The 57,671-nt window shown below is 65.7% G+C and carries 44 protein-coding genes and 1 pseudogene (2 of these 45 running past the window's edge); 30 read left to right on the plus strand and 15 right to left on the minus strand.

Annotation, left to right across the window (positions count from 1 at the left end; translation table 11 throughout):
• From nirB to IB236_RS07630, 7 genes are all read left to right on the plus strand, one after another.
• Nucleotides 1-59 carry the 3' portion of a nitrite reductase large subunit NirB gene (gene nirB, locus IB236_RS07600; protein WP_099730836.1) on the plus strand. 2,389 nt of this gene lie to the left of the window's left edge, so only the last 59 of its 2,448 coding nucleotides appear in the window; its start codon lies off the left edge, out of view; its stop codon occupies nucleotides 57-59.
• Nucleotides 60-79: 20 nt separating this feature from the next.
• Nucleotides 80-892, plus strand: coding sequence for a type IV pili methyl-accepting chemotaxis transducer N-terminal domain-containing protein (locus tag IB236_RS07605; protein ID WP_056743962.1), 813 nt, complete (start codon nucleotides 80-82; stop codon nucleotides 890-892).
• Nucleotides 893-960: 68 nt separating this feature from the next.
• Nucleotides 961-1,362 carry a nitrite reductase small subunit NirD gene (nirD, locus tag IB236_RS07610; protein ID WP_192419857.1) on the plus strand — a complete coding sequence of 134 codons (402 nt, stop codon included), beginning with the start codon at nucleotides 961-963 and terminating at the stop codon, nucleotides 1,360-1,362.
• A gap of 127 nt (nucleotides 1,363-1,489) precedes the next feature.
• Nucleotides 1,490-4,336 carry a nitrate reductase gene (locus IB236_RS07615; protein WP_192419859.1) on the plus strand — a complete coding sequence of 949 codons (2,847 nt, stop codon included), beginning with the start codon at nucleotides 1,490-1,492 and terminating at the stop codon, nucleotides 4,334-4,336.
• Between the two features lie 168 nt (nucleotides 4,337-4,504).
• Nucleotides 4,505-5,428, plus strand: a complete 924-nt coding sequence (gene ybiB, locus IB236_RS07620; RefSeq protein ID WP_056743957.1) for a DNA-binding protein YbiB — start codon at nucleotides 4,505-4,507, stop codon at nucleotides 5,426-5,428.
• Entirely contained in the window at nucleotides 5,425-6,258 is an 834-nt protein-coding gene (gene cobA / locus IB236_RS07625; protein ID WP_099730841.1) for a uroporphyrinogen-III C-methyltransferase, read from the plus strand. The genes ybiB and cobA overlap by 4 nt, the downstream gene beginning before the upstream one ends.
• 242 nt (nucleotides 6,259-6,500) lie before the next feature.
• Nucleotides 6,501-7,205, plus strand: a complete 705-nt coding sequence (locus tag IB236_RS07630) for a type IV pili methyl-accepting chemotaxis transducer N-terminal domain-containing protein (RefSeq protein WP_056743954.1) — start codon at nucleotides 6,501-6,503, stop codon at nucleotides 7,203-7,205.
• Between the two features lie 88 nt (nucleotides 7,206-7,293).
• On the opposite strand, the gene IB236_RS07635 is transcribed toward IB236_RS07630, so the two are convergent.
• The gene (locus IB236_RS07635) at nucleotides 7,294-7,782 is read right to left on the minus strand and encodes an acyl-CoA thioesterase (protein ID WP_056058237.1); all 489 of its coding nucleotides are present in this window, start codon (nucleotides 7,780-7,782) and stop codon (nucleotides 7,294-7,296) included.
• A gap of 118 nt (nucleotides 7,783-7,900) precedes the next feature.
• On the opposite strand from IB236_RS07635, the gene IB236_RS07640 reads away from it, so the two are divergent.
• Entirely contained in the window at nucleotides 7,901-9,034 is a 1,134-nt protein-coding gene (locus tag IB236_RS07640; RefSeq protein WP_056743951.1) for a sterol desaturase family protein, read from the plus strand.
• 27 nt (nucleotides 9,035-9,061) lie between these two features.
• Here IB236_RS07640 and IB236_RS07645 read toward each other — a convergent pair whose 3' ends face one another.
• On the minus strand, nucleotides 9,062-9,544 hold the full coding sequence (locus IB236_RS07645) for a DUF4124 domain-containing protein (RefSeq protein ID WP_056058397.1): 483 nt from the start codon (nucleotides 9,542-9,544) through the stop codon (nucleotides 9,062-9,064).
• Between the two features lie 232 nt (nucleotides 9,545-9,776).
• On the opposite strand from IB236_RS07645, the gene IB236_RS07650 reads away from it, so the two are divergent.
• A complete protein-coding gene (locus IB236_RS07650) occupies nucleotides 9,777-10,961 on the plus strand; it encodes an ABC transporter substrate-binding protein (RefSeq protein WP_192419861.1) in 1,185 nt (394 codons plus the stop codon).
• 413 nt (nucleotides 10,962-11,374) lie between these two features.
• Entirely contained in the window at nucleotides 11,375-13,597 is a 2,223-nt protein-coding gene (locus IB236_RS07655) for a TonB-dependent siderophore receptor (protein WP_192419863.1), read from the plus strand.
• A 149-nt stretch (nucleotides 13,598-13,746) separates the two neighbouring features.
• Here IB236_RS07655 and IB236_RS07660 read toward each other — a convergent pair whose 3' ends face one another.
• The gene (locus IB236_RS07660) at nucleotides 13,747-15,843 is read right to left on the minus strand and encodes a hypothetical protein (protein ID WP_192419865.1); all 2,097 of its coding nucleotides are present in this window, start codon (nucleotides 15,841-15,843) and stop codon (nucleotides 13,747-13,749) included.
• Nucleotides 15,844-16,026: 183 nt separating this feature from the next.
• Between IB236_RS07660 and IB236_RS07665 the strand changes: the two genes are divergently transcribed.
• Entirely contained in the window at nucleotides 16,027-17,277 is a 1,251-nt protein-coding gene (locus IB236_RS07665; RefSeq protein ID WP_192419867.1) for an NAD(P)/FAD-dependent oxidoreductase, read from the plus strand.
• A gap of 120 nt (nucleotides 17,278-17,397) precedes the next feature.
• Here IB236_RS07665 and IB236_RS07670 read toward each other — a convergent pair whose 3' ends face one another.
• Nucleotides 17,398-20,649, minus strand: coding sequence for an EAL domain-containing protein (locus IB236_RS07670; protein ID WP_192419869.1), 3,252 nt, complete (start codon nucleotides 20,647-20,649; stop codon nucleotides 17,398-17,400).
• Between the two features lie 309 nt (nucleotides 20,650-20,958).
• Here IB236_RS07670 and rpsU point away from each other — a divergent pair, with 309 nt between their 5' ends.
• Both rpsU and IB236_RS07680 read left to right on the plus strand, forming a co-directional pair.
• Nucleotides 20,959-21,171 (plus strand): 30S ribosomal protein S21, encoded by a 213-nt coding sequence (rpsU, locus tag IB236_RS07675; protein ID WP_007833691.1) that lies wholly within the window; start codon nucleotides 20,959-20,961, stop codon nucleotides 21,169-21,171.
• 213 nt (nucleotides 21,172-21,384) lie between these two features.
• Complete coding sequence (locus IB236_RS07680) at nucleotides 21,385-21,831, plus strand: GatB/YqeY domain-containing protein (RefSeq protein ID WP_192419870.1); 447 nt, start codon at nucleotides 21,385-21,387, stop codon at nucleotides 21,829-21,831.
• Nucleotides 21,832-21,920: 89 nt separating this feature from the next.
• Here IB236_RS07680 and IB236_RS07685 read toward each other — a convergent pair whose 3' ends face one another.
• On the minus strand, nucleotides 21,921-22,865 hold the full coding sequence (locus IB236_RS07685; RefSeq protein ID WP_192419872.1) for a LysR substrate-binding domain-containing protein: 945 nt from the start codon (nucleotides 22,863-22,865) through the stop codon (nucleotides 21,921-21,923).
• Nucleotides 22,866-22,989: 124 nt separating this feature from the next.
• Between IB236_RS07685 and IB236_RS07690 the strand changes: the two genes are divergently transcribed.
• The 3 genes from IB236_RS07690 to IB236_RS07700 all read left to right on the plus strand — a co-directional run bounded on the left by IB236_RS07690 (nucleotide 22,990) and on the right by IB236_RS07700 (nucleotide 26,018).
• Nucleotides 22,990-24,093, plus strand: a complete 1,104-nt coding sequence (locus IB236_RS07690) for a tartrate dehydrogenase (protein ID WP_192419874.1) — start codon at nucleotides 22,990-22,992, stop codon at nucleotides 24,091-24,093.
• Nucleotides 24,094-24,230: 137 nt separating this feature from the next.
• Nucleotides 24,231-24,647, plus strand: coding sequence for a hypothetical protein (locus IB236_RS07695; RefSeq protein WP_192419876.1), 417 nt, complete (start codon nucleotides 24,231-24,233; stop codon nucleotides 24,645-24,647).
• A gap of 474 nt (nucleotides 24,648-25,121) precedes the next feature.
• Nucleotides 25,122-26,018: a LysR family transcriptional regulator gene (locus IB236_RS07700; RefSeq protein ID WP_192419878.1), complete on the plus strand. Its 897-nt coding sequence runs from the start codon at nucleotides 25,122-25,124 to the stop codon at nucleotides 26,016-26,018.
• Nucleotides 26,019-26,040: 22 nt separating this feature from the next.
• On the opposite strand, the gene IB236_RS07705 is transcribed toward IB236_RS07700, so the two are convergent.
• From IB236_RS07705 to IB236_RS07715, 3 genes are read right to left on the minus strand one after another with little or no spacing between them, the layout of a single operon-like run.
• Nucleotides 26,041-26,298, minus strand: a complete 258-nt coding sequence (locus tag IB236_RS07705) for a hypothetical protein (RefSeq protein WP_192419880.1) — start codon at nucleotides 26,296-26,298, stop codon at nucleotides 26,041-26,043.
• The gene (locus IB236_RS07710) at nucleotides 26,295-26,720 is read right to left on the minus strand and encodes a VOC family protein (protein WP_192419882.1); all 426 of its coding nucleotides are present in this window, start codon (nucleotides 26,718-26,720) and stop codon (nucleotides 26,295-26,297) included. The genes IB236_RS07705 and IB236_RS07710 overlap by 4 nt, the downstream gene beginning before the upstream one ends.
• Nucleotides 26,720-27,250: a helix-turn-helix domain-containing protein gene (locus IB236_RS07715; RefSeq protein ID WP_192419884.1), complete on the minus strand. Its 531-nt coding sequence runs from the start codon at nucleotides 27,248-27,250 to the stop codon at nucleotides 26,720-26,722. Before IB236_RS07715 ends, IB236_RS07710 begins: the two co-directional genes overlap by 1 nt.
• Nucleotides 27,251-27,487: 237 nt before the next feature.
• Between IB236_RS07715 and IB236_RS07720 the strand changes: the two genes are divergently transcribed.
• Nucleotides 27,488-28,249: an NAD(P)-dependent oxidoreductase gene (locus IB236_RS07720; RefSeq protein ID WP_192419886.1), complete on the plus strand. Its 762-nt coding sequence runs from the start codon at nucleotides 27,488-27,490 to the stop codon at nucleotides 28,247-28,249.
• Nucleotides 28,250-28,364: 115 nt separating this feature from the next.
• Here the strand turns inward: IB236_RS07720 and pmbA are convergent, their stop codons facing one another.
• Nucleotides 28,365-29,807 carry a metalloprotease PmbA gene (gene pmbA, locus IB236_RS07725; RefSeq protein WP_192419888.1) on the minus strand — a complete coding sequence of 481 codons (1,443 nt, stop codon included), beginning with the start codon at nucleotides 29,805-29,807 and terminating at the stop codon, nucleotides 28,365-28,367.
• Nucleotides 29,808-29,871: 64 nt separating this feature from the next.
• On the opposite strand from pmbA, the gene yjgA reads away from it, so the two are divergent.
• The 3 genes from yjgA (at nucleotide 29,872) to IB236_RS07740 (ending at nucleotide 32,254) form a co-directional block, all read left to right on the plus strand.
• Nucleotides 29,872-30,543 (plus strand): ribosome biogenesis factor YjgA, encoded by a 672-nt coding sequence (yjgA, locus tag IB236_RS07730; protein ID WP_056058197.1) that lies wholly within the window; start codon nucleotides 29,872-29,874, stop codon nucleotides 30,541-30,543.
• Nucleotides 30,536-31,135, plus strand: a complete 600-nt coding sequence (mog, locus tag IB236_RS07735) for a molybdopterin adenylyltransferase (RefSeq protein ID WP_192419890.1) — start codon at nucleotides 30,536-30,538, stop codon at nucleotides 31,133-31,135. Before yjgA ends, mog begins: the two co-directional genes overlap by 8 nt.
• A 63-nt stretch (nucleotides 31,136-31,198) precedes the next feature.
• A complete protein-coding gene (locus IB236_RS07740) occupies nucleotides 31,199-32,254 on the plus strand; it encodes a hypothetical protein (protein ID WP_192419892.1) in 1,056 nt (351 codons plus the stop codon).
• 32 nt (nucleotides 32,255-32,286) lie between these two features.
• Here IB236_RS07740 and cysE read toward each other — a convergent pair whose 3' ends face one another.
• Nucleotides 32,287-33,069: a serine O-acetyltransferase gene (gene cysE / locus IB236_RS07745; protein WP_099730857.1), complete on the minus strand. Its 783-nt coding sequence runs from the start codon at nucleotides 33,067-33,069 to the stop codon at nucleotides 32,287-32,289.
• A 304-nt stretch (nucleotides 33,070-33,373) separates the two neighbouring features.
• Entirely contained in the window at nucleotides 33,374-34,186 is an 813-nt protein-coding gene (locus IB236_RS07750) for an RNA methyltransferase (protein ID WP_192419894.1), read from the minus strand.
• A gap of 175 nt (nucleotides 34,187-34,361) precedes the next feature.
• On the opposite strand from IB236_RS07750, the gene IB236_RS07755 reads away from it, so the two are divergent.
• Nucleotides 34,362-35,318, plus strand: coding sequence for an inositol monophosphatase family protein (locus tag IB236_RS07755; protein WP_056058182.1), 957 nt, complete (start codon nucleotides 34,362-34,364; stop codon nucleotides 35,316-35,318).
• A gap of 205 nt (nucleotides 35,319-35,523) precedes the next feature.
• Here the strand turns inward: IB236_RS07755 and IB236_RS07760 are convergent, their stop codons facing one another.
• From IB236_RS07760 to IB236_RS07770, 3 genes are read right to left on the minus strand one after another with little or no spacing between them, the layout of a single operon-like run.
• Nucleotides 35,524-36,654: a two-component system response regulator gene (locus tag IB236_RS07760; RefSeq protein ID WP_056743920.1), complete on the minus strand. Its 1,131-nt coding sequence runs from the start codon at nucleotides 36,652-36,654 to the stop codon at nucleotides 35,524-35,526.
• Nucleotides 36,655-36,678: 24 nt separating this feature from the next.
• Nucleotides 36,679-41,547: a PAS domain S-box protein gene (locus IB236_RS07765; RefSeq protein WP_192419896.1), complete on the minus strand. Its 4,869-nt coding sequence runs from the start codon at nucleotides 41,545-41,547 to the stop codon at nucleotides 36,679-36,681.
• Between the two features lie 45 nt (nucleotides 41,548-41,592).
• Entirely contained in the window at nucleotides 41,593-44,076 is a 2,484-nt protein-coding gene (locus tag IB236_RS07770) for a bifunctional diguanylate cyclase/phosphodiesterase (RefSeq protein ID WP_225581060.1), read from the minus strand.
• Between the two features lie 262 nt (nucleotides 44,077-44,338).
• Here IB236_RS07770 and mutS point away from each other — a divergent pair, with 262 nt between their 5' ends.
• A complete protein-coding gene (gene mutS, locus IB236_RS07775; protein ID WP_192419898.1) occupies nucleotides 44,339-46,957 on the plus strand; it encodes a DNA mismatch repair protein MutS in 2,619 nt (872 codons plus the stop codon).
• 52 nt (nucleotides 46,958-47,009) lie between these two features.
• On the opposite strand, the gene IB236_RS07780 is transcribed toward mutS, so the two are convergent.
• Nucleotides 47,010-47,474: a hypothetical protein gene (locus IB236_RS07780; RefSeq protein WP_192419900.1), complete on the minus strand. Its 465-nt coding sequence runs from the start codon at nucleotides 47,472-47,474 to the stop codon at nucleotides 47,010-47,012.
• 198 nt (nucleotides 47,475-47,672) lie between these two features.
• Here IB236_RS07780 and IB236_RS07785 point away from each other — a divergent pair, with 198 nt between their 5' ends.
• The 8 genes and pseudogenes from IB236_RS07785 to IB236_RS24295 form a co-directional block, all read left to right on the plus strand.
• The gene (locus IB236_RS07785) at nucleotides 47,673-48,500 is read left to right on the plus strand and encodes a proteasome-type protease (protein ID WP_056067065.1); all 828 of its coding nucleotides are present in this window, start codon (nucleotides 47,673-47,675) and stop codon (nucleotides 48,498-48,500) included.
• 81 nt (nucleotides 48,501-48,581) lie between these two features.
• Nucleotides 48,582-49,403: an alpha/beta fold hydrolase gene (locus IB236_RS07790; protein ID WP_192419902.1), complete on the plus strand. Its 822-nt coding sequence runs from the start codon at nucleotides 48,582-48,584 to the stop codon at nucleotides 49,401-49,403.
• A gap of 174 nt (nucleotides 49,404-49,577) precedes the next feature.
• Complete coding sequence (locus IB236_RS07795) at nucleotides 49,578-50,399, plus strand: carotenoid biosynthesis protein (protein ID WP_192419904.1); 822 nt, start codon at nucleotides 49,578-49,580, stop codon at nucleotides 50,397-50,399.
• Entirely contained in the window at nucleotides 50,396-51,919 is a 1,524-nt protein-coding gene (locus IB236_RS07800; protein WP_192419906.1) for an oxygenase MpaB family protein, read from the plus strand. Before IB236_RS07795 ends, IB236_RS07800 begins: the two co-directional genes overlap by 4 nt.
• Before the next feature lie 173 nt (nucleotides 51,920-52,092).
• Complete coding sequence (locus IB236_RS07805; protein WP_370539896.1) at nucleotides 52,093-53,718, plus strand: diguanylate cyclase domain-containing protein; 1,626 nt, start codon at nucleotides 52,093-52,095, stop codon at nucleotides 53,716-53,718.
• A gap of 5 nt (nucleotides 53,719-53,723) precedes the next feature.
• Nucleotides 53,724-55,514, plus strand: coding sequence for a diguanylate cyclase (locus tag IB236_RS07810; protein ID WP_192419910.1), 1,791 nt, complete (start codon nucleotides 53,724-53,726; stop codon nucleotides 55,512-55,514).
• Nucleotides 55,511-57,307 (plus strand): diguanylate cyclase, encoded by a 1,797-nt coding sequence (locus IB236_RS07815; RefSeq protein WP_056748121.1) that lies wholly within the window; start codon nucleotides 55,511-55,513, stop codon nucleotides 57,305-57,307. The genes IB236_RS07810 and IB236_RS07815 overlap by 4 nt, the downstream gene beginning before the upstream one ends.
• A gap of 130 nt (nucleotides 57,308-57,437) precedes the next feature.
• Nucleotides 57,438-57,671: pseudogene (locus tag IB236_RS24295) on the plus strand (FAD-binding oxidoreductase) (its annotated part continues 338 nt past the right edge of the window); the annotation flags it as partial.

A 57,671-nucleotide genomic window follows, 5' to 3' on the forward strand; every position in this document is an offset into this window, starting at 1 on the left:
TCGAGTTTGACAAGGCAGCCGTGGACACGCGCCAGTTTGCCCCGCTGACCGCTGCCTGAAGCGCCCGGAGCCCCACACCATGCAACGCCGCACCTTGCTGACCGCCGCCGGCTACACCACGGCCTGGAGCACCCTGGGCATCATGTCGCTGGGCACCGCCCAGGCCCAGGTCACTGACCTGAACGACGCCATCAACAAGGCCGGTCGCCAGCGCATGCTGAGCCAGCGCATGGGCAAGGCTTGGCTGGCGTTGGCGCACAAATCCGACACGCCAGCCGCGCGCGCCGTGCTGGACCAGTCGCTGGCGCTGTTCGAGCGCCAGCTGGGCGAACTCAAGGCGTATGCCCCCTCGCCCACCATCCGCGACACCTACACCAAGCTGGAATCGGCCTGGACCGACCACAAGGCCACGCTGCTGGGCACCAGCCCGTCGCGCGACGGCGCTGCCGCCTTGCTGCAGGCCGACGCCAAGGTGCTGGCCCTGGCCCACCAGGGCACCGTGCAGTACGAAGCCGCCTCGGGCAAGCCCGTGGGCAAGCTGGTCAACGTGGCAGGCCGCCAGCGCATGCTGAGCCAGCGCATGGCCAAGTTCTGCCTGTCGGCCATGCTGGGGGTGGACACCTCCACCGCCACCACCGAGATCGCCAAGGCGCGTGACGAGTTCATCAGCGCCACCGAGCTGCTGCGCAATGCCCCACAGGCCACCGATCGCATCCGGCAAGAGCTGCTGCTGGCCGATGGCCAGTGGGTGTTTTTTGACGCCGCGTTGCAACGCCTGGGCACCAGCAACAACACCTTCCGCCAGGTGTCTGAAGTGTTTGTGAGCAGCGAAAACCTGCTCGCCAGCATGGACCGCGTGACCGGCCTGTATGCAGCGCTGGGCAGCAGCTGAAGGCCTGCCCTGCAACGGCCCCCTGCACGCCCCTGACATCCCACCGAACAACACCAAGGACGATTCCCATGACCACCAACAACCCAACCCCTGAATGGAAGCTGATCTGCCGGGTGGACGACATCCCCGTGCTGGGCTCACGCCGCGTGGCGCGCCCCCAGGGCCTGGACGTGGCCATCTTCCGCAACGACGCCGGTGGCGTGTTCGCGCTGCTGGACCGCTGCCCACACAAGGGCGGCCCGCTGAGCCAGGGCATCGTGTTTGGCACCCATGTGGCGTGCCCCTTGCACAACTGGACGATTGGCCTGTGCGACGGCCAGGCCTCGGCGCCCGATGAGGGCTGCACGCCGAAGTTTGCCGTGAAGGTGGAAGACGGCGCGGTGTACCTGGACGCGAGCGAGATGGCGACGGTGGCCACGGATTTGACGCGCCCCATCGCAGGACCTGCGCGCAGGGCGGTGGGCGTGTGAGCGGTGGAGAGTGTTGCGCCCCAGGCGCCGCATGCGTACCCGGCGAGGACACGACAACACTATCAAAACAATAGCTGACAGCGCAACATGCACTAGCGCCTGAGGCCAAAACAACCCCAACCACGCCATGCAAGAAACCAAATCCACCTGCCCCTACTGCGGCGTAGGCTGCGGCGTGATCATCGAAAGCACAGGCACCCAGATCACCGGTGTGCGCGGCGACCCCACACACCCCGCCAACTTTGGCCGCCTGTGCACCAAGGGCTCGACCCTGCACCTCACAGCCACCAGCCCGGTCACCCTGCAAACCCGCCTGCTGCACCCCCTGCAACGCGCGCAGCGCAACGAAGCCGCCCTGCCCGTGACCTGGGATGCCGCACTGACGCTAGCGGCCGACCGGTTCGCCCACACCATCGCCCAGCACGGCCCTGATGCCGTGGGCTTCTACGTCAGCGGCCAGTTGCTCACCGAGGACTACTACGTCTTCAACAAGCTCGCCAAGGGCCTGATCGGCACCAACAACATCGACACCAACTCGCGCCTGTGTATGAGCAGCGCTGTGGCCGGCTACAAGCAAACGCTGGGCGCCGACGCACCGCCCGCCTGCTACGACGACGTGAACCACGCGCAGTGCCTGTTCATCGTGGGCAGCAATGCGGCCTGGGCCCACCCCATCCTGTTCCGCCGCATCGAAGACGCACGCGCCGCCAACCCGGGCATGAAGGTCATCGTGGCCGACCCGCGCCGCACCGACACGGCGGGCATGGCCGACCTGTTCCTGCCCATCCAGCCCGGCAGCGACGTGATGCTGTTCAACGGCATGCTGCACATCATGCTGTGGGAGGGCTGGGTCGATACCGCCTACATCGCCGCACACACAACGGGCTTTGACGACCTCAAGGCCCTGGTGCGCGACGCCACGCCCGAGCGTGTGGCGCAGACCTGCGGCATCAGCGTGGCCGACCTGACCACCGCCGCCAAATGGTTCGCCACCTCCAAAGCGACCCTGAGCCTCTACTGCCAGGGCCTCAACCAAAGCAGCAGCGGCACGGCCAAGAACGCCACACTCATCAACCTGCACCTGGCCACCGCGCAGATCGGCAAACCCGGCGCGGGCCCCTTCAGCCTGACGGGCCAGCCCAACGCCATGGGCGGGCGCGAAGTGGGTGGCCTTGCCAACTTGCTCAGCGCCCACCGCGACCTGGCCAACCCGCAGCACCGCGCCGAAGTCGCCGCGCAGTGGGGCGTGGCGGATGTGCCATCCAAGCCCGGCAAGACGGCGGTGGAGATGTTCCAGGCCGCTGCCGACGGCGAGATCAAGGCCCTGTGGATCGCCTGCACCAACCCCGCGCAAAGCATGCCCGACCAGGCCACCGTGCGCCGCGCCCTGCAGCGCGCCGAGTTTGTGGTGGTGCAAGAAGCCTTTGCCACAGCCGCCACCTGCGCCTTTGCCGACCTGCTTCTGCCCGCCACCACCTGGGGTGAAAAGACCGGCACGGTGACCAACAGCGAGCGCCGCATCTCGCGCGTGCGCACTGCCGTGCCCGCACCCGGCCTGGCGCGCCACGACTGGGCCATTGCGGTGCAGTTTGCGCACCAGCTGGAGGCACGCCTGCGGCCTGGTGCACCCACGCTGTTCCCCTACGCCACAGACGCGGCCGATATGGGCGCAGAAGCCGTGTGGAAGGAGCACCGCGAGAGCACACGCGGGCGTGACCTGGACATCACGGGGCTGTCCTGGGAGATGCTCGAGGCCCAAGGCCCGCAGCAGTGGCCACTGGAGGATGGCACCACCACCGGCAAGGCCCGCCTGTACGAAGATGGCGTGTTCCCCACCGCCGACGGCCGCGCGCGTTTTGTTGCGCATGCATGGCAACCCACCGCCGAGCCCCGCGAATCGCGCTACCCCTTCAGCCTGACCACGGGCCGCCTGCGCGACCAGTGGCACGGCATGACCCGCACCGGTACGCTGGGCCGCCTGTTTGGCCATGTGGCCGAACCCAGCCTGCAGATGCACCCGCAGGACATGGAGCGGCGCAAGCTGGCCAGCGGCGACCTGGTGCATGTGACCAGCAAGCGCGGCTCCATCGTGGTGCCCGTGCAGGCCGACACCACGCTGGGCCTGTCGCAGGTGTTCATGGCGATGCACTGGGGCAGCGAATTTTTGAGCGGCGTGTCCTCCACCGGCGAGCGGCTGGCGGGTGTGAATGCGCTCACCACCTCGGCGTTCTGCCCCACCTCCAAACAGCCCGAGCTGAAACACGCGGCCGTCAAGGTGCTCAAGGCCGAACTGCCGTGGACGCTACTGGCCATGGCCTGGCTGCCTGCCGAAGGTGCACTGGCAGCGCGCGAAGCCTTGTCTGCGCTGATGGCGCAGTTTCCCTATTTTCAGTACACGAGTTGCGTCCCCTTTAGCAACAACACCCCGCTGGATGAGCCCGGCCGCGAGCGCACTGGCGTGCTGCTGCGCGCTGCCGCCCACGAGGCACCGCCCGATGCGTTGATTGCACAGATCGAGGCCCTGCTGGGCATGGCAGGCGCCGACACGCTGCGTTATGCCGACAAAAAACGCGGCCAGCGCCGCGCCGCACGGCTGGCGCGCCAGGGCGACAACACCACGCTCGAAGGCATCGTGCTCGCTGGCGACACCAGCGCCGAAGGCTGGCTCAAGACCCTGCTGCAGGAAGAGCTCCCTGCACAGACCTACGGCCGCCTGCTGCTGGTGCCCGGCGCCAAGGCCCCCGTGGCCGTGCAGTCGCGCGGCAAACCGGTGTGCACCTGCTTCAACGTGACAGACGCCGCCATCACCGCCCAACTGGCGCACTGCCATGGCACCGACGACGACCGACTGGCGCAACTGCAAGGCCAACTGCGCTGCGGCACCAACTGCGGCTCGTGCGTGCCCGAACTCAAGCGAATGGTGAGATCCACGGGACCGCTGGCATCCAAACCGCTCGCGCAGGCCGTCATATAACCAAAAGTTCTCTTGCTTGCAGGAAAATAGCCCTCGAACCAACAAACCCCACCAGGACTTGTGCAACAGGGCTCCAGCTAGGCGCTTTCGGCGCAGACAGTACGCCTGTACGGCAAGCCGAAACAACGACGCTGGCGCCCTGTTTCACAAGTCCCGCCAACAAAAGCCATGGGCATTAGCCAGTACATCAAGGAAATCGGCCGCGGCGCGCGCGGCGCCAAGCCGCTGACGCGCGAGCAGGCCACGGACCTGTTCGGCCAGGTGCTGGATGGCGCCGTGACCGACCTGGAGATTGGCGCCTTCTGCCTGGCCATGCGCATCAAGGGCGAGACGTCCGAGGAGATGTGCGGCTTTCTGGATGCCACGCACAGCCGCCTGGCGCTGCTGCCCGCCAGCGACCGCCCGCTGATCGTGCTGCCCAGCTACAACGGCGCACGCAAGCTGCCGGTGCTGACGCCGCTGCTGGCGCTGCTGCTGGCCCGTGAAGGGTTGCCCGTGCTGCTGCACGGCATGCGCACCGAGGCGCGGCGCGTTTTGGCATCGGATGTGCTCAATGCGCTAGAAGTACCTGCCCTGACAGCTCCTGAAAAGATAGCAAATGGCACGGTCCGCCATATCCACACCCAGCACCTGCACGCAGGGCTGGCACGCCTGCTGGCCGTGCGCGAGGTGGTGGGCCTGCGCAACCCAGGGCACAGTGTGGTCAAGCTGATGAGCCCGTGCGCGGGGCCGTCGGTGGTGGTCACGGCGTACACACACCCCGAATATTTCGAGATGCTGCAGAGCACCTTCCGCACCCTGGGGATGAACGCCTTGCTCTCGCGCGGGCTGGAGGGCGAGGTCGCCACGGACCCACGCCGCACCCCCCGCTACGACGGTTTTGTGCACGGCGTGCATACGGTGCTGGAGGCACAACAACCGGGCACGGCCAGCGAGGTGCCCGGTCTGCCCGCCGAGATCGATGTGGCCACCACAGCCGCCTACACGCGCCAGGTGCTGGCGGGCGATTTGCCCATTCCACACGCCATCGAACGGCAGGTGGAACATATCTTGCGACTGGTCGATCAAACCGTTTCGGAGACATCCCCATGAGCCGCCCCACGCCTTCCACCACATCGCCCACAGCCCCACCCCACCTGGGCACCGGCGGCAGCTGCACGTTGGTGGGCGCAGGCCCGGGCGACCCGGAGTTGCTCACCCTCAAGGCGCTCAAGGCCATCCAGGCGGCCACCGTGCTGCTGGTGGATGATCTGGTGAGCGATGCCATCGTGGAGCACGCATCGCCCACGGCGCGCATCGTCTACGTGGGCAAGCGCGGCGGCTGCAAAAGCACGCCACAGGCCTTCATCGAAAAGCTGATGCTGATGGCCGTGAACGAAGGCGAGAACGTGGTGCGCCTCAAGGGCGGCGACCCCTTCATCTTCGGCCGGGGTGGCGAAGAGGTGGAGCACCTGCGTGCCGCCGGTGTGCAGGTCACCGTCATCAACGGCATCACCGCAGGCCTGGCGGGCCTGACCTCGCTGGGCGCACCGCTCACGCACCGTGAGCATGCCCACGGCGTGGTGTTTGTCACCGGCCACGCCAAGCCCGGTGACGCGGGCACCGACTGGCGCCAACTGGCCGCCACGGCGCGCGACGCCAAGCTCACGCTGGTCATCTACATGGGCGTAAGCGGCGCCGCCACCATCGAGCAAGAACTGCTCACCGGCCTGCCCGCAGACACACCGGTCGCCGTCATCCAGCACGCCAGCCTGCCCCACCAGCGGCATGCCATCACCACCCTGGGTGCGCTGCACGCCACCATCACCCGCGAAGGGCTGGCCAGCCCCTCGGTGATTGTGGTGGGCGATGTGGTGCGCGGTGTCGCACTGGCCGTGCAGGACGCTGGCGCCGTGCCGTTGCAGGCCCGGCGCGCGGGCTGAGCACACACAACGACCCCCCACAATTCCACGGGCCCGAGTGCGCGCTGCGCAGGTCGGGGATGCACCGTGCGCGAGCGCAAACCAATGTGCTTCAAGGCACGCCCACGCGCAGCGCAGCCGCGTGTTTCATCAAGCCTGGCCTCCCGCTCCACAGCACCGCATTGGGTCATGCAGCTGTACGCACATTGGCCCGGGTATTGCTTGAAGACATGCATCTGAATGCAACACGCACAAGGAACACCATGGCAGCCTTCCCCCTCCCCGCACGCACTTCCAGCATGCCCACGCTGTCGTCCCCTGCACAGGCTCCATCGCGCGATGGGGGCATGTCGCTCGTCAATCTTGCGGCGCGCCAGCGCATGCTGTCGCAGCGCATGGTGCTGCAAACCGTGCTGGCCGCGCGCGGCAGCGACCTGCACCTGAAGGCCGCGCGCAGCTCGCTCACGCTGTTCACCGACAGCCAGGCCCGGCTGGTGGACACGCCCCGCCACCTCGATGCCGCCAGCGGCGAAATCATCCGCAAGGCCTACCACGGCCCCCAGGGTGTGGGCGCCACCATCGACGCGTTTGCCCAGCAGGTGGGCACGGCGCTGGACCTGGCCGAGCGCCAGAGCCCGCGCGTGGAAGACGCCCTGGCTAGGCTGGTCGAAACCACCGACGGGGTGCTCGACGCCCTCAACACGGCCACCACCGCGTTCGACCAGGTGAGCAAGGCGCAGTCCGAAACCCTGATGAAAGAGCTGGCCGGCATCGTGGCCTCGATCCAGACCGTGGCCCGCGAGGCCAAGGTGGTCAGCTTCAACGCCCAGGTGATGGCAGCGCGTGCCGGGCAGCACGGGCGCGAGTTTGCGGTGGTGGCCAATGTGCTGTCAGGCATCACCAACGAAATTGACGGCCTGTCCCTGCAGGCGGTGTCATTGGCCGGACGCAGCCGCAACGCGGCCTGAGCAGCACAGCGTGAGAGGCAGAGAAAAGGCCCGGGGCAATGCGCCCAGGGCCTTCGAAGGCGTCCATTCAAGGCGCCCACTCAACGGATTACTGCCCGGCGGTTTCTCGCACTTGCTGAAACCGCTGTGCCAGTTCCTTGCGCAGCGTCTTGCGGATCACCGCAGCGTCCCAGCGGCGGCGCTCGTCGGGGGTGGAAGGCGACAGTGGCGGCACCTGCACGGGCTTGCGCGCCTCATCCACCGCCACCATGGTGAAGAAGCAGCTGTTCACATGCCGCACCACCTGCGAACGGATCTCTTCGGCCACCACCTTGATGCCGACTTCCATCGACGAGCTGCCCGTGTAGTTCACGCTGGCCAGAAAGGTCACCAGCTCGCCCACATGGATGGGCTGCAAAAACATCACCTGGTCCACGCTCAGCGTCACGGTGTAGCAGCCCGAATAGCGGCTGGCGCACGAGTACGCCACCTGGTCCAGCAGCTTGAGGATGGCGCCGCCGTGCACGTTGCCCGAAAAGTTGGCCATGTCGGGCGACATGAGCACGGTCATGCTGAGTTGGTGTGAAGGGATGTTCATGCAGCGATTTTAGAAAGCTGCGTGTGCTGCGTCGCGTGCAAGTTGAGCCCCGTGCACAGCGGGTGGCGGCTTCGATACACTCGCGCAGCACCTGCTGACCGGGTGCGAGGAGGAACCGATGATCGAACTAGAAAAACTCAACGAATTCACCGAAAGCCACGGCGCATTGCGCACCGGCAAGGGGCTGGTGTCGGGCGTGATTGCACTCACGCTGGCCATCCTGTGCCTTCTGGGCGTGTTGGCCTTTCACTTCCCCGAGTACCTCACCACGCCGCAGTTGCGCAAGAGCTACGACGTGGCGGTGATACGCAACATCATGCTGGTGGCCATGGCAATTGCGGGCGGCATCTCGTTGGTCAACATCCTGTTCAACCGCGCCCGCTGGCTGGCCACCTTCGCGTTTGCCATCGTGGCGATTGCCGCGCTGCTGGGCGGCCACAAGGTGGAGGTGGACCCCAACTTCCCCGACAACACACCCTATATCGGCCTCGACTGGTTCATCCTGGACCTGCTGGGCAGCTCGCTGATCTTCATCTTCATCGAGAAGCTGTTTGCGCTGCGCAAAGACCAGCCCATCTTCCGCGCCGAGTGGCAGACGGACTTTCACCACTTCATCGTCAACCACATGGTGGTGGGTTTTGTGCTGCTGGCCACCAACCTCATAGTGCACAAGTTCTTTGGCTGGGCGGCCAGCGACGGCATTCGCGGCTGGGTGCAGGGGCTGAACTTCTGGGTGGCACTGTTCCTCATCATCCTGGTGGCCGACCTGGTGCAGTACTGGACGCACCGCGCCTACCACGAGGTGCCCCTGCTGTGGCGCCTGCATGCCGTGCACCACAGCGTCAAAAGCATGGACTGGATGGCGGGCTCGCGCCAGCACATCCTGGAGCTGCTGATCACCCGCACGCTGGTGCTGGCCCCCATCTATGTGCTGGGCTTTAGCAAGGAAGTGATCGACGCATACATCGTGGTGGTGGGCTTCCAGGCCGTGTTCAACCACGCCAATGTGAGCGTCCGCCTGGGGCCGCTGCGCTACGTGCTGGTCACGCCCAACTTCCACCACTGGCACCACAGCCAGGACCAGGAGGCGCTCGACAAGAACTACGCCGCGCACTTCGCGTTTCTGGACTACCTGTTTGGCACCGCCGTCAAAAGCACCAAGCTCTGGCCCGAGCACTATGGCGTGCTGGGCGACTACGTGCCCAACGGCTTTGTGAAGCAGTTCAAGTTTCCGTTCACCTGGAAGGGGTGAAGAGTTCTCTTTGACAGGGCCGCTGTCTCAGGGCATCGCCGCCAGCTCTCGCTCCAGCACCCGCAGTTGCTCGCGCAGGGCCTCGGTCCGTTCTTCACACGCGGCTTTGGCATCGGCGGCCTTTTCCGCGCCCTCCTGCACAAACTGGTTGCCCGACGGCAGGTTGCCGCGCCGCAGCGGCCCTGCCGTGGCCACGGCATTGGGCTGGGCTGTGCATTCACGCTGGTTGCGCTCGATAGCGGCGCGCGCCTGGGGGATGCCCTGGGTCTGCAGGTAGTTCTTGCGCTGCCAGGTGGGGCCAAACGCGCCCTCGGCCAAAGGCGCTACGGGGGGCTGCACCGGGGTGGCGCCACGGGTGGTGGGGCGCACGTCGATCTTCTCGCCCTCGCCCGCACAAGGCGCGTCCTGGAACGACACCTTGCCATTGGCGTCCGTGCACTTGTTGATGGCCCAGGCGGGGGCCAGGCAGCCCAGCGCCAGGGCACAGAGGGCGTAGCGGATCAAAGTCATGGTGTTGTCCTCGGCAGGTCCATGCCACATGCTACCGCGCCGCATGGGGCGGGGCGAATCGCACCGTCTTGCGCGGGTGCCGACAGAGCCGCGTGTGGATAGACACATGTCCCTAAGATGACGCGCCCCCGGTAGAAACCCGGTGCGTGCCGGGCACAGCGCCCTCCTACCATCGCCGCTCTTCGGGGCCTCGCAGCCCTTTGAATCGGTTTTTTGCTGGAGATGCTGTGTGATGAAGACCCCGAATGCAAATGCATGGCCCGCCGACCACGTGCTGCCCCTGGCGCGCCGCCGCAGCCTGGTCCTTGCGCTGGCCGGTAGCGCGGCCCTGGCTGGCCTGCCCGCCCGCGCACAGCCCGCCGGCGGCGGCAAGGGAGACATCCTCATCGGCCGCTCAACCGCACTGTCAGGCGGCATGGCGCCGTTTTTGTCGCCCATTCACGAGGGGCAGGAAGCCGCCGTGGAAGACGCCAACGCCAAGGGCGGCATCGGTGGCCGCAAGATCCGGCTGGTGTCGCTGGACGATGGTTTTGACGCCCGCCGTGCGCTGGACAACGCCAAGCAGCTGAGCGAAAAAGACGGCGTGCTGGCACTGTTTGGCGTGGCCGGCACCTCGCAGGTCATGACGCTGCTGCCCTACCTGGCGCAGGCCAAGCTGCCGCTGATCTCCGTGTACACCGGCAGCCCCGCCGTCCGCGCGCAGCAGCACCCCTACCTTTTCACCACCCGCGCCAGCTATGCCGACGAACTGGTGAAGATCGTGCGCAACCTGGTGGCCGTGCAGACCTCGCGCATTGCTGTGGCCTACGAAAACAATGACTTCGGCAAACTGCTGCTGCCCCTGGTCGAAAAGACGGTTGCCGCTGAAGGCGCGACGCTGGCGGGGTCGCATGCGCTGGCCTCGTCGGGTGAAGACGCGAACGAAGCCGCCAAGGCCCTGGCCACCCAAAAGCCGCAGGCCGTGCTGCTGGTGGCGGCAGGCCCGTCGGTAGTGGCCTATGTGCGGGCCAACCGCGCTCACCTGGGCGTGCCCATCTACACCCTGTCGCTGGGTGCAGGCACCGCTGTGCTCAAGGCGCTGGGCGACGATGCGCGTGGCCTGGCGGTGGCGCGTACGGGCCCCTCGCCCACCAAGCCCACCATTGCGCTCACGCGCGACTTTCAGGCCTCCATGAAGCGCTACGACAAGCCCGTGGACTACGACCGCTATACCGGCTACATGGACGCGCGCGTGCTCATTGAAGGCCTGCGCGCTGCGGGGCCTGGCGTCACGCGCGCCAGCCTGGTCACGGCCATGGAGGGCCTGGGCAATCTGGACCTGGGCGGCTTCAGCTACCAGTTCAGCGCGCAGAACCACCACGGGTCCAACTACGTGGACATCGCCGTGGTGGGCTCGGGCGGGGTGTATCGGCAGTAAGAGCCTGTTCAAAGTCTTTTTGGAGTCGCACAAGTACCTTGCCGCGATGGGATGCAAGGCGCGGTGCGCTGCCGATAGCCCGTGCTATCGGCAAGCGCTGCACCGCCATTCGCTGGCTGCTTTGGCGCCAGCGGGTCTACAGGGCATGGCACACCGCGTGGCCGTGCCGCAGTGACCACCACAGCGCCGCGCAAAGGCATCACTCTGGCTACCGGGTGCAGCGGGCTGCGTCCCACCCGGTGCGTTGTGCCGCCAGAACAACAAAAACCCGCACCTTGGATGCCACAGCGGATGCATTTTTGCGAATAATTCCCATTTGTATTTAAAATTTTACAAATCCCAGCCAGCCGTGCGTCCCGTCGGAGGAGCGTTGCCAGCCAGCCTGTCATCGCATTTCCCCCAGGAGCCCTTTCATGCACGCACCCCGCAGACACCTTGTCTGTGCCCTCCACCCTCTGGCGGTGGCCGCCTTCCTTGCAGCCAACCTAGCGGGCACCGCCAGTGCCCAGACCGCCGCCGAGTCACCAGCGCCCGCCGCCGAACCCTCCCTCTCGGGCACAGCCAACACCGACCAGGTCGTGGAGCCCAAGGCGCTGGACAGCGTCACCGTGTCGGGTGCGCGCGAGAGCGCATCCACCCGCCTTCAGCTCACGCCGCGTGAAACGCCGCAGTCCGTCAGCACGGTGACGCGCGCGCAGATCGAGCGCCAGTCGCTCACCAGCATCGACAGCGTGCTGCGCAACGTGAACGGCATTGCCGTGAGCTTCTACGACACGCAGCGCCCGCTGTACTACGCGCGGGGCTTCCAGATCACCGACTTCCAGACCGACGGACTGCCCAGCTACAGCAGCAGCACCAACCAGGAGTTCGACACCGCGCTGTACGAGCGCATCGACATCGTGCGCGGCGCCAACGGCATCCAGACCGGTGTGGGCGTGCCTTCGGCCACCATCAATATGATCCGCAAGCGCCCACAGCGCGAGTTCGCCGCGTCTGTGGCACTCACGGCGGGTTCTTGGAACCTGTACCGGGGCGAGCTGGACATCAACGCACCGCTCAACAGCGACGGCAGCGTGCGCAGCCGCCTGGTCGTGGCCCCGCAGAAGAAAGACAGCTTCCGCGACCGCTACTCCGAGGACAAGACCGCCCTGCTCGCCGCGGTGGAGGCCGACATCGGCACCGCCACCGTGGTGTCATTGGGCTACCAGCGCCAGTCCAACGACCCCAAGGCGCCGATCTGGGGCACCATCCCGCGCTTTGCGACCACGGGCGAGCCCATCGACCTGCCGATCTCCACCAGCTTCTCGCCATCGTGGACGCGCTGGGAGCGCACCTCGGGCACGCTCTACGCCACGCTGGACCACCAGATCAACGACGACTGGAGCTTGAAGGCCGCGCTGAACCACACCGAGGGCAACACCTTCCGCCTGAGCACCTACGGCTATGGCGCCACCACCAGCCAGGCCCCATTCATCAACCCGGCCACCGGCGCGGGCACCACGCTGTATGCCGCCGTGAGCGGCAGCAGCGAAAAGCAGGACACGGTAGACGCCTACCTGTCGGGCAAGTTCGAGCTGGGCGGCCGCAAGCACGACTTGGTGGTGGGCATGAGCTCCACCCGCACTGCCACGCGCACCGATGGCTACACGTCCGTGGCGGGCTGGAGCTATGTGATCCCCAACATCTACACCTGGGACGGCAACGCGCCTGCGCCCACGTACTCCAAGACTGGCGCATGGCGCACACAGATCACGCAGCAGACGGGCTTGTTCGCCTCGGCACGCTGGCGCGTGGCCGACCCGCTGTCGGTGCTCACCGGCCTGCGCCTGACCGACTGGCACCGCCACTCCGACACCTATGGCACCACCGGCAGCTATGCAGGCCGCTCGGCCATCCAGGACGAGAACCGCAAGGTCACGCCCTTCATCGGCGCGGTGTACGACATCACGCCCACCCTGTCGGCCTACGCCAGCTACGCGCGCATCTTCAACCCGCAGAATTACAAGGACCGTAACAACAATCCGCTGTCGCCAGTCGTCGGCAGCAATGCCGAGGCCGGCCTCAAGGCCGAGCTGTTCGAGCGCCGCATCCAGGCGCACTTTGCGGTGTTCCAGACCAAGCAGGACAACTTCGGCGTGCGCGACAGCGCCATCACCACACCGCTGCCCGACGGCAGCCTGCCCTACGTGGCCGTGAACGGCACGAAGTCCACCGGCTTCGAGCTGGAGTTTGCGGGCATGGCCACCCGGCAGTGGCGCGTGAGTGCTGGCCTGACCCGCGCCAAGGTCACGCGTGCCCCCACCGACCTGATCTACGCCAACATGCCCGACTACCTGCTGCAACTGGGCACGGACTACCAGCTCTCGGGCGCGCTGGCGCCGCTGGCGGTGGGCGGCAACCTGACCTGGCAAAGCACCATCGAGGGCTTCAACATCCCGCACCCCAGCGGCACGGTGACGGTGAAGCAGTCGCCCAAGGCCATCCTCAACCTGCGCGCATCCTGGCAGTTCAACCCCAAGGTCAGCGCGACGGTGGCCGTGAACAACGTGACCAACCAGAAGTACTGGGCCAACCTGGACTACGGCAACTATGCGGACCCGCGCAACCTGAGCGTGACGCTGCGCGCGGCTTTCTAGGTGCAGGCTGGACGTTCTGCACTGGACAGACCCTTGGTACAACTTGCCGAGTTTCGCCATCAGTGTCCAGCCGCTTATCAAGCCCCTCGGCGCACGCCCTGACGGCTCAGCTGTAGGTACGGCGCCTGAGGAATGGCATGTAACGCGGATTAATCGGGCAGCACCAGCTTCAGCACGCTGTTTTCGCTACCCACGTACAGGCTGCGCCGGTCAACCCCGGGGGCCAGGAACTTCACCAAGTTCAGTCCCGCTGGCAACGGCCCGAGCAAAACACCGCCGGGCGTCGGCGCGGCCTGACCGGCAAGCAGTTCCAACCCCTTGGCCTGCGTCCACCGGTGCACACCGCAGGCGCTGGAGAGAAACACCTCACCAGGTCGGCCGGGTATAACGCAGATCTGCTTGAAGGGCTCCCGGAAGAACTCCGGCAGATTGCGGTCTATCTCCAAAGACAACGGGAATCTCTGGATTCCTTGGGTGTCGATGCGCACCAGTTCGGGATGGAACCGCACAAGGGTGGTGGAGCCATCCAGCTCCACACGGTTGCACAACACCCACGACACCTGCGCAGTGCCACCCTCAAAGGCCATGTCAGCAATGTCCATGTACCAGGGGCGCTGCGCCAGCGGGGGATAGCTCTGAGGCGTGTATAGAGCCTGCGTATCCCCTGCAACAATCTTCACCTGCCCATTGGCATCAATCGTGCCAACCAGCGCATTCCCATTGGCCCTGCCGAAGTACACATCGCCATCGCCGGCTTGTGGCGAATAGCGCGTGGCAAACCACAGCAGCCCTGTCGTATCGGTGCGCAAGACTTGCACACCCGGGTCGTGCCTCCCTCCGGACGCGAAATGGCTGGAACTGACCCACGTCTGCCACGCAGACTGGCCATTCGTAGAAGTCCGCACCAAGGCGCGGTCTTGGGCGTCATAGGCGATCAGATGCCCGTAGGCAATGGCAATACGGTTCCCCCGAGGCTCCAGCGACCATGTACTCACCTGGCCTGCGGCACTGACCGACCGGAGGGCCGGTACAGGAGCAGCGTCCGACGAGTTGCCTCGCTGGTTCTCCAGCAAGATCAAACCGCCTGCCCCATCAGGCAAGGCCTCGACGCCTCTGAGGAAGCTGAACCGCGCTTGGTTTTGGCCATCTACCTCGCCTGGATTGGATTGCACTCCCAACCACCTGTAGACCGCCGTGCTCGGAAACTCCAACCTGCATTCCACGATCTCCGTCCCACCCTCAGCCGTACCATCACTGCACGCCACAAACAAGGAGGTCGGAGTCATGTTCGACGGCCCTTGAACCACCGTCGCCTGGCCGCCCCGCACCTTCCACCCCACGGCCAGCGTGCGGCCCGACAAATCCAGCTGCGCAATGCGGAACTCCCGCGCGCCCTGCTCGCCAGCAAGCGCCCAATACGCATCCTGGGCTCCGTGGACCTTCCTCAGCGGTGTCCACAAATCAAAAGGCCACTGGGTGGGAAGGACTCGCCATTGGTAGGCACCGCCTTCCAGCACCAGGTCCGCCCATTCAGAGGGTTCGGTCGCAAACTTGGTGTACCGCCGCACTCCGCCGGTGGCGGATTCCAGCAGTTGGCTCCCCCGGGGGAGCGGCAACAGGGTCTTCACGGCTCCATCGGTCCCGAGGGTACGCAACACCGGTTGGTAGCGGTGGTCTGTATCAATGAAGTACACGAGCCCGTCCTGGGCCAGCAAGGGTGAATCGAACCGGAAGACGGAAGCACGCGCACCGACTCCATCCACCAGCGCGGTGTTCGACCCACCGCCCGCCAGGAGGACAGGCGTTTCCCCCTGCAAAAAATGAACACTTCCGGCTCCCGTTTCCACAAGGTAACGGCCCAGGGCGTCAAACAGATAGCCACGAAAAGACCAGGGGTACGTCCTGGCAAATGACGACACCCCCTGCCGGTTTCTGCACCCCACGCGACAGTCCCAACCGTACAGGCCAACGAACTGAAGGTCACCCTGGGCATTGAACGCAGGCCCCGTCAAATCTGCGGGCAAACGCGCCATGGCGCCTTGCTGCAAGGCGAACCCGCCACCGCCCAAGGCGCCAGCCACCATTTCCAGTGTGCCGGCTTTGACGGGCGGCTCTACTGCGGGCTCGCCACCCCCTCCCCCGCCACAGCCGGCCACACCGGAAGCTGTGGCCGCCAAGCCCCATTGACCAAACCGGCGGCGTGTAATGGCCGGTACTTGAGTATCGAATCGAGACGTCACGTCCACAGGTTCTCCTTTGATCAAGCGCTCATTATTGGGGGTCACAGCAAAGAGAAGCCATGGCCTCCGCTTCGTTACCAACAGAAACACCCCTATGCGGCGCACACCAATGGGCTCCCTTGGCCACAACACTGCAACACCCAATGGCGGCACAATCAGGGTCTTTTTGCGCCCCCGCATCCGAACGCAGTGCCGACGACTCCATTTTTTGACGCCATCATCATCGGCGCCGGCGCTGCCGGCCTGTTCTGCGCGGGCCAGGCGGGCCAGCGGGGCCTGAAGGTCTTGCTCATCGACCATGCCGACAAGGTGGCCGAAAAGATCCGCATCTCGGGCGGCGGGCGCTGCAACTTCACCAACCGCGACCTGGACCCGGCCGCGCCGCACAAACACTTTGTGGGGCAGAACCCGCAGTTCTGCCGCTCGGCGCTGTCGCGCTACACGCCCGCCGACTTCATCGCGCTGGTGCAAAAGCACGGCATCCCGTTTCACGAAAAGCACAAGGGCCAGCTGTTTGCCGACCGCTCGGCCGAGGACATCATTGCCATGCTGCTGGCCGAGTGCGAGGCGGGTGGTGTGACCCGCTGGCAGCCCTGTAGCGTCAAAAAAATAGACTTTTTGGCATCAAGCGCTAGTGAATCATGCCGGGGCAGCTATCAAATTGATACTGATCGTGGGCCGGTGTCGGCGGGTGCGCTGGTCATTGCCACCGGCGGCTTGTCCATCCCCAAGATCGGCGCCACCGACTTTGGCTACCGGCTCGCGCAGCAGTTCAGCATCCCGCTCATCGAGCGCAAGCCGGGCCTGGTGCCGCTGACCTTTGACGGCGCGGGCTGGGCGCCGTATGCGCAGCTGGCGGGGCTGGCGCTGCCGGTGCAGATCAGCACAGGGGCCAAGAAAACCCGCATGGCGTTTGACGAAGACCTGCTGTTCACCCACCGGGGCCTGTCGGGCCCGGCGGTGCTGCAGATCTCCAGCTACTGGCAGGAGGGCACGCCGCTGGCCATCAACCTGGCGCCCACGGTGGACCTGCCCGCCGCGTTGTCGCAGGGCAAGGCCCGCTCGCGCAAGCTGGTGGCCAACGAGCTGGCCACCTTGGTGCCCAGCCGCCTGGCCGACGCCTGGGCCAGCCGCGAGGCCGACTGGCAGCGCCCCATCAACGAGGCCAGCGACAAGGCCCTGGCGCGCCTGGCGGAGCAGCTGGCGCGCTGGGAGCTGACGCCCACGGGCACCGAGGGCTACAAGAAAGCCGAGGTAACGCTGGGCGGCGTGGACACGCGCGCGCTGTCGCAGCAGACCATGGAGTGCAAGACGCAGCCCGGCCTGTACTTCATTGGCGAGGTGGTGGACGTGACAGGCTGGCTGGGCGGCTACAACTTTCAGTGGGCCTGGGCCAGCGCGCATGCCTGTGCGCAGGCGCTGGCAGCAACACCCCCCTGAGGCCCTACGGGCCTTCCCCCCGCTCTCGCTACGCTACGCTGCGCGGGCAGGGGGACGACGCCCTCGCTGCAGGGCGGCCCTTGCCCGGCGTCCCGCGCGTGCGCAGCGCCCGCTTGACCGCTACGCTGCCGCAGCCTCTCGCGTCAACAATCCGCAATGCTGTCGGGCCCAGGCCTCCAGCTCCGGGACGGGCAGCGGCCGGCTGAAGTGGTAGCCCTGCAGCTCCTCGCAATCCAGCGCACTCAGCACCTGGGCCGTGGCCAGGTCTTCCACGCCCTCGGCCACGATGCGCAGGCCCAGCGTGTGGCCCAGCGCGATGATGGCGCGGGTGATGGCCATGTCGGCAGGGTTGGCGAGCATGTCGCGCACAAAGGACTTGTCCACCTTGAGGCGGTCGATGTCAAAGCGCTTGAGGTAGGCCAGGCTGGAATACCCGGTGCCAAAGTCGTCGATGGACAGTTGCACACCCAGCGCCTTGAGCGCCGCCAGTTGCTGCTCGGCCGCATGGGCGTTGTCCATGAGCTGGGACTCGGTGATCTCCAGCTCCAGCCGGTGCGCCGGCATGCCGGTGCGCAGCAGCAGTGCCTCGATGTCGGTGACCAGCGCGGGGTCGGACATCTGCGCGGCCGAGAGGTTGACCGAGATCGACACCCGGGCCAGCGGGTGTGGCATCAAGGCATCGCCCGGGCCCGCCTCCAGCGCCAGCTGCTGCCAGCGCACCCACTGCTCGCAGGCTTGCTGCAAAACCCAGCTGCCAATGGCGCGGATCATGCCGGTCTCTTCGGCGATGGGGATGAACTCGCTGGGAGGGATGGAGCCCAGCACCGGGCTGGTCCAGCGCAGCAGCGCCTCCACGCCCAGCAGCTGGGTGCCCTGGGCGCTCAGGCGGGGCTGGTAGTGCAGGCTCAGCTCGTGGCGCTCCAGCGCACGGCGAAGTTGCTGCTCCATGGTCTGGCGGGCCAACGCACGCTGGTCGGTCTCCATGGAATAGAACAGCGCCATGTCACGGCCGGTGGTTTTGGCCTCGTACATGGCAGCGTCAGCGCGGCGCATGAGTTCGTCAATGTCGCTGCCATCCTCGGGGTACACGGCGATGCCCACGCTGCAGGACACATTGAGTTCATGCCCCTCCACCGGGTGGCTCTGGCGGATGAGCGGGATCAGCCGCCGCTCCACCAGCTGCTGCACATCCTCGCGCCCGGCCACGTCGCGCATCACCACCACAAACTCGTCGCCGCCCAGGCGGCTCACGGTGTCGCGGCTGCGCACGGCCTGCGTGAGGCGCGCGGCCACCGAGCGCAGCAGGCCATCGCCAATGTGGTGGCCCAGCGTGTCGTTGATGGCCTTGAAGCGGTCCAGGTCGATGAACAGCACCGCGACCTTTTCACCCGTGATGGGCGCCTGCGCCAGCGCCATCTGCAGGCGCTGCACGCACAGTGATCGGTTGGGCAGCTCGGTAAGCACATCGTGGTGAGCCAGGAACTGGATGCGCTCCTCGTTGAGCTTGCGGTCGGTGATGTCGATGGCAATGCCGATGTGGTTGGCCACCGCACCGCCCTTGCCCTCGCGCACGGCCGACACCATGAGCCAGGCCGGGTAGGTCTCGCCCGAGCGGCGGCGAAACCGCACCTCGCCCTGCCACGATTCCTTGTCGAGCATGGTGCGCTGGATCTGCACCGACAGCGGCTCGGCGCCCGCCTCTTCCAGCAGAAAGCCCAGGTCTTCGCCAATGACCTCGTAGAAGTCATAGTGCGTGCTGCGGCAGAACGCCTTGTTCACGCTGATGATCTGCTGCTCGGCGTTCATGATGATGATGCCCTCGGACGAGGCCTCGAACACCTTGGCCCAGAGCTCCAGGCGCTGCTCCATCACCTTGAGCACGTTGATGGGCGTGAAGGCCGTGAGCACCGAGTCGCGCCCCTGAAACTGCAGGCGCCGCGCCGACAGCACGGCCCACGAGGGCTCGGGACTGCCCTTCCAGCGCACTTCAAACTCATCGACCGAGCCCTGGTCTGCCAGGCGCTGAAAGAAGCGCGCGCGCACGCCGGGCTCCAGCCCCACGGCCCAGGGGTCGGTCTTGCGGCCACCCAGCCAGTGGGCCGCGGGTGCGTTGGAGTGCAGCACCTCGTGCTCGGGAATCGACGTGACCACCATGGGGATGGGGAAGGCCTCCACCAGCTCGCGCTGCGCCTCGGCCGCACGGGCGCTGGCGGCCAGCTCTTGCTGCAGCACGCGGTCGCGGTCGAGCTGGGACAGCATCTCGTTGAAAGCGGTAACCAGGCGGCCGATCTCGTCGCGGCTGGCCCAGTGCGCGCGCAGCGTGTGGTCGCCGCTCTTGCGCACCTCGTCGGCCACGCGGGCCAGTTGCTGCAGCGGTTTGGCGATCTGGCGGGCGACCAGGGTGACAAGCGAAAGGATGCAGCCCAGCAGCACCAGCGCCGTGCCCAAGTGCAACCACATGCGGGCAAACAGGCTGTCGGCGCGCTGGTTCAGCAAACGCTCCAGGTCCACAATGCCCACCGACCAGGCATCGCGCAGCGCGCCCAGCACCTGTGCCTCCTGCACACCCACTTGCGCCACCGTCAGGCGTGACTCGCCCGACGCAATGCCCTGCAGCAAGGCCTGAAAGCCCTCCTGCGCCGCCTTGAGCGCCTCGCGCTGGCGCACCAGCGCGGCCCGCATCTCGGGCGAGCCCGCAATGAAGGCCTGGTTGTAGTCCGACTCGATGCCCAGCATCACCGCATCCAGCCGCCCCACCAGCGTCAGCAGCTCGGACGACCACTGCGGCCCGCGCCGCGACGGCGCCGCGTTCAGGAAGCTGACGGTGTCATGCACCGCCTGCAGCAGCTCGGGAAACCGCAGCACCACCAGCGACATCACGTAGTAGCTGTCCAGGTCCGGGTCCAGGATCAGGTTGGACTGGTTGCCCACCGTGGTGAGCAGCTCACGCCCCTCGCGCAGCAGCTGGCTGCGCAGCCGGGTGAGCGTCTGCGGATCAGCAGCTGGAGCGCCCCCTTGGGGCTGGCCCGTCAGCTGCTGCAGCGCCACGCCAAAACGCTGCCCCACATCGGCCGTGTGCAGTTGTTCGTCGTGGGCTGCCCGCACGGCGTCCAGGCGGGTCAGCACGTCGGCCACCAGCGGAGGCTGCTGCGAAGCATCCAGGAACTGCCCCATCAGCCCATCGCGCACCACGGCCGCGTAGGTCGTGCCTACCACCTCCTTGCGCGTGAAATCAATCGCCAGGTACTTTTCGTGGATCAGGATGCTGGAGACGTAGATCACCGCCGTCAGGTCCAGCAGATAGATGAGCATGAGCTTGCGGCCCACACTGAGCCGGCCCAGCCAACCCGATACGCGGTGCATGAATGCCATGGTGTCTGCGGCGGGGCCGCCCGGGCGGATGGCCAGGGCTCTCCACCGGTGAATAGGAGTGTTACAACACGAAGCAACTTCCGCGCCATTGCGGTGCGGCCCGGCTGTGAGAAGCCCACTGGACGCCCTGTTCGGGGACAGACTGGCAATCCTTGCACTCTGGGCGTGGATAAAGGCTATAATCTCCGGCTTTGCTGGCAATGCCCCGTCGGCCAAATACTAGTTACAGACGGGGAAACCGCTTTGTACGGACTTGAGGCCCGATCTCCCCAAGCCCCTCTGCAGGCACCATTTGGAAAACATTAGCTAATGACTACGATCCGCGTAAAAGAAAACGAACCCTTTGACGTTGCACTGCGCCGCTTCAAGCGCACCATTGAAAAGCTCGGCCTGCTGACCGACCTGCGCGCCCGTGAGTTCTACGAAAAGCCCACCGCCGAGCGCAAGCGCAAGAAGGCTGCTGCCGTGAAGCGTCACTACAAGCGCGTTCGCAGCATGCAACTGCCCAAGAAGCTGTACTAAGTACCGCTTTGGCCCCGTCCTGATACGGAGTGCCGACAAACCCGCGCTAGGGACGCCAAGCGCGGGTTTTTGTTTTTGGGGTTTGCCAAAAGGCTTTCTGGCGTCGTTGCAACGCCTTGCCGTAGCAGCACTACTGTCTGCGGCGTTGACGCCTAGCCAGAAAGCCTTTTGGCAAACCCCTGTTCTTGTCTAAAACCAACCAAGGAAGCCGCCATGAGCCTCAAGGACCAGATCACCGAAGACATGAAGACCGCCATGCGCGCCAAGGACAGCGAGCGCCTGGGCACCATCCGCCTGCTGCAGGCTGCGATGAAGCAAAAGGAAGTGGACGAGCGCATCGTGCTGGACGACGCGGCTGTGGTCGCCATCGTGGACAAGCTCATCAAGCAGCGCAAGGACTCGATCACTGCCTTTGAAAGCGCAGGCCGTCAGGACCTGGCCGACAAGGAAAAGGCCGAGATGGCCGTGCTGCAGGCCTACCTGCCCGAGCGCATGTCGGCCGAAGAAACGCTGGCTGCCGTGAAGGCCATCGTGGCTGAGGTGGGCGCATCGGGCCCTGGCGACATGGGCAAGGTCATGGGCGTGGTCAAGACCCGCCTGGCGGGCAAGGCCGATATGGGCCAGGTGTCGGCCGCCGTGAAAGCGGCACTGGCGGGCTGATCGCCCCTGCGGTCGTGCCCACGGTACGACCGGTATCTTTTTGATAGCTGTCAGCGCATGTGAGACGTGCGCTGACAGCTATTTTTGCTTCAAACCGAGGCGTTTGCGCCCACACCGGTCTTTGCGCTGCGCGACGCCCACCCGTCGCGAAAGAGCGCCTGCAAAAACTCCACGCACACCCGCACTTTGGCCGAGCGCTCCAGCCGCGTGGGGTAGACGGCCCACACATTGGCTTCTTGCTGCCACTGCGGCAGCACCTGCACCAGGCGCCCGGTCTGCAGGTGCGCGCCCACATCCCACAACGAGCGCAGCACCACGCCACGTCCGTCCACCGCCCACTGCACGGCCATCTCGCCGTTGTTGGCCGACAGCGGGCCACGCACCTTGACCGACTCTTCCTGCGCACCGCTGCGCAGGCGCCACACGCCAAATGGATGGTCACGCTCCTTGATCACCAGGCAGTCGTGCGCGGCCAGATCGGCCACCGTGCGCGGCGAGCCCTTGCGCTGCAGATAGGCAGGCGCTGCACACAACACGCGGTGGTTGTCGGCCAGGCGGCGGGCGATCAGGTGCGGCGCAATTTCGTCGCCCACGCGCACGTCCAGGTCAAACCCTTCGCCCGCCACATCCACCAGCCGGTCGAACACTTCCAGGCGCACCTGCAGCCCCGGGTGCTGCTCCACCAACCGCGACAGCGCGGGCGCCACGATCTGGCGGCCAAAACCAAAGCTGCTGCTCACCCGCAGCAGCCCGCGCGGCTCGCTGCGCGTCACCGCTACCTCCTGCATCAGCTGCTCCATGTCGTCCAGGATGCGCTGCGCCCAGTGGAAGACGCGCTCGCCCTCCTCCGTCACCGCCACGCGGCGGGTGGTGCGGTGCAGCAGCTTGACCTGCAGGTCCTGCTCCAGCAGGCGGATGCGCTTGCTGACGTAGGCGGGCGAAGTGCCCAGCTCGGTGGCGGCGCCGCCAAAGCTGGCCTTGCGCACCACGGCCGTGAACACGCGCAGGTCTTCCGCTGCAGGATTTTTATGCACGATGTGTGAAGGATAAGGCCACAGTTAGCGGATTGTAGTTATCGGAAGCGCTGGGAACAATGCAGGCCATGCCGCTGGCTGCACCCTGCAGCCGCACCCTCGAAACCATTGCAAGGACCGCTTGATGACCTCCTCCGCTGCCCCCAAAACCTACCGCATCGCCCTCATCGCCGGAGACGGCATTGGCAAAGAAGTGCTGCCAGAAGGCCTGCGCGTGGTGCAAGCCGCCGCAGCGCGTTTTGGCATTGCGCTCGAAACCACTGCCATCGACTGGGCCAGCTGCGACTACTACGCCGCCCACGGAAAAATGATGCCCGACGACTGGAAGGCGCAGCTGGCGGGCATGGACGCGATCTTCTTCGGTGCCGTGGGCTGGCCCGCCACCGTGCCGGACCATGTGTCGCTATGGGGTTCGCTGCTCAAGTTCCGCCGCGAGTTCGACCAGTACATCAACCTGCGCCCGGTGCGCCTGTTCGAAGGCGTACCCTGCCCCTTGGCGGGCCGCAAGCGCGGCGACATCGACTACTGCGTGGTGCGCGAGAACACCGAGGGGGAGTACACGTCACTGGGCGGCATCATGTACGAGGGCACCGACCGCGAGATCGTGATCCAGGAATCCGTCTACTCCCGCCACGGCGCCCACCGCCTGCTGAAGTTCGCGTTCGACCTGGCGCAAAGCCGGGCCAAGAAGCATGTCACCCTGGCCACCAAAAGCAACGGCATCGCCATCAGCATGCCCTGGTGGGACCAGCGTGCCGACGACGTGGCCCAGGCCTACCCCGAGGTCACGCTGGACAAGCAGCACATCGACATCCTCACCGCCCGCTTTGTGCTGCAGCCCGGCCGCTTTGATGTGGTGGCTGCCACCAACCTGTTTGGCGACATCTTGAGCGACCTGGGCCCGGCCACCACCGGCACCATCGGCCTGGCGCCCTCGGCCAACCTGAACCCCGAGCGCACGTTCCCCAGCCTGTTCGAGCCCGTGCACGGCTCCGCGCCCGACATCTACGGCCAAAACATCGCCAACCCGATTGCGATGATCTGGTCGGGGGCGCTGATGCTGGACTTCCTCACCCACGGCCAGGGCGCGGGCAGGTTGGCACACGATGCCATCGTGGCGGCCATCGAAGAGGTGATCAAGAGCGGGCCGCGCACGCCGGACCTGGGAGGAAGCGCCAGCACAACACAAGTGGGACAAGCCATCGCGGAGCACGTTGCTGCAGCCTGATCGGTGCCCGGCGTCACGAACGCATCACTGTTGGCAACGAGCGCCCGTCACCAGCCTTGAACTGCCCCAGCACGACTGCAGCACCGGTACTGCCGAATCGATAGCTGCCCCACTCCATCCTCTGAGCAAGGCCCTATATGAAGCCATTCACCACCATCTTTTGCGCTACCGCCATGGCTTGGCTGGCCTCCAGCAACACCTATGCATGCAGCTGCAAGCTCGCCTCTGCGCAAGCAAATGCTCCACAGGCCACGGTCGTGTTCAAAGGGGTTGTGACAGAAGAGACCGTCGACCCTGCGAACAAAAACGAGCACCGAGCCCTTTTCAGGCCCACGACCATCTACAAAGGCGATCAGGCCCCAGCCATCACGGTGCACACTCGGGGCGACCAGGGAAGTTGCGGCGTGCGGTTCGCCAAGGGGTCCGAGCACATGGTGTTCGCCTTCCAATCAGGCCAACGGCTGCGCACCAGCCTGTGCAGCACCTGGCCCATCTCCAAGAGCTATGCCGGCCATACCGCCGAAGTCGAGAGCCATTTCAACCAGCGCAAGTAAGCACCCTCAGGCCCCACACACGTCGGATGCACCGTTATACCCATGACACTGCGGGGGGGGCGGACTGCGGCGCAGGCGACTGCCAGCTGACCAGCAACCAGCCATCACTCCTGAAATGATAGCTACCAGCGCATGAATTACCTGCGCTACACGCCAATTTCACTCAAATATGGATCTCACCCCCCACCTGGGGGCACCCTGAACTGCTCGGTGACGCGCCGCTCGGCGCGCGCCGCAGCGGCAACCCACCGATCCCTGGCGTTGCGCGCGCCCGCCACGGCCCAACGCAGCGCATGCAGAAACACGACTATGGCAACGGTTCGCACAGGTCGCTGGCGGCCCACAAGGTTTGAAGCAGAGACGGCTCTGGGGGCAGTGGTGTGGGGATGCGGGTGTTTCATGGCCCCGCAATGCTCTCACCGGGCTTACCATCTGTAAAGTTGAATTCAATGACGATTCACTTCATAAAAGCTGATGCGTAACCTCAATCTCGACCAGTTGCAAACCCTGATCGCCATCGCCGACCTGGGCACCTTTGCGGCCGCCGCGCAGGCGTTGCACCTCGCGCCGCCCACGGTGAGCATGCACATCAAGGAACTGGAATCGCGCCTGGGCGCCGAGCTGGTGGTGCGCGGGCGGCGGCAGGCCGACCTCACCCCCGCTGGCGAGGTGCTGGTGCGCGAAGGCCGCCAGCTGCTGCTGGCCAGCGATGACCTGGTGGAACGCGTGCGGCGCCACGCGTCGGGCCGCGAAGGCATGGTGCGGGTGGGAGTGTCGGCGGGTGTCAGCACCCGGCTGCTGCCACGCATGCTGGAGGCGCTGGCGGCACGCAGCCCCGGTGTAGAAATCCGCCTGGAGGCCGTTGGCTCGGCTGAGTCGATGCAGCGCCTCAAGGCGGGTACGCTGGACATTGCCATCGTCGCCAGCCCCCAGCCCCCGCTGGCCGAAGTCAAGCAAACACCCTGGCGCAACGACCCCATGGTGGCCCTGCTGCCCGCCGCGTGGGACGCGCCAGACCGCATCGGCCCCGACTGGCTGGCCAGCCGACGCTGGGCATCGTTTGCGCCCGCCACGCAGATGCACGGATTGATTGCCAACTGGTTTGGTCAGGCGGGGCACCATCCGCGCCCGTTTCTGGCGCTGAGCTACCCTGGCGCCCTCAAAAGCCTGGCCGTGGCCAGCCAATGCGCCGCACTGCTACCGATGGAGGAGGTGGAGGACCTGCAGGGCACGCCCGATGTCCAGATCCGCCCGCTGCAACCGCCGCTCATGCGCCCCATGGCCGTGGCGCACCGCCACCAGCCACCGCCCTCGCCCGCCGTGGAGGGCGTGCTGGAGTTGCTGGCGGACTTTGCAGATTTCGCAGAGTGATGGCGGGACACACCGCGCGCCGTCACGCGGGCGGCAAGCCCTGGGCGCCCGGGGCAGGCCGAACAGAAGACCGGACAGCAAGCCGCTGCAGGTAGGGTTGCACGAACAGGTACAACCCCGTCAACAGCAGCAGTGCCAGCGGCGGCAGGGGTGCGTACGTGACCCAGTCCGGCGGGTTGCCTGCACCCTGGGCGCGAGCCACAAAATTGGCGATGACGGCCAACATGAACGCCATCGACACCCAGCGATGGAACCGCCGAATTCCCGCACCGGCGCTCATTGCACACCTCCAGCAGCGAGCTGGATCAGCTTCCAGCCGTTGCCCGCCGGGTCCCGAAAGCCCGCGTCCACGTTGCCGTACCGGTCCACAGGCTCCTGTGTGAACTCCACGCCCAGGTCGCGCAGCCGGGTATACGCGCCGCGGCAGTCCGACACATGCAACACCAGCGGCGGCATGGCGCCCTTGGCCACCATGGCGCGCAGGGCTTGCGCCGTGGCCTCGTCGTGGATGGGCGGGCCGGGCCTGAACAACCCCAACTGAAAGCCCGGCTGGTCGGGGTGCTGCACCGTCAGCCAGCGGTAGGGGCCATTGCGCACATCCGTGTGCACCTGAAACCCGAGCTTGCCCACATAGAACGCGAGCGCTTCGTCCTGATCATCCACATACACGCCCACCACACCAATGCCTTGGTTCGTCGTCATCAGATCTCCTTGGTTGTTGATGACGGGTTTGTACCTTCGGCCAGGCGGCGGCGCTTCTCCGAAACTGCGGTGGTGAGGTCAGGGCGTTGTGCGGCTTTCAATACGCAGGCCGGCACCTTGTCCAGTGGCTCCAAGCGGGCCTGGGCCTGAAGGCGCACCGCACTGGGGCTCTGCCCCGTGATGTCGCGAAAGGTGCGGCCGAAGGTGCCCAGGCTCTCCCAGCCGGTGGCAAACGCAATCTCGGTGATGGGCAAGTCCGTGTCGCGCAGCAGCGTGGTGGCCTGTTCGATGCGGCGGGTCAGCAGGTAGCGGTGGGGCGGGATGCCAAACGCCTGCCGGAAGGATCGTGCGAAATGCGCGTCGGAGACGCCGCTGACCTCGGCCAGCCGCTGCACCGGCCAGGCCTCATGCGACGCAGCGTCCATGCGGTCCTTGGCGCGCAGCAGACGGCGCAACAGGGCCGGGTCTTGCGGCGCAATGGGGTCAGCGGTATGGCCGTTGGCTGGGGGCTTCGGGGGCACGACAGGCATGGTGGGCACAGCATATCGCGTGTCCGTCGGCGTTCCTGCACCACCTGTACGGCGGCAGGCAAGACCCGCGAGAACCCGCAGGCAAAGACAAGCACTGTGAACAAAGTCACCGTCTTCGCGATGGACCTCACCCGCCGTTAGCGCTGCAGAGACGATGGCATGGAATCATCGCGGCATCGCCCGTCGATGACTACCCGACCATCGGCAGACCTTTCCTCAATCCTCTCGCGAATCATCATGAAGCGTCTTCTCATCCTGGGAGCCACGGGCTCCCTCGGCCACCACGTACTGCAGCAAGCTGTTGCGGCAGGCCACCAGGTGTCAGTGCTAGTGCGCAACCCTGCCCGGCTGCCCCAGGACCTGCGATCACGCATCACGGTGCACCAGGTGGACCTGGGGTCCGTGGCAATCAGCGCCTTGGCAGACATCATCCGGGGCCACGAGGCGTTGATCAACTGTGCGGGGCTGGTCACCGAAGGTCACGCGTTTGTCGACCTCGTGGACCGCATTGTTTCCAGCGTGGAGTCCCTGGCCCCCGCAGAGCGGCCAACCTGCTGGTTTCTAGGGGGCGCTGCGGTGCTCGACATCGGCCAGACAGGCCGCCGGGGTGTTGAACTGCCCAAGGTGCGCGACACCTATTGGCCGCACAAGAAGAACTTTGAGCGCCTGAACAACTCGTCCCTCGATTGGCGCCTGCTGTGCCCGGGACCGATGGTCGACCAACCCGCGCTGGGGATCGCCCGGCTGCGCATCGCCGCGGACCAGCTGCCGGTCTCCGTGCCAGCCTTTGCGGGCAGGCTACCCAGTCCATTGATGCTGCTGCTGTTCGCGTCGAAGGTGCCGCAGATGATCGTTCCCTATGCCGACGCAGCTACTCTGATGCTGGCCCATCTTGAGCCCCGGGATGCGATGTCCCGGCACCGCGTCGGGCTCGCGCTGCCCGTGGGCATGCGCGGGAAGAAAGACACCTGGGCGGCCAAGCCCCGCAGTGCCACCTGACGAAACCCTCCATGAAAAAAGGCCCTCGCAGTCACGAGGGCCTGGGGCGGGAGCGTTGCAGAAAACCCGCATCACAACAGCCACTGGCGGTATCCGCCCGCTGCGGGCACGAAGATCAGCTGCCCGCCACCTTCATGCGGTTGACCAGGATCGAACCCACCGTCTTGGCACCATAGTTGTAGGCATCGGCACCCACGGCCTCGATGCCCTTGAGCATGTCCTTGAGGTTGCCTGCAATGGTGATCTCGTGCACGGGGTAGGCGATCTTGCCGTTCTCGACCCAGAAGCCGCTCGCGCCGCGCGAATAGTCGCCGGTGACGTAATTCACGCCCTGGCCCATCAGCTCCACCACAAACAGGCCCGTGCCCAGCTTTTGCAGCATGGCGTCCAGGTTGTCGCTGGCTTGCGTGAGGCGTGAGGTCATCACCAGGTTGTGCGAGCCTCCGGCGTTGCCCGTGGTCTTCATGCCCAGCTTGCGGGCCGAGTAGCTGCTAAGGAAGTAGCCCTGCACGCGACCACCCTGCACCACCTTGCGCGGCGCCACGCGCACGCCTTCTTCGTCAAACGGCGAGCTGCCCTTGCCCCCCAGGACGAAGGGGTCTTCCAGGATGTCGATGTGCTTGGGAAAGACCATCTTGCCCAGCGAGTCGAGCAAGAAGCTGCTCTTGCGGTACAGCGAGCCGCCACTGATGGCCTGCACAAAACCGCCCAGCAGGCCAGCGGCCAGGGTCGACTCAAACAGCACGGGGCATTGCGTGGTAGGGATCTTGCGGCTGCCCAGGCGGCTCAGCGCACGCTGCGCGGCGTAGCGGCCCACGGCCTCGGGCGAGGCCAGGTCGGCTGCGTTGCGCATCGAGCTGTACCAGGCGTCGCGCTGCATTTCGGCGTTCTTGCCGGGCAACGAGGCGATGGGGGCCACCGAGAAACTGTGGCGCGAGCTGGCATAGCCCCCGCGAAAGCCGCGTGTGTGAGCGCTGAAGAAATGGCTTTGCTGGGCCGACACGCCAGCACCTTCGCTGTTGGTGATGCGGCGATGCGTCTTGAAAGCAGCGGCCTCGCAGGCCTTGGCCATCTCTGCGGCTTCTTCGCTGGTGATGGCCCAGGGGTGGAAGAGTTGCAGGTCGCGGTGCGTCTCCTGGGGCGCGATATCGTCGGCGTCGGGCAGGCCAGCCACAGGGTCTTCGGCCGTGAAACGGGCGATGTCATAGGCCGCTTGCACGGTCTGCTCGATGGCCTTGGTAGAAAAGTCCGACGTGCTGGCGTTGCCTCGGCGGTGGCCGATGTAGACCGTCACGCCCAGAGACTTGTCACGGTTACGCTCCACGTTCTCCAGCTCACCCTTGCGCACGCTGACCGACAGGCCACAGCCCTCGGACGCCTCGGCGCCCGCGTCGGTCGCACCGAGCTTTTTGGCATGGGCCAGGGCGCGGTCCACCAGGTCTTCAAAAAACGGGCGGCTGTAGCTGAAGCCGCTGTCAGGGGTGCGGGAGGTGGCAGCTGCGGGCACAGCAGCCAGCGCGCCGGGGGTGCGCGGGGCGCGTTTGGAGGGTTTGTTCATAGCGGCAGCTATGATACTTGCCACTGCGGCGCACCCTGCGCCCGCCTCTCTTTGCCCCCACCCCATGTCACGCAAACCCAAAAAAGGCTACTTTGTGCGAGGCCAGTTTGTTGCCGAAGGCAGCGAACTGGACATTCAGCTCAAGGCCGAACTCAAAGGCACGCCCGATGCCAGCCGCACCGATCTCAAGCGCGAGAGCGACGAACTGCAGGACCTGGGCAAGGAGCTTTTGAACCTGCGCGCCGACCTGTTCGACGCCGTGGGCCTGCCCGACAAACTGGTGGAGGCGCTGGCCGAGGCCAAGCGCATCACCAACTTTGAAGGCAAGCGCCGCCAGATGCAGTATGTGGGCAAGCTCATGCGCAAGCTCGAACCCGAGCTGGTACAAGCCGCCCGCCAGGCGCTGGAAGAGCAGCACAAGGGCTCTGCCACCGAAAAGCTGCAGCTGCATCTGGCCGAGCAATGGCGCGACCGCCTGATTGCCGACGACGACACGCTGGCCGCGTGGATGGCCGAGCACCCCGACACCGACACCCAGCAGCTGCGCGCGCTGATCCGCCAGGCCCGCAAGGATGCGCAGCCTGCGGGCAAAGAGGCCAACGTCCAGGTCTCGCAAGGCCTGGCGCCCCGCAAGGGCCGTGCATACCGCGAGCTGTTCCAACTGGTGCGCGAGCACCTGGGCGGCACGGGCACGGCAGATGCCAGCGACACCGACGAGGACAACGACGATGAGTGAAGCCGTCCACGACGCCGTCAAGATCGGCATCGTCTCGATCAGCGACCGCGCCAGCACCGGTGTCTATGAAGACAAGGGCCTGCCTGCCTTGCAGGACTGGCTGACGCGCGCGCTGTACAACCCCATCACCTTCGAGTCGCGCCTGATCCCCGACGAGCAGGCCGGCATCAGCGCCACGCTGATCGAACTGGTGAACGCCGGTTGCGCGTTGGTGCTGACCACTGGCGGCACCGGCCCCGCGCTGCGCGACGTGACGCCCGAGGCCACGCTGGCCGTGGCGCACAAGGAGATGCCAGGCTTTGGCGAGCAGATGCGCCAGATCAGCCTGAAGTTTGTGCCTACCGCCATCCTCTCGCGCCAGGTCGCTGTGATCCGAGACCAGAGCCTGATCATTAATCTGCCTGGTCAGCCGAAGGCGATTGCCGAGACGCTGGAGGGGCTGAAGGACGCCAACGGCCAGCAGATCGTGCCGGGCATCTTTGCCGCCGTGCCTTACTGTGTGGACCTGATCGGCGGGCCGTATCTGGAAACGCGGGATGAGGTCTGCAAGGCGTTCCGGCCCAAGAACGCTGTCCGGCCCAAGACCGCCTGAACCGCCTGCGGGCCAGCGCTGGCCCACGGGCGAAAGCTCCCCCCATCGCCCATCACACAGACGATGAAGTACCTTGCCTTCGCCCTCCCCCATCTGCTGATAGTCGCCCTGGCCTTGTGGATGTATGTGCGCATACGCGCCATGAAACAGCGCCAGGATGCTTTGGTGAAGGACCTCAAGGGCCGGCACTACTGGCGCATCAATCTGGCCCGCCCCGCATTTTTTGGACGCAGGATGCGGCTTATGGCTTTCGAAGCCAAAGGCGTGCTGATCGACGATGGAGAAGCACTCCGCGTCCGGGGGCATTGGGCCAAGACGGGCAAGGCTTTCGAGTCGTTGGTGCCCAAATCGGGGCTGAAGGTCGAGTGGCTGGGCAACCAATCCATCAAGACGGGCAACATCCACTGGGCTCGGCTGGACACCCCCAAAGGCCAGGTGCTGTTCACCGCCGATACCGGCTGGAGCGCCGGGCCGTCGCGCGAGGCCTTGTGCGACATCTTCCGCTCGGCGTTCCCCGACTATCCGCTGGACGAAGCGAACACACACGATTTCGCACTGGAGAAGAACCCTCGCAGCCTGGGCGCGACGGTGCTGTTCCTGGGCCTGATGCTGTTTGCGCTGCTCGACAGCTTTGTGTTCTCCGGCTACGAGCTGACGGATGCGCAGCTCTTCAGCATCCTGCGCTCGCCCCTGACCTGGCTGGTGGCGTCGGTGGGCATAGCAGCGTTGGTGGCACTGTGCTACCGGTTCTTCGCTGCAGGGCGCATCCCCTCGCGCGAATCGATGGCGCTGGCCCTGATGCTGGGCGCCGTATCGGCCGGGGCCGCCCTGCCCGTGCTCAAGCGGGTAGACCAAATGCTGGCAGGCTCGGTGTCAGAAGACCACGCATACCGCCTGTCAGGCACCTATCGGCTGGAGCCTATCGACACCGCGCAGGGCCTACCGCCACTGAAGTTTCCGCGCATGCGGGACTATTGGGAGCAATGGCCCGATGGCAGCGAACACCGTATTCCGCTGATGCACGGACCGTTGGGGCTGTGGCAACTGGACCACTCAAAGTTTGATCCGCCCATCGTGGCTTTCTACGAAAAGAAGAACAGCAAGCCTGGCAAGCACTGAGCCCGCAGTGCCCCCACGCAACGGCAGGAAGCCTACTTGCCCACCAGCTCGTTGAGCTTGCCCGCCTCGAACTGCTCCTTGATCGCCGCGTCACAGGGCACGCAGTCCTTGGCCTGCAGGTTGGCGGCCGAGAGCTTTTCGATCGCCTGCCACAAGAGCGCGATCTGGTGCTCTTGTGACGAGGCGTTGTCGATCAACCCACGCATGGCCTGCGAGAGCGGATCATCCTCCTGCGTGATGCCGTAGGCGGTGAATTTGCGCGATGGCTGGGGCTCGGTCACGTCGGCGCTCTGGCCTTCCTTGGACGGGATGATGCGTGCCGGGATGCCCACGGCCGTGGCGCCAGCGGGCACGGGTTTGATGACCACGGCATTGGAGCCGATCTTGGCGCCGTCGCCCACTTCAAAGCCGCCCAGCACCTTGGCGCCTGCACTCACCACCACATCTTTGCCCAGCGTGGGGTGGCGCTTGGTGCCCTTGTAGAGCGAGGTACCGCCCAGGGTCACGCCCTGGTAGATGGTGCAGCCATCGCCGATCTCGGCGGTTTCGCCCACCACCACGCCCATGGCGTGGTCGAAGAACACACGCTCCCCGATCTTGGCGCCGGGATGGATCTCGATGCCGGTGAACCAGCGCGCAAAGTGCGAGATGAAGCGCCCCAGCCACTTCAGGCCGTGGTGCCAGCACCAGTACGCGGGGCGGTGCAGCCAGATCGCGTGCAGGCCTGGATAACAGGTGATCACCTCCCACGTGCTGCGCGCGGCAGGATCGCGGTCGAGGATGCACTGGATATCGGAGCGCAAGCGGGCTAGCATTGGTTGTTATGGTTATTTGTTGAGAACGTATTGATGGTCTTTTCAGGGTCGCGTTGAGGTGCAATCGGGATGAGTGGATGCTCCGGGTGCGCCGCATGGGCCCATGCCCATGCAAGCAGTCGGCGCGTCCAATCGCCCGATTTCACCCCAACCCTGCGGGCAAGTGCATTTCCGGGCGGTCTGCGGCGTTGCGGCGCTAGTTGATAGCTGAGCTATCAACCGCGCACCGCGTCTGGCACCCCATCCCGGAAACGCATTTGCGCGTCCCAGAAAAGACCATCAATACGTTCCTAGGCTGCACAGTCTATCGTTTCGCCTGCGCCGTCTCGATCATGGCTTTGGCGACACCTCTCAAGATGTGGATTTCCTCGGGACTGAGCTGCGCGCGGTTGAAAAGCTGGTTAAGGCGGGGCATGAGCTTCTTGGGCGCGGCCGGGTCCAGGAAACCGATGGATGTGAGCGCCTGCTCCCAATGGCCCAGCATGCCCGCCACCTGGGCAGCGTCGGCCAACGCACGCGGCGGTGTGGCGTCCTGCACCGCAAAGCCGCCCAGCGCCTGGCGCCACTCGTAGGCGATCACCTGGATGGCCGCCCCCAGGTTGAGCGAGCCGAAGCCGGGGTTGGTGGGAATCGACAGCGCCACGTGGCAGCGGTACACATCCTCGTTGGTCATGCCAAACCGCTCCGAGCCAAAGAGAAAGGCCACACCGGCCTGCGGGGCCGCACTCGGGTCTGCAGCGGTGTCGTCGCCTGCGTTTTGAGGGCTTTTGGCCTCTAGCGCTAGTACTTCATGCCTGAGTAGCTCACTTTTTAATAGCCCTTCAAAGTGCGCACGCGGCGCTGCTGTGGGGGGGCCAAAATCGCGTGGGGTCATGGCCGTGGCGCACATGTGGCTGATACCGTCGAGCGCCTCGTCCAGCGTGGCGACGATGCGTGCGTTGTTCAGCACATCGAGGGCGCCGCTGGCGCGCTGGATGGTTTCCTCGCGCCTGAGCACGTTAGCCCAGCGGGGAGCGACCAGCACCAGGTCGTCAAACCCCATGGTTTTCATGGCACGGGCGGCGGCGCCCACATTGCCGGCGTGGCTGGTGTTGATCAGGACAAAACGGGTCTTCATGGACAGGCGGAGCGAGAGGGGGAAAGCGGCCGGTTAGGCAAAAAAGGGCACTGCGGGTAAAATCCTGCCCTCTATTGTCGCCGCCCGCATCGCCGGGACGGGTCGGACCTCCCCGCTCATCCTGTACGCAGACGCCCGCGCCATCTTGGCCGCGCGCTGCCAACCACCACAATTTATGTCGTCCAATCTGCACCCCATGCTCAACGTGGCCATCAAGGCCGCACGCGCCGCCGGCGCCATCATCAACCGCGCGGCCCTGGACGTGGAATCAGTGCGGATCTCGCAAAAGCAGATCAACGACTTTGTGACTGAGGTGGATCACGCCTCCGAAAAGATCATCATCGAGACGCTGCTGACGGCCTACCCCGGCCACGGCATCCTGGCTGAAGAGTCGGGCAAGGAATACGGCGCCAAGGATTCGGAATTTGTCTGGATCATCGACCCGCTGGACGGCACCACCAACTTCATCCACGGCTTCCCCGTGTATTGCGTGAGCATCGCGCTGGCCGTCAAGGGCAAGGTCGAGCAGGCCGTCGTGTACGACCCCACCCGCAACGACCTGTTCACCGCCACCAAGGGCCGCGGCGCCTACCTGAACGAGCGCCGCATCCGCGTCTCCAAGCGCACCCAGCTCAAGGACTGCCTGATCTCCACCGGCTTCCCCTTCCGCCCGGGCGACAACTTCAAGAGCTACCTGAACATGATGGCCGACGTGATGCAGCGCACCGCCGGCCTGCGCCGCCCCGGCGCCGCTGCACTGGACCTGGCCTACGTGGCTGCGGGCTTCACCGACGGCTTCTTTGAAACGGGCCTGTCGATCTGGGACGTGGCAGCGGGCTCGCTGCTGGTGACCGAGGCCGGCGGCCTGGTGGGCAACTTCACGGGTGAGGCTGAATTTCTGGAGCAGCGGGAGTGCCTGGCAGGCAACCCCCGCATCTACGGCCAGCTGGTGCCCATCCTGGGCAAGTACAGCAAGTTTGCGAGTGCTGGCGACAAGGCGGCCGTGCGCCAGGCGGCGACTCCCGACACGCCCGAAGCCAACAACATTCCAGAGACAGAAGGCGCTGCGGACGCAGCCGAATCGGCGGCGCCCCAGGCCGACTCAGCCAAGGGTGAAGACGCGCCGTTCTGAACATCTCAACTACCGCGCCTCACCGTCAAGCCAGCACACGATGACCGCTGAAAATATCTGGTAGCAGGACCGCGCAGTAGGCGCGCTCGTTACCAGCGCAGCCGTGCAAGGGCCGCCCCGCCGCACTGGCTGCGTCCCCCTTCCCGAATTGCGCAGCCATTCGAGAGAAGGGGGAAGGCGCGAAGCGACTCAGGGGGATGCCTCCCTACACCGGGTCTGGGTACTTCTGCGCGATGCTGCGGAAGTCTTCTGCAATGTCCACAAACGCGTCCACCATGTCGGGGTCAAAGTGCGTGCCCTTGCCCCGCACGATGGTGTTACAGGCCTGGTCGTGCGAAAACGCAGGCTTGTACACGCGTTTGCTGATGAGCGCGTCGTACACATCGGCCACCGCCATGAGGCGCGCCGACACCGGGATGGCGTCGCCCGCCAGGCCCTGCGGGTAGCCTGATCCGTCCCACTTCTCCTGGTGGCTGTAGGCGATCTCCTTGGACACGCTCAAAAAGGCCACGCGCATGCCCAGGCGCCGCTCGGCCTCGTCAATGGCATTGCGGCCCAGCGTGGTGTGGGTCTTCATCACCTCGAACTCCTCCACCGTGAGCTTGCCGGGCTTGAGCAGAATGCTGTCGGGGATGCCGATCTTGCCGATGTCGTGCAACGGGGCCGACTTGTACAGCAGCTCGATCATGCGGTCGTTCAGCACATGCTCAAAACGCGGGTGGTGGCGCAGGCGCTCGGCCAGGGTCTTCACATACAACTGGGTGCGGCGGATGTGGTTGCCGGTCTCGTTGTCGCGCGTTTCAGCCAGGGAGGTCATGGCCATGATGGTCACGTCCTGGATGGCCTGCACCTCCAGCGTGCGCATAGCGACCTCCCGTTCCAGGTAGGCGCTTTTGTCGCGCAGAAAATCGGCCGTGGCCTTGAGCGCCAGGTGCGTGTTAACGCGCGCGAGCAGGATCGGCGGACTGATGGGTTTGGTGATGTAGTCCACAGCACCCAGGGCCAGTCCCATGCGCTCGTCGTCGGTGTCGGAACGCGCCGTCAGGAAGATCACCGGGATGTCGCGGGTGGCAGGCGCCTCCTTGAGGCGACGACAGACCTCATAGCCATCCACCTCGGGCATCATGATGTCCAGCAGGATCAGATCGGGCGGCGTGGCCGACTGGGCAATTTTGAGGGCCTTCTCTCCATGGTTGGCCACCTTCACCACATAGTGCTCGCGCAGCAGGCTGCCCATGAGCGTGAGGTTCTCGGGCGTGTCGTCCACCACGAGCACGGTGGCAATCGGCTTGTCAACCAAGGTCGCCGGGCTGGAGGCAAAAGGCGCGTTGTCCATGCAAATGTCCTGCGTGAATGCCGTTCAGGGGGTTTCGAGGGCCGGGGATTCAGAGCCCGGCACCGCAGCCAGGGCTTCCAGCGCCTGCTCGAAATCGAAATTCAGGGTGTGCTTTTCAACGACCTGGAAGGCGCTGCCCAGCGCCGCCTTGAGCACCACACCATTGTGTTGGAAAAATTCAGTGGCTGCAGGATCGTCCTGCTCCATCAGGCGGCGCAAGTGCTGCCCTGCCTCGGCGGGCGTCATGCCGGCCCCCGGCGCCCTCGCATTGGGCGCCAAACCTGACTCAGGTGTCGTGCCCGCCTGCACGGCCTGCAGCACCCAGTCCTGCAGCCCGTGCAGCAGGGGCTGCAGCGCAGCCCGCAGCTCGGCCAGCAGCGGCACGATGGCCTCGTTGCCATGGCGAAAGCGCAGCGCGTGCTCCAGCGCCTGTGCGCGGTCCGACACGGCCTGCGCGCCAATGTTGGCTGCCACCGACCGCAGCGTGTGGGCCAGGCGCTCGGCCAGTGCAACATCGTGCACCGCGAGCGCACGCTGCAGCTCTGGCAACACCGGAGCCTGCCCTTGCACAAAGCGGCGCAGCATCTCGGCGTACAGCCCTGTCTTGCCCAGCGCGCGCTGCAGGCCCAGTTGGGTGTCCAGCCCTGGCAGATCAGGGACATCCACCGGCAGCCACCCTGCGGCCGCTGCACTGGTGGCCGCTACCGGCGCGGCCACTGGAGCCGCACTGCTGCGAGCGGGCACAACCGCCGCACCGAGACCCTGGCGGGGGCGGATCCAGCGTGCCAGCGCGGCCCACAGGGCCGCAGGTTCGATGGGCTTGGCAACATGGTCGTTCATGCCCGCCGCAAAGCAGCGCTGGCGGTCCGCCTCCATGGCGTTGGCCGTCATGGCGATGATGGGCAACTGCGCGTAGCGCGGGTTGCCGCGCAGCAGTCGTGTGGCCGTCTCGCCATCCATGATGGGCATCTGCATGTCCATCAGCACGGCGTCGTAGTGCTTGCGCTCGATATGGTCGATGGCGATCTGCCCGTTCTCGGCCACGTCGACGGCGAAGCCCGCGTCCAGCAGCAGCTCCATGGCCACCATCTGGTTGAGTTCGTTGTCCTCGACCAGCAGCACGCTGGCGCCCCGGATGTCCAGCGGCAGCTCGTCGGCAGCGGGGGCGGGAGTGGCCGCACGGCGCCCCTCCGTGCCCGATGCCTCCAGCGGCTGCATCAGGGTATCGAACAGCAGCGAGGCATTCACGGGCTTGATGAGCACGGTTTCGATGCCCTGCGCACGCGCGGCCCGCATCACGTCTTCGCGCCCGTAGGCCGTGACCATCAGCATCTGCGGCACCTTGGGCATGCCCAGGCTGCGAATGTGGCCCGCCAGCTCCACGCCGTCCATGCCTGGCATGTGCCAGTCCAGCAGCAACAGGCCAAACGGCTGGTGCTGTGCCATGGACTCGCGCAGCCGGTCCAGCGCCTCCAGGCCCGAATGCGCCTGCTCCACCACAAAGCCCATCGCCTGCAGCATGTCGGACAGCACCGTGGCAGCGGTATGGTTGTCGTCCACCACCAGCACCCGGGTGCCCCGCAGGTCGGGCGGAGGTAGCAGCACACGCGCCGCTGCCCCACGCTCCAGCGGCACCGACACCCAGAAGGTGGAGCCCTTGCCGAAACGGCTCTCCACGCCCACCTCTCCGCCCATCAGCTCTGCCAGGCTCTTGCAGATCGCCAGCCCCAGGCCCGTGCCACCATAACGGCGCGTGGTCGAGGTGTCGGCTTGCTGGAAGCTCTGGAAGAGGCGCCCCATCTGCTCGTCCGTGAGCCCGATGCCGGTGTCGCGCACCTCGAAACGCAGCCGGACCTGGTTGCCCATCTCCTCCAGCAAGCGCACGGCAATGCTGATCTCTCCGGATTCGGTGAACTTGATGGCGTTGTTGGCGTAGTTGATGAGTATCTGGCCCAGACGCAGCGCATCGCCCACGAGGTTAGGGGGCACATCGCTGGCTACATCGCAGACCAGCTCCAACCCCTTGGCTCCGGCCTTGTAGCCCACCACATCGGACACGCTCTCCAGCATGCGGTCGAGCAGAAACGGCTGACGCTCCACCACCAGCTTGCCCGCCTCGATCTTGGAGAAGTCCAGGATGTCATTGATGACCCCCAGCAGGTGCTGGCCCGCCTGCTGGATCTTGCTCACGTAATCGTGCTGGCGTGGACTCAGGCCCGACTTGAGTGCCAGGTGCGACATGCCGATGATCGCGTTCATGGGCGTGCGGATCTCGTGGCTCATGTTGGCCAGAAAGTTGGACTTGAGCGCGGTGGACTCCTCGGCCAACTCCTTGGCACGGCGCAGCTCCTGTTCAGCACGCTGGCGGTCGGTGATGTCCACGAACGTACCAATGGTGCCGCCGGGTGTGCCATCGGGGCGCGCAAAGCCATGCAGCCAGAACAGCGTATGGTGTAGCTCGCCGTCGGCATAAGGCAAATCGACCTCGCGGTGCACCTTGCGCTCGCCCTCCATGGCCTGTATCGCGTCCTGCTCGAAGCGCGTGCGGGTCTCCTGCGGCAGATAGTCCAGATCCATCACCGTCTTGCCGATGAGCGCCTCGCGCGAAACGCCAAAGGCGTGCTCATACGCGCGGTTCACACCGATGTAGCGTCCGTCCGCGCCCTTATAGAAAAGGGGCACCGGGATGGCGTCGATCAACGCCTGCTGGAAATCGAGCTGCCCGGCCACCTGCTCCTCCAGGAGCTTCTGGTCGTGGATGTCCACATTGACGCCCACCACCCGCACCGGCTGGCCCTGGGCGTTGCGGAAGATGCGCGCGGCCTCCAGAAACCAGCGCACCTCGCCATCGGGGCGCACGATGCGCCAGGAGTCGCGCAGGTAGTCCTCGGTGCCTGCAAGGCAGCTGTCGAAATAAGCGCTTGCCTGGTCGCGGTCTTCCGGGTGCAGGCAATTGAGCCAGAAGTCGCGCCCATCAGGCTGGGTTCCGGGGGGCAGGCCCATCATCTGGGCCAGCTTGTCCGACCAGAGGATCTCGCCGGTGACCAGGTTCAGGTCGAACACCCCGATCTTGCCCGCTTCCTGCGCCAGCTCCAGACGTTCCTGGGCCTGCTGGATCACGCGCTCGGCACGCCGCTGCTCGCTGACATCTTCAATGACCCAGATCGAGGCGGTGCCAAAGTCGTCCATCTTGACGCTGCGGCCCGCCAGGCGTGCCTCGAACTGGCTGCCATCCAGCCTGCACAGGGTAGCGGTCTCGCGCAAGGCCTGGCCCGAGGCCAGTGCCGGCGTGACGCGGGCAGTGAACAGGTCGGCATGGCCCGTCCCGCCAAACAGCACCGACACCCCCAGACCCAGCAGCTGTGATGCGGTACCACCCATGAGATCCACAAACGCCGGGTTGAACTGGCGGAACTGTCCGTCGCACACCATCACGATGGGCGGTGCGTTGTCGAAGATGGCGGTTTGCTGCTCCAGCAGCTCGTTGAGCAGGCGTTCGCGACGCTCCAGCTCCTTTTGCGCCTGGATGCGTTCGGACACGTCCTCGTGAAGGCCCACGATGCCGATGCGCTTGCCCCGCCCATCAAACACGGGCGATAGCGTGGCCTCGTCGTAGTAGATGCTCCCGTCCTTGCGCCGGTTGACGAACTGGCCCTGCCAGGACTTCCCCGACAGCAGCGCGGACCACATCAGCTGGTAGGTCTGTGCGGGCGTCTGTCCACTGGCCACCAGCGATGGCTTTTTGCCATGCACCTCGTCCAGCGAATAGCCCGTGTTGCGCTCGTACTGGGGGTTAACCCAGTCGATGCGGCCGTCGCCATCGGTGATGACCACGGACACCGGGCTGCTCTCCAGCGCCGTACCCAGCACCCTGAACCGCTCCAGTGCACTGGCCACCCGGGCACGGCTGCGCAGCAAGTCCAGCAGCAGCAGGCCCAGAAGGCACAGCAGCACAAAGGCCACCACCCCAATGCGCGCGCGCTGCGTCGACGACATCAAGGCACTGATATCGTCCAGCGCCACCAGCTGCCACTCGCCCCCTGGATCGTGCCAGTCAATGGCCCGGCGTTCGACAGCGTAGGTCACGCCGTTGATCTGGACATCTCCGGTATCGGCCGCAAAGGGCAACGCCGAAGCCACGCCATTGTCGAAATGCCGGCCGAACTGGCGTGTGGCGCGGATGGCATCGATACGTGCCTGCGTGAGCGGCGGCGCTACCGCGAACTGCCATTCGGGGCGCGTGGCGGCAAACGCCACGCCCTGCGGCGACAGCAGCACCATGGGCAAGCCCGCGCGCTTGAGCAGCAGGTCCACCGGCTCAAAACCCACCTTGAACATCACCACGCCGATGATGCTGCTCGATGGCGTGTCGCTTTCATAGAGTGGCGCTGCGTAGTACAGCCCACGCTCCTGGGTATTGCTGCCAATGGCGGCATACACACTGTTGGCGCCCTGGATGGCCTGCTGGAAGTACGGGCGGAATGCAAGGTTCAGGCCCGTGGATCGTTCGCCAGGCGTCTCGTGCGCTACCACGGTGCCATCGGCAGACATTACGTACACGCCTTGCACCAGAAAGCGCCCGCGCGCCACGGCCAGGCGGGACAGTGCCTCGGGGTGGTCAGGGGGCAAACGGCCCAGCGCCATGTCCTTGAGCAAAGGCTCGCTCAGGCCCATCAGCGATACCGCCCCGAGCATGGAGCCGCCAGTGGTCTGAGCTTGCAGGGCATCTGCGGTCTGGTGCAACACGCGTGAACGCTCGGTCGCTCGCTCGCCCGCTCGCCAGTGCTGTGCACCCTGCACCACCAGCACTGCGCCGATCAATGCCAGGGCCACCACCACCAGCAGGCCACGGATGCCGGGGGCGTTACGGTCCACAAGCTTGTCAAACCACATGCCTACGCCCTTGCCACGCAGGCCAGCCACACCGCAGACGTACCGTCAACCAGCGGGATACAGCAATGCATCGATAGCCTCCGCCGGCCCAGGCCTTCCAAACAGATACCCCTGGAACCCCTCGCACCCGTGCAGCCTCAGGAACGACAGCTGCCCCGTCGTCTCCACCCCCTCCGCCACCACCTCCAAATCCAGGCTCTTGGCCAGCGCCAGGATCGTCCGCACGATCGCCGCGTCGTTCGGGTCCGTCAGCACGTCCCGCACGAAGCTCTGGTCGATCTTCACCTGGTCCAGCGGCAGGCGCTTGAGGTAGGACAGGGACGAGTAGCCGGTGCCGAAGTCGTCCAGCGCAAACCCCACGCCTTCGCTCTTGAGCTGCACCATGCGCGCGATGGTGTCTTCGATGTCGCCCAGCAGCAGGCTTTCGGTGAGTTCGAGCTTGAGTTGCCGGGGGTCTGCGTTGCGGTTCTTCAAGGTTTGCAGCACTTCGGCCACGAAGCCGGGTTGCCGGAACTGGCGGGCACTGACGTTGACGGAGATGGACAGGTGGGCGGTGTCCGGGTGCTGGCTCCAGCGCTGCAGTTGTTCGCAGGCGGTCTGGAGCACGTATTGGCCCAGGGGGAGGATGAGGCCGGTCTGTTCTGCCAGGGGGATGAAGTCGCCGGGGCTGATCATGCCGCGCTGGGGGTGGCGCCAGCGCACCAGGGCTTCTGCGCCCAGCAAGCGGGCGTGGTGGTCGACCACGGGCTGGTAGTGCACGAGCAATTCGCCCCGGGCCAGGCCCTGGCGCAGGTCGGCTTCGAGGTTGGAGCGGGCGTTGACGGCCGCCTGCATGTCGGGGTCGAAGAAGCGCTGGGTGTTGCGTCCTGCGGCTTTGGCCTGGTACATGGCCAGGTCGGCGCGCTTGAGGAGTTCGTCCACGGTGAGGCGTTCGTCGCCAAAGAGGGTGATGCCGATGCTGGGGGTGCTGTAGTGCTGGGCGCCGTCCAGGTCAAAGGGCTGGTTCAGGCTGGCCAGGAGTTTCTCGGCGACGGTTTCTGCCTGGGTGGCGGCGTTTTGCAGATCGGGGGCCAGGGCTTCGAGCATGACGACGAATTCGTCGCCGCCGAAGCGGGCCACGGTGTCGGCTTCGCGCACGCTGCCCACCAGGCGGGCGGCGACCTGGGCCAGGAGCTGGTCGCCCATGTCGTGGCCCAGGGTGTCGTTGAGGTCTTTGAAGTTATCGAGGTCGATGAACAGCAGGGCCCCGAGGTTCCTGGTGCGCTGGCAGGCGGCGATGGAGCGTTGCAGGCGGTCCAGCAGCAGGCGGCGGTTGGGCAGACCCGTGAGCGCGTCGTAGAACGCCAGGCGTTCGATCTCCTGTTCGGCCAGCTTGCGATCGGTGATGTCCATGGTGAAGCCATGGGACACCACAGAGCCATCGGCCTCGCGATGTGGAATGGCGTTGGTCATGTGCCAGCGCACGCTCCCGTCATTCATCCGCACACGGTATTCGCACTGCCAGGGCACCAGCTTGCGCACCGACATCATGGCCGAGCGCTGCACCAGCGGCAGGTCTTCGGGCACCACGCGGTGCATGAGCACGCCATGGTCGGCCGTGACCTCGTGCGGCTCCACGCCCATGAATTCGCGCACGGCATCGCTGATGTACTGCACGCTGGTGCCACCATCGGTATGCAGCCGGTATTCGTAGATGAAGCCGGGGATGCGGCTGGCAATGCGCTGAATGAACAAGAGTTGTTCGCGCAATTGCTCCGCAGCGCGGTGCTCGTCCGTCACATCCTGCACCACCCCCATGACGACCTGCACACCGTCGCGCGGCAGCGTGCGTTGAACCCGCGAGCGCATCCAGCGCACTTCGCCATCTGGCCGGCGCCAGCGGTACTCCACATCCAGGCCAGATCCCCGTTCTCGGATCTTGTCGAACACGTGCCGGTCTTCCGGCAGGATGCCACTCACCGCGCGCTCGGGGTCCACCCATTCCTGCTGCTCAAACCCGGCGATGTTGCACAGCCCTGGCGACCAGAGCAGCACCGTTTCACCCGGGTCTTCAATGCGCCGCCAGTGGCCGGTGCGCGCCAGGCTCTCCATGGTGTTGAACACGTCGGTCTGCTCGCGCAACTCGCGCCGCACTTCTTCCAGCGCACGCTCGGATGCGGCCAGTGATACCCGCAGATTCTCGGCTTCGGAGGCATCGCGCACCGTGACCACGATGCAGTCATTGGTCACGCGGCGGGCCGACAAGTCCCAGGCCAGCAACAGCCGACCGGGCTCGCGCACCACTTGGCGGCACTCCAGCGGAGCCCCCACGCGCACCACGCCGAGCAACTGGTCCAGCAGCGGCGTGTTGGCCAGCAGGTCAAACACCTCGGACGCATCCACGCCCGGATGCCGTACCGCTCCCAGCCCTGGCATGCGCCGTGCCGCAGCGTTGGCGGCCAGCAGCAGCAAGCGGCCGTCTTGCAGACGAAACTCCATGAGCGCCACCGGCACCGCGTCCACCAGCGCTTGAAGGCGCGCCTGCGCCATGGGCTCGATGAGGCCTTCCCCGGTAGGGGCGAGGAGGTCGGTCAACAGTTCGGACGAAATCACGGTCGCTCTGAAGCCTCAGAATCCTGGGGTTGAAACACCAACTCTCGACGGAGGGTGGCTCCGTTCAGGGTCAAGCTGCCAGCATACAGCCAAGAGTATGTCAAAACGTAACATCTTGGCAGAACGCAGTGGAATTGCCCAGGGGGAAACCCGATGATCGAACTGCTACAGTCCACGCCTCATTCCTGCCACCCCCTGCATGTCCGACACGCTCGAACACCACACACCCATGATGCAGCAGTACCTGGCCCTCAAGGCCGGGTACCCCGAGACGCTTCTGTTCTACCGCATGGGCGACTTCTACGAGGTCTTCTGGCAGGACGCCGAGAAGGCCTCGCGCCTGCTCGACATCACGCTCACACAGCGCGGCCAGTCGGGCGGCCAGCCGGTGGTGATGGCCGGTGTGCCCTTCCACGCGCTGGAGAACTACCTGGCGCGCCTGATCAAGATGGGCGAGTCGGTGGCCATTGCCGAGCAGGTGGGCGAGGTGGGCGCCAGCAAGGGCCCGGTGGAGCGCAAGGTGGTGCGCGTGGTCACACCCGGCACGCTGACCGACACCGAACTGCTGTCCGACAAATCCGAATCGCTGCTGATGGCCGTGCACCAGGCGCCCCGCGCGCGCTGTGGTTTGGCGTGGCTCAGCGTGACGCAGGGCCGCGTGTACCTGGCCGAATGTGCGCACGACGAACTGGGCGCCTGGCTGGCGCGTGTGGCGCCCAGCGAACTGATCTACAGCGCAGGCGTGACCGAGCGCTTTGAACAACAACTGCAGATGTTGCGCCAGGGCGGCGCCTTCAACTGCCCCATGAGCCTGCGGCCCGACTGGCAGTTCGACAGTGCGCTGGGCGAGCGCAAGCTGCTCGAAAATCTGGGCGCGGCCAGCCTGCAGGCCTGGGGTGCACACGAATTGGGCGAGGCCCACGCCGCCGCCGCCGGGCTGCTGACCTACGCCGAGCACACGCAGGGCCGCACCCTCACCCACGTGCACAGCGTGCAGGTGCAGCGCAACGACGACCTCATCGACCTGCCCGCCACCACGCGCCGCAACCTGGAGCTGGTCAAGACACTGCGTGGTGACGATGCGCCCACGCTGTTCTCGCTGCTCGACACCTGCATGACCGGCATGGGCAGCCGACTGCTCAAGACCTGGCTGCTGGAGCCGCGCCGCGACCGCGCCGAGGCACGCCAGCGCCTCTCGGCCACCACGGCCTTGCGTGGCGCGGGCGGTGCAGGCGGCGGCGCGGGCCCCTGGTCCACACTGCGTGGCGAACTCAAGGGCGTGAGCGATGTGGAACGCATCACCGCCCGCATTGCGCTGCGCCAGGTGCGCCCGCGCGAGCTGGTCGCGCTGGGCAAGACGCTACAAAAAGCAGAGCTGCTTGCGCTCAATGGACGGGCACCAGAGCCCTTTTTGATGCAAATCTTCAGCCATCTGCAGCCGCCCGAGGGCTGCATGGCATTGCTGCAGGCCGCGATTGCCGAAGAGCCCGCTGCCCTGGTGCGCGACGGCGGCGTGATCGCCAACGGCTTCGACACCGAGCTGGACGAGCTGCACGCCATCCAGACCAACTGCGACGCCTTTTTGCTCGACCTGGAGGTCCGCGAGAAAGCCCGCACCGGCATCCCCAACTTGCGCGTGCAGTTCAACAAGGTGCATGGCTTCTATATCGAGGTGACCAGCAGTCATGTCGAGAAGGTGCCCGACGACTACCGCCGCCGCCAGACGCTGAAGAATGCCGAGCGCTTCATCACGCCCGAACTCAAGGCGTTTGAAGACAAGGCCCTGTCAGCCAACGAGCGCGCCCTGGCCCGCGAGAAATGGCTGTACGAGCAGATCCTGGACCAGCTGCAGCCCCACATTCCGCAGCTGACCCGGCTGGCCCAGGCGCTGGCCACGCTCGATGTGCTGTGCACGCTGGCTGAGCGATCCCTCACCCTGAACTGGTGCGCGCCGCAGTTTGTGCCCGAGCCCTGCATCGAGATCGAGGGCGGCCGCCACCCGGTGGTCGAAGCCCGGCTGGCCGAGACATCCAGCGGCAGCTTCATCGCCAACCACACGCGCCTGAACGCCAACACGCGCATGCAGGTCATCACCGGCCCCAACATGGGCGGTAAATCGACCTACATGCGCCAGGTCGCGCTCATCGTGCTGCTCGCCAGCATGGGTAGCCATGTTCCCGCCGCGAGCTGCCGCCTGGGGCCCATCGACGCCATCCACACCCGCATCGGCGCGGCCGACGATCTGGCCAATGCGCAGTCCACCTTCATGCTGGAGATGACCGAAGCTGCGCAGATATTGCACGCCGCCACGCCCCACAGCCTGGTGCTGATGGACGAGATCGGCCGGGGCACCAGCACGTTCGACGGCCTGGCACTGGCCAGCGGCATTGCCACCCACCTGCACGACAAGACCCGCGCCTTCACGCTGTTTGCCACGCACTATTTCGAGCTGACCGAGCTGCCAGCCAAAGCGCGCCACGCGATCAACATGCATGTGAGCGCCACCGAGAGCGGGGCGGACATCGTGTTCCTGCACGAAATCCAGCCGGGACCGGCCAGCCGCAGCTACGGCATCCAGGTAGCCAAGCTGGCCGGCATGCCGTCGCCGGTGCTGCACCATGCGCGCCATGCGCTGGCCGCGCTCGAAGAGCGCGCTGGCGAGGATGAGTTGCAAGTGGACCTGTTCGCCGCGCCCGAGGTGCCCGAGGGCGCGGGCGCCAGCCCGCTCGAGGCCGCGCTGGCCGGCATCAACCCCGACGCCCTGAGCCCGCGCGAAGCGCTGGATGCGCTGTACCAGCTCAAGAAGATGGCAGGCTGACCCGTTCCCCACGGGCACGGGATAGCAAACAGGCCGGCCCAGCGCACACCCGTTATTGCTTGACCACGGACACCAGTGTGTCTGCCACCATCTTGCCCGTCTTCATATCCATCCAGGGGTTCTGCACCGTGACGTGGTGTGTGCAGCCAGTGCTCATTTTTTTCTTCAGCACGGCGTTGAACTCCTCCTTGCAGCCGGCCGCGAATGCGGCCGATTCCTTGGTCGCGTCGCCCATGGGCTTCATGCCTGGCTGCTGCTGGTAGAAGGCGGCCACTTTCGGCAGGCTGTCGTTCGTGCGGTAGGCCACGCCTTCCCCCCCCAACTGGCTGCGCAGGAATTCGCTCACGGCGGTATCCTGCTTGGCCCCCGGATAGGCCGCAATGCCGCCGCCCGCCGCCTGCGCGGCCGCCAGACCCGGCGATAGCGCGACCAGGACGGTCAGCGCCATTGCAACGCAGGGCTTCCTCAACACACGGGATGGCATAGTTTTCGGGGCTTCGGTCATGTTCGGGTTCACATTCTTCTCCTGTGGTGGCTGCATTGGATCGGGTGATCCGCGCGATGTCAGGCGGATTATTGGCAGGAGCGTGCATCCCGAAAAGCACTCTGTGGCACGCAGCGTGATCTTTTGGGCATATCCGGCGCCCCCGTGGCTGCGCCAGCCCGGCGCAGCGGCACACTACACTCGCAGGTTTTCTCTCTTGCTGCACTTCCCATGACGTACTGCGTCGCCATCAAACTCAATGCCGGGCTGGTTTTCCTGTCCGATTCCCGCACCAATGCCGGCCTGGACCAGATCAGCTCATTTCGCAAGATGATGGTCTACGAGAAGGCGGGTGACCGCTTCATGGTGCTGCTGTCGGCGGGCAACCTGTCCATCTCGCAATCGGTGCGAGAGATCTTGCAGACCGAACAGATCAAGGACGGCGAATCGGGCGAAGCCATCACCATCTGGAATGCCAAAAGCATGTTCGACGCTGCCCGCGTGCTGGGCGCCGCCGTGCGCCACGTGCACGAGCGCGACGGCGCGGCGCTCAAGCGCTCGGGCGTGGACTTCAATGTGTCCATGGTGTTTGGCGGCCAGATCAAGGGCGAGGGCATGCGCCTGTTCCAGGTGTACTCGGCAGGCAACTTCATCGAGGCCACATCCGAAACACCGTACTTCCAGGTTGGCGAATCCAAATACGGCAAACCCGTGCTCGACCGCGTGCTCACGCCCGAGACCCCGCTGGATGAGGCTGCCAAGTGCGCACTGGTGTCGATGGACAGCACGCTCAAGTCCAACCTGTCGGTGGGCCTGCCGCTGGACCTGGTGGTGTACGAGGTGGACCGCTTTGCCACCGACAAGGTCATCTGCATCGACGAGAACAACCCGTACTTTCGGATGCTGCACGACAGCTGGGGACAAAAGCTGCGCCAGGTGTTCGACAGCATCGAAGACCCCGCCTGGACCGGCGGCGCTACCGAGGTGCCGATCATGGTCAGCCCAGCGCGCAGCAAGCCACTCAAGAAGATCACCAACCATACCGACCGGCTGATCTGACGCCCTGCAGGCCAGCGCACCCCACGGCACCCGGCCGCGTGCGCGCCTGCACCCCGGCCCTGCCACCCCGCCATGCCCTCCATGCTCCCCATCGTTTTCTCCCACGCCAACAGCTTTCCGGCCAGCACCTACCGCGTGCTGTTCAAGCACCTCAAGACCCGGGGTTTTGAAGTCAGCGCGGTCGAACGCTATGGCCACGACCCACAGTACCCGGTGACCAGCAACTGGCCACACCTGGTGCAGCAGCTGGCCGACTTTGCAACGGTGCAGGTGCAGCGCCTGGGGCAGCCGGTGTTTCTGGTGGGACATTCGCTGGGCGGCTTTCTGAGCGTGATGGCCGCCGCCCGCAACCCCGAACTGGTGCGCGGCGTACTGCTGATCGACTCGCCCCTCATTGGCGGCTGGAAGGCCAACGTGGTCAGCGTGGCCAAGCGCACCCAGGTGGTGGGTTCGATATCGCCGGGCCGGGTGAGCCGCCAGCGGCGGTTCAGCTGGGCCAGCAACGAAGAGGCGCTGGAGCACTTTCGCAAGAAGAAGGCTTTTGCACGCTGGCACCCCGAGGTGTTGCACGATTACATCACCTACGGCCTGCAAGACCAGGACGGCAAGCGGGTACTGGGCTTTGACCGCGCGGTGGAAACCGCCATCTACAACACCCTGCCGCACAACCTGGGCCGCCTGCTCAGCAAGCACCCGCTGCAGTGCCCGGCCGCCTTCATCGGCGGACGCGATTCCGAAGAGATGAAGCAGGTCGGCATGGCCATGACGCTGCGTGTCACCGAGGGCCGCACCATGATGCTGGACGGCAGCCACCTGTTCCCCATGGAGCAGCCCGTGGCCACTGCAGCAGCCATTGAGGCAGCGCTGCTCAACCTGGCCATGCTCACGCCCCGCCAGACTTAAGTCGTACTGGCAGATCCCCGCGCAGGGTCGCCTGCGTTCCGCTTTACCACCAAATTCGGATCGGAGGGCGCGAAAAAACGCCCCACACCGGCCCCGGATCAGGGCAAACAGGGGACACACACGCCGCGCCAATCCCCTACACTGGCGAAATTGTTACAGCGTGATACACCCGACATGTCTGCACAGCCCCCGACGGCCAGGCGCCTACCCGCGCTCAGCTTTGCCTTGCTGGCCGCCTTTGTGATCGCAACAGCGGTGCGCATCCACAATGACACAACCATCGCCATCGTCATCGCCTCGGTGCTGATGTTTGCCTGCTGCTGGACCAGTGCAGCGCATCTGCTGGGCACCCGCGCTGCCCTGCAGTTTGTCTTGATCGCGGTCAGCCTGGGCTGGTTTGCCGAACAGATGGGCTCCAGCAGGGGCTGGTTCTTCGGGCACTACACCTACACCGATGTGCTGGGCCCCCGTCTGCTGGACGTGCCAATGGTCATTCCGATGATGTGGTTTGCACTGACGTATGCGGGCTATGTGATCAGCAACCTCATCGTCTGGCAATCGGCGGTGGACGGTGCTCCCGGCCTGGGCAATGCCGCCATGCTGTCATTTCTGGCAGCCATGATCGTGACCGCGTTCGACCTGGGCGCAGACCCATACTTTGTGTACACCCTCAAGGCGTGGATCATGGCCAAGACTGACGGGGCCTGGTTTGGCGAAACCGTGCAGGGCTTTTTCGGCTGGGTGTTCGTGGCCTTTGTGATCATCTTCAGCTTTCGCATGTCGGTGCGCCAGCTCACCTTGCAACCCGCCAGCCCCTTCCTGCGGCGCCACGCCATGGTGCCGCTGACCATCTACGCGGCTGGCATGGTGTTCCAGATGATTCTGGGCAGCCCGGTGGAAATCCGGACCATTGCAGCCTTTGCCATGGGGATTCCGCTGCTCTGCGCGCTGGCGGGCTTCCAACGCTGGCGCGCACCGGGTAAGGTCGCGGCATGACCAGCAAGCCCCACAACCCTCTGCTGCCAGCTGCCGATCTGGCACCCATGCAGCACCACGCCGACCCTCTGGCCGACGCTACGATTGCCAGGATCCTTGGGCCCTGGCCCCCCGGCGACGTCGCCGCCGACGCTCCGCAATGGGCGCACATCAACACGGTAAACCTGCTGTTCAGCCAGTGGACCGACAACGCCACGCTGGCCACCTGGCAGGCAACCGAAGGCCCGGTGCAGGTGGGGGATGGTGACAAGGCCGCCAAAGGCTATGTGACCGCCGAGATGGCCAAGGCGCTCAACGAATATGTGCAGGCGGCGCAGGTGCTGCCGCCCTGGGCCGATGCCCGCAAGATCGAGCGCGCCGAAAAACTCTTCATGGACCACGGTGCGCTGTCTTGCATCCTGCTGTTCTGTGCAAGCCTGCCCGAGTGTTATGTGGTCTCGGACCTGTCGAGTGTGTTGCACACGACCGGCCAGCTGGAACAGAACACCGAATACCGCATCCGTTCCACAGCGGCCATGATCTTCCCGGTGATGCTGCACGGAGGCCTCAGCCCACGGGGTGCCGGTGTGGCACAGGTGCTCAAGGTGCGGTTGATCCACGCCACGGTGCGCAATCTCATCCTGCACGGCAGCCCCGAATATGCCATCGCGCAATGGAAGGCCGGCGGAGACGGCCTGATCGTGCCACGCGCAGCCCCCGCTGGTGGCGGCCGGTCCGTCATGTACCAGACCCTGTATGCACGTGGCTGGAACCTGGCCGCTAAAGGTCTGCCCTGCAACCAGGAGGAGCTGGCCTACACGCTGCTGACCTTCGGCTACGTGTTCCTGCGCAGCATGCGTCGGCTGGGTCTCGGTCTGCAGCCCGGCGACGACGAAGCCTACCTCCACGCCTGGAATGTGGTGGGTCACGTTCTTGGCATCGACCGCTCCCTGATGGTGGAAACGATGGCGCAGGGCGATGCACTGATGGCACTGATGCAGGCCCGTGGCCGCGCAGAGCCGGTCACGCCCGACCCGCGCCCGGCCCTGGGGCAGGCCCTGATGCAGACCATGGCCAACGCGCTGCCCTGGCGCATCGTCAAGCCCTTCCCGCAGCTCATGACCCGCTACCTGTGCGGGCGAGAAACCGCCGAGGACCTGGGGTTGAACCAGCCCGTGCCCTGGCTGTCGGCCTTGCTGTTCTGGTGCGTTCTGCTGCTGGCCCGCGCCATCGATGCGGTGGTGGGTTTGCTGCTGCCACGTTTTTCGATCGTGCGCATGCTCACGCGGGCGCTGGGCTACCACTTCATGAGCCGGGTGCTGATGAGCCAGACGCGCCCGCTGCAACTGCCCACCGAACTGCTCAACCAGGTGGACACCGTGGTGCACAGCTGGAGCGACGACCCCCATGCCCCCGGCTGGCTCAACCGCATCGAGGATCGGCTGACCACCTCTGGCAGCTGGAGCCGGGGCCTGGCTGGCAAGGCAAAGCCCGCGCAGGCGGGCCAGACAGGCCAGGCACAGCAAGCCACATCGCCGTAGCCACCACGTCAATGCAACCGCTGCCGCGCAACCTCCCGATGCTGGCCCGCTTGCGGTGCATGTGTTGCGGCGTGGCAACGTGGGTGCTGTGTCTGCTGGTACTCCTGGCTGCAACCTTGCCCCGGAGCGCACAGGCGGGCGAACCCTTGGTGCTCACACAGGACAGACCGCAGGTGGATGCCTGGGAGGCCATCACCCTCAAGGCCGACCCCACCTACGAGCTCTCGGTACAGGACATGCTGGACCGCCTGGACGAGTTCAAGGCTCCAGCACGGAGCAACAACTCGCTGGGCGTACACAAGGCGGCCATGTGGCTGCATATCCCCCTGGTTGCGCCCGAGGCGCTGCGCACACCGTGGGTGGTCAACATTGGCTACAGCTCGCTCAGGGCCGATTTGTACCTGGCCCGGGGTGGCAAGCTGCTTCAGCAGGCCCGAGCACGCCAGTCCGATCCAGCGCAGCTGGCTGGACGCACGCCTGCGATGGCCTTCGACCTGCAGCCGGGCCAACGTTACGACCTGCTGATACGGGTCCAGGCCACCGGCCCGCTGATTCTGCCCATCACGGTCAGCGAAATGCCCATTCACCTGCGGCAGGCCATGCGCGAGCAGATGCTGCAGGGCCTGCTCAACGGGCTGGCCTTCTGCCTCTTCGCGTACAGCCTGATCCAGTGGGTCACTCAGCGTGATCGCATGTTCGGCTTTTATGCGTTGGTGGTACTGGGCAGTGCGGGCTTTTCGCTGCAGTTCTTTGGCGTCGGCCCGCAGTATCTGTGGCCCGATAACCCGTGGATGGACCGGTATTCGGGTCCGGCAGCAGGGCTGATGGCGCTGGCGGGATCGTTTCTGTTCCTGGGCCACACGCTGGCCGGCGACACCCCTGGCAGCCGGTATGCGCGCACCATGCGGGTGGGCGCGGCAGTCACCGCAGCGGTCTGTATCGCGTTGGTGGTGGGCTGGTTGACCGTGCCCCTTGCCATTGCCTTCATGAGTCTGGCGGGGGCCCTCCCCTCGCTCATCAGCCTGCCTGCCGCCATGGCGCGAGTGCGGCACAAGGACCCCATTGGCGCCACCCTGCTGGTGGCGTGGATCGCCTTTGGCGTGGCCGCCGGAATGATGGTGTGCCTGGTGCAAGGCTGGATCCCTGCCAATTTCTGGACACTGCACTCGTTCCAGATTGGCGCCACGCTGGACATGCTGCTGTTCTTCCGCGTGATGGGCCTGCGCGCCCGTGCGGCCCAGGCACAGGCCCAGGAGGCCATGCGCGAGCGGGATCTGATGCAGTCACTGGCCAACACCGATCCACTCACCGGCCTGAGCAACCGGCGCGGCCTGCAGCACGCATTGCACGCCGCGCTGGCCCACTGTTCCCCGCAGCGGCTGGTCGCGGTCTATCTGATGGACCTGGATGGATTCAAGCCCGTCAATGACGCGCACGGCCACGATGTGGGCGACGACCTGCTGGTGGCCGTGGGCCACCGTCTGCTGGCCAATGTGCGGCACCAGACCGACCTGGTCGCCCGGCTCGGCGGCGACGAATTCATCATCATGGCCCGCGACCTGGCCACGCCTGAGCAGGCGGAGGACCTGGGCCGCTCGCTGCTGCGGGCCTTTGAGCACCCTTTTACGCTGAGCCATCTGCGCATCCAGGTGGGCCTGACCATCGGGTACGCGCTGGCCCCCCTCGACAGTGACGACCCGCAGGGCTTGCTGCGGCATGCAGACGCCGCGATGTACGCGGGCAAACAAGGCGGCAAGCACTCGGTGCGGCGCATCCCCGCCACGGCAGCACTGGCATGACGACGATGAATTCCAACGCCCTGCTCCCCAGTCGGCCGACACCCTGGCACCCCCTGCTGTGGCTGCTGGTGCTGGCACTGTGGCAGGTGCTGGCTCTGCCCACTGCGCGGGCCGCCGCCCCCAGCCCACTCGTGCTGCCAGACGACGCCAGCCCGGTGAACGTGTGGTCGGTGGCCACGTTGCTGGCCGACCCATCTTTGCAATGGGGCGTGCAAGACGCACTGGAACGCTTGCCTGACTTTGCAGAGCCCCCCAGCCGTGGCGGCAGCCTGGGTGTGCGCAAGGAGGCCATCTGGCTGCGCGTGCCGCTGATGTCGCGCGTGGCGTCGGGCAATGAATGGATCGTGAACATCGATTTTGCGGTGCTCAACGAAGTCGACATCTACCTGACCCAGCAAGGTCGGCTGACTCAACACGCTGCGCTGGGCAACCTGCGCCCCTATTCCGAGCGCCCGCTGCGGGGCCGCACCCCAGCGATGACGCTGGACCTGGCGGCCGACACTCCCTATGAACTGCTGATCCGGGTACAAACCTCGGGCGCGATGATCGTGCCCATCACCCTGAGCAAGGCACCCTACCTGGTGCACCGGTCGCTGCGTGAGCAGATGTTCCAGGGCGTGCTGGCCGGGCTGGCCCTGTGCCTGGTGGTCTACAGCGTCACCCAGTGGGTCAGCCAGCGCGAAAAGCTGTTCCTTTACTACTGCATGCTGGTGGTGGGCAGTGCCGGGTTCTCGCTGCAGTTCTTCGGCGTTGGTACCCAGTTCCTCTGGAGCGACCGGCTCTGGATCGAAGTCCACGCAGCAGGGGCGGCGGGGCTGCTGGCCATTGCGGGCTCGTTCCTGTTCATGGGCCATGCGCTGATGGGCCACATGCCACACAGCCGGTTTCTGAGGGTGATGCAGGCGGGAGCAGTGCTGAGCCTGGTGCTGCTCGCGGCCTTCCTGGTCGATCTGATCAACACCCGGACCACCACCGCCATCATCAGCGTCCTGGGACCCCTGCCCTCTCTCATCAGCCTGCCTATCGCCGTGGCACGGGCACGCAAGGGAGATTCGGTCAGCGCCACGCTGCTGGCGGCCTGGGTCGCATACTTCACGGCGGCTGTGGCCATGGTGTGCCTGGTGCAAGGCCTGCTGCCGGTCAACTTCTGGACGCTGCACTCCTTCCAGCTCGGCGCTGCGGCTGACATGCTGCTGTTCCTGCGGGTGCTGGGTCAACGCTCTGCCGCCTTGCGCCACGCGGCCTCTGAAGCGCTGCGCGAGCGCGACACCATGCGCTCGCTGGCCTACACCGACTCACTGACCGGGCTGTGCAACCGCCGCGGCATGCAAATGGCGCTGCAATCGGCGCTGGCGCAGGCCAGCCCCCAACGCCTGGTAGCGCTCTACCTGATGGACCTGGACGGTTTCAAACCGGTCAACGACACCTACGGCCACGATGTGGGCGACGACCTGCTGGTGGCGGTGGGCCACCGGCTGGAGGCCAATGTGCGACAGAACACCGACCTGGTGGCAAGGCTGGGCGGGGACGAATTCATTGTCATGGCACGCGAACTGGCCACCCCCGAACAAGCCCAGGAACTGGGGCGGGCCTTGCTGCATGCATTTGAAAAGCCGTTCCGGCTGAGCCACCTCTCCATCCAGGTGGGCCTGACCATCGGCTACGCGCTGGCACCGCTGGACAGTGACGATGCACAGCACCTGGTCCGGCTCGCGGATGCAGCCATGTATGCAGGCAAGGAGAGTGGCAAACACTGCATCCGCCGCAACCCGGGCGAACTGGCGCTGGCCTCATGACGTACACGCGCTTGAGTGGGTTTGTGCATCGACCGGTTCTTGCCAGCTGGTGGCGAGTGGCCTGCCTGCTGTCGGCACTGTGTCTTCTGCTGGCAGCCCTACCGACCAGTGCGCGAGCTGCCCCCCTTGAACTGCGGGATGACCTGCTTTCCATCGAGGCCTGGCCCGCCGTCACTGTGCTGCCAGACCCCTCCGGCACCCTGCTCGTGAATGATGTCCTTGCGGAGTTGTCACGCTTTCAGGCCCCACCCGGCACCAGCGGCACCCTGGGCGTGCGGGCCGAGCCGGTGTGGGTGCGCATCCCGGTCACCGTGCCCGTTTCATCCAGCGGCCTGTGGGTGCTGGACATCGACTATCCCGTGCTGCAACGCATCGAGGTGTACCTGGCTGCAGACGGCCATGTGACCCAGCAGGCCACGCTGGGCAGCCTGCAGCCTTACACCCAGCGCCCGCTGCGCAGCCGCACCCATGCACTGCCCCTGGCCATGTTGCCCGGACACACCTACGACCTGCTGCTGCGCGTGGAGACCCGGGGTGCAATGGTGCTGCCCATCACACTGAACAAGCCCACCACCTGGCACAGCAAGGCTCTGAACGAGCAGATGCTGCAAGGCATCCTTACCGGGCTGGCGCTGTGCCTGCTGATCTACAGCCTGGCGCAGTGGCTCAATCTGCGCGACGTGCTGTTCATCCAGTACGCACTGCTCATTGCGGGGAGCCTGCTGTTTTCGCTACACCTGTTCGGCCTGGGCACGCAGTACCTGTGGCGCGATATGCCATGGGTGGAGTTGCATGCAGCCAGTCTGGCTGCGCTCACGGCCACCTGCGGCTCCTTTCTCTTCATCAGCCAGGCCTTGGCGGGTGACAGGCCCCGCAGCTGGCTGCTGCGCAGCATGCGTGGCGGCGCAGTGCTGTGCGTGGTGCTGGCGGCGCTGTATGCCCTCGACCTGCTCAGCACCCGCGCAGTGACAGGCATCGTCAGCATCCTGGGGCTGGTGCCAGCGCTCATGGGCATTCCGGGGGCGGTGCGCCGCGCAAGGCTGGGCGACCCGGTGGGCTCCACCCTGCTGCTCGCCTGGCTGTTGTATTTTTTGGCCACCGCCACGGTCATTGGCGTGATCCAGGGTTGGGTGCCGGTGAACTTCTGGACCTTGCACTCGTTCCAGTTTGGCGCCACGCTGGACATGCTGCTTTTCATGCGTGTGCTGGGCTTGCGCACCAAGGCGCTGCGACTGGAGGCGCTGGACGCCAACCGCGAGCGCGACGTGATGCGCTCACTCGCCCACACCGATCCGCTCACCGGCCTGCCCAACCGGCGCGGGCTCAATATCTCGCTCGCATCGGCCCTGTCGCGCTGTAGCGCAGAAAAAATGCTGGCTGTGTACGTGATGGACCTCGACGGATTCAAGCCCGTCAACGATCAGCATGGCCACGACGTGGGCGACGAGCTGCTCGTGGCCGTGACCCGGCGCCTGCAAGGCCATGTGCGCCAAAGTGACCTGGTGGCTCGCCTGGGTGGCGACGAGTTCGTGGTGATGGCTGGACAGCTGCACAGCCTGCAGCAGGCGCAAGAGCTGGGCCACAAGCTGCTGGATGCATTCCGCTCACCGTTTTCGCTGAACAACGTGCAGGTGGAGATCGGTCTGACCATTGGGTATGCCATAGCACCGCACGACAGCACCGACGCCATTGGCCTGCTCAAGCTGGCCGATGCCGCCATGTACAGCGGCAAACAGGGCGGCAAGTTCTGCCTGCGGCGCAACACGGGCGACCTCGCGCTGTCCTCGTCCTGAGATCGTTTTCACGATCCAGAGGTGGCTGCCCAGCAGCGGGCTGAAAGACACGCCTGCCATTTCCCTCTGGTCAAAGCGCTCCTGCTCCGGTACACCCGGGGCTTCGCAACTTCCTGAAGGATCGCTCGCCATGGCCCATCGCAAAAGTTCGGCCCGCCTTGCCAAAGACGCACGCGTCGCGCACTTTTTATCTTTGGCGGCAAAACAGCCGGCGTTGGGCACTGCGCAGGCCAGCACGCCGGTGCTCACATGGGAGGCGGTGGCCGCTCTGGAGGCGCGCATCGTAGGACGCATCGTGCTGCCCTCCAGCCCCGACTACAACGCAGCGCGGCAGGAGTCAAACCCCGCCTTCCAGTCGTATCCG

Origin of the sequence: Acidovorax sp. ACV02, assembly GCF_014851475.1 — a bacterium.
In the GTDB taxonomy this organism is placed as follows: Bacteria; Pseudomonadota; Gammaproteobacteria; order Burkholderiales; family Burkholderiaceae_C; genus Acidovorax; species Acidovorax delafieldii.

Coding starts and splice junctions, on each gene's coding strand:
- IB236_RS07605 (WP_056743962.1), top strand. CDS start 80: ATGCAACGCCGCACCTTGCTGACCGCCGCCGGCTACACCACGGCCTGG.
- nirD (WP_192419857.1), top strand. CDS start 961: ATGACCACCAACAACCCAACCCCTGAATGGAAGCTGATCTGCCGGGTG.
- IB236_RS07615 (WP_192419859.1), top strand. CDS start 1,490: ATGCAAGAAACCAAATCCACCTGCCCCTACTGCGGCGTAGGCTGCGGC.
- ybiB (WP_056743957.1), top strand. CDS start 4,505: ATGGGCATTAGCCAGTACATCAAGGAAATCGGCCGCGGCGCGCGCGGC.
- cobA (WP_099730841.1), top strand. CDS start 5,425: ATGAGCCGCCCCACGCCTTCCACCACATCGCCCACAGCCCCACCCCAC.
- IB236_RS07630 (WP_056743954.1), top strand. CDS start 6,501: ATGGCAGCCTTCCCCCTCCCCGCACGCACTTCCAGCATGCCCACGCTG.
- IB236_RS07635 (WP_056058237.1), bottom strand. CDS start 7,782: ATGAACATCCCTTCACACCAACTCAGCATGACCGTGCTCATGTCGCCC.
- IB236_RS07640 (WP_056743951.1), top strand. CDS start 7,901: ATGATCGAACTAGAAAAACTCAACGAATTCACCGAAAGCCACGGCGCA.
- IB236_RS07645 (WP_056058397.1), bottom strand. CDS start 9,544: ATGACTTTGATCCGCTACGCCCTCTGTGCCCTGGCGCTGGGCTGCCTG.
- IB236_RS07650 (WP_192419861.1), top strand. CDS start 9,777: ATGAAGACCCCGAATGCAAATGCATGGCCCGCCGACCACGTGCTGCCC.
- IB236_RS07655 (WP_192419863.1), top strand. CDS start 11,375: ATGCACGCACCCCGCAGACACCTTGTCTGTGCCCTCCACCCTCTGGCG.
- IB236_RS07670 (WP_192419869.1), bottom strand. CDS start 20,649: ATGGCATTCATGCACCGCGTATCGGGTTGGCTGGGCCGGCTCAGTGTG.
- rpsU (WP_007833691.1), top strand. CDS start 20,959: ATGACTACGATCCGCGTAAAAGAAAACGAACCCTTTGACGTTGCACTG.
- IB236_RS07680 (WP_192419870.1), top strand. CDS start 21,385: ATGAGCCTCAAGGACCAGATCACCGAAGACATGAAGACCGCCATGCGC.
- IB236_RS07690 (WP_192419874.1), top strand. CDS start 22,990: ATGACCTCCTCCGCTGCCCCCAAAACCTACCGCATCGCCCTCATCGCC.
- IB236_RS07695 (WP_192419876.1), top strand. CDS start 24,231: ATGAAGCCATTCACCACCATCTTTTGCGCTACCGCCATGGCTTGGCTG.
- IB236_RS07700 (WP_192419878.1), top strand. CDS start 25,122: ATGCGTAACCTCAATCTCGACCAGTTGCAAACCCTGATCGCCATCGCC.
- IB236_RS07705 (WP_192419880.1), bottom strand. CDS start 26,298: ATGAGCGCCGGTGCGGGAATTCGGCGGTTCCATCGCTGGGTGTCGATG.
- IB236_RS07710 (WP_192419882.1), bottom strand. CDS start 26,720: ATGACGACGAACCAAGGCATTGGTGTGGTGGGCGTGTATGTGGATGAT.
- IB236_RS07715 (WP_192419884.1), bottom strand. CDS start 27,250: ATGCCTGTCGTGCCCCCGAAGCCCCCAGCCAACGGCCATACCGCTGAC.
- IB236_RS07720 (WP_192419886.1), top strand. CDS start 27,488: ATGAAGCGTCTTCTCATCCTGGGAGCCACGGGCTCCCTCGGCCACCAC.
- pmbA (WP_192419888.1), bottom strand. CDS start 29,807: ATGAACAAACCCTCCAAACGCGCCCCGCGCACCCCCGGCGCGCTGGCT.
- yjgA (WP_056058197.1), top strand. CDS start 29,872: ATGTCACGCAAACCCAAAAAAGGCTACTTTGTGCGAGGCCAGTTTGTT.
- mog (WP_192419890.1), top strand. CDS start 30,536: ATGAGTGAAGCCGTCCACGACGCCGTCAAGATCGGCATCGTCTCGATC.
- IB236_RS07740 (WP_192419892.1), top strand. CDS start 31,199: ATGAAGTACCTTGCCTTCGCCCTCCCCCATCTGCTGATAGTCGCCCTG.
- cysE (WP_099730857.1), bottom strand. CDS start 33,069: ATGCTAGCCCGCTTGCGCTCCGATATCCAGTGCATCCTCGACCGCGAT.
- IB236_RS07750 (WP_192419894.1), bottom strand. CDS start 34,186: ATGAAGACCCGTTTTGTCCTGATCAACACCAGCCACGCCGGCAATGTG.
- IB236_RS07755 (WP_056058182.1), top strand. CDS start 34,362: ATGTCGTCCAATCTGCACCCCATGCTCAACGTGGCCATCAAGGCCGCA.
- IB236_RS07760 (WP_056743920.1), bottom strand. CDS start 36,654: ATGGACAACGCGCCTTTTGCCTCCAGCCCGGCGACCTTGGTTGACAAG.
- IB236_RS07765 (WP_192419896.1), bottom strand. CDS start 41,547: ATGTGGTTTGACAAGCTTGTGGACCGTAACGCCCCCGGCATCCGTGGC.
- IB236_RS07770 (WP_225581060.1), bottom strand. CDS start 44,076: ATGGCGCAGGCGCGCCTTCAAGCGCTGGTGGACGCGGTGCCGGTGGCG.
- mutS (WP_192419898.1), top strand. CDS start 44,339: ATGTCCGACACGCTCGAACACCACACACCCATGATGCAGCAGTACCTG.
- IB236_RS07785 (WP_056067065.1), top strand. CDS start 47,673: ATGACGTACTGCGTCGCCATCAAACTCAATGCCGGGCTGGTTTTCCTG.
- IB236_RS07790 (WP_192419902.1), top strand. CDS start 48,582: ATGCTCCCCATCGTTTTCTCCCACGCCAACAGCTTTCCGGCCAGCACC.
- IB236_RS07795 (WP_192419904.1), top strand. CDS start 49,578: ATGTCTGCACAGCCCCCGACGGCCAGGCGCCTACCCGCGCTCAGCTTT.
- IB236_RS07800 (WP_192419906.1), top strand. CDS start 50,396: ATGACCAGCAAGCCCCACAACCCTCTGCTGCCAGCTGCCGATCTGGCA.
- IB236_RS07810 (WP_192419910.1), top strand. CDS start 53,724: ATGAATTCCAACGCCCTGCTCCCCAGTCGGCCGACACCCTGGCACCCC.
- IB236_RS07815 (WP_056748121.1), top strand. CDS start 55,511: ATGACGTACACGCGCTTGAGTGGGTTTGTGCATCGACCGGTTCTTGCC.